General features: G+C 61.8%; 43 protein-coding genes (1 of these 43 running past the window's edge). 16 read left to right on the top strand and 27 right to left on the bottom strand.

Features of this window, described 5'->3' with window-relative positions; genetic code table 11:
- Positions 1-1,614: 1,614 nt before the first annotated feature.
- Positions 1,615-7,701, top strand: a complete 6,087-nt coding sequence (locus I2H38_RS04360; protein WP_196270550.1) for an autotransporter outer membrane beta-barrel domain-containing protein — start codon at positions 1,615-1,617, stop codon at positions 7,699-7,701.
- Positions 7,702-8,823: 1,122 nt separating this feature from the next.
- On the opposite strand, the gene I2H38_RS04355 is transcribed toward I2H38_RS04360, so the two are convergent.
- The 3 genes from I2H38_RS04355 to I2H38_RS04345 all read right to left on the bottom strand — a co-directional run bounded on the left by I2H38_RS04355 (position 8,824) and on the right by I2H38_RS04345 (position 13,739).
- Positions 8,824-11,034 carry a cation:proton antiporter domain-containing protein gene (locus tag I2H38_RS04355; RefSeq protein ID WP_196270614.1) on the bottom strand — a complete coding sequence of 737 codons (2,211 nt, stop codon included), beginning with the start codon at positions 11,032-11,034 and terminating at the stop codon, positions 8,824-8,826.
- Positions 11,035-11,415: 381 nt separating this feature from the next.
- Positions 11,416-12,930: an aldehyde dehydrogenase gene (locus tag I2H38_RS04350; RefSeq protein ID WP_196270549.1), complete on the bottom strand. Its 1,515-nt coding sequence runs from the start codon at positions 12,928-12,930 to the stop codon at positions 11,416-11,418.
- 113 nt (positions 12,931-13,043) lie between these two features.
- A complete protein-coding gene (locus I2H38_RS04345; RefSeq protein ID WP_407664015.1) occupies positions 13,044-13,739 on the bottom strand; it encodes a GntR family transcriptional regulator in 696 nt (231 codons plus the stop codon).
- 262 nt (positions 13,740-14,001) lie between these two features.
- Here I2H38_RS04345 and I2H38_RS04340 point away from each other — a divergent pair, with 262 nt between their 5' ends.
- The 8 genes from I2H38_RS04340 to I2H38_RS04305 all read left to right on the top strand — a co-directional run bounded on the left by I2H38_RS04340 (position 14,002) and on the right by I2H38_RS04305 (position 23,498).
- Complete coding sequence (locus tag I2H38_RS04340; RefSeq protein ID WP_210324657.1) at positions 14,002-15,372, top strand: glutamine synthetase family protein; 1,371 nt, start codon at positions 14,002-14,004, stop codon at positions 15,370-15,372.
- Positions 15,373-15,388: 16 nt separating this feature from the next.
- A complete protein-coding gene (locus I2H38_RS04335) occupies positions 15,389-16,672 on the top strand; it encodes an NAD(P)/FAD-dependent oxidoreductase (RefSeq protein ID WP_324617338.1) in 1,284 nt (427 codons plus the stop codon).
- A 74-nt stretch (positions 16,673-16,746) separates the two neighbouring features.
- The gene (locus I2H38_RS04330; RefSeq protein ID WP_196270546.1) at positions 16,747-17,844 is read left to right on the top strand and encodes a polyamine ABC transporter substrate-binding protein; all 1,098 of its coding nucleotides are present in this window, start codon (positions 16,747-16,749) and stop codon (positions 17,842-17,844) included.
- A gap of 14 nt (positions 17,845-17,858) precedes the next feature.
- A complete protein-coding gene (locus I2H38_RS04325; RefSeq protein ID WP_196270545.1) occupies positions 17,859-18,989 on the top strand; it encodes an ABC transporter ATP-binding protein in 1,131 nt (376 codons plus the stop codon).
- Positions 18,986-19,936, top strand: a complete 951-nt coding sequence (locus I2H38_RS04320) for an ABC transporter permease subunit (protein ID WP_196270544.1) — start codon at positions 18,986-18,988, stop codon at positions 19,934-19,936. The genes I2H38_RS04325 and I2H38_RS04320 overlap by 4 nt, the downstream gene beginning before the upstream one ends.
- Positions 19,937-19,948: 12 nt before the next feature.
- Positions 19,949-20,788 (top strand): ABC transporter permease subunit, encoded by an 840-nt coding sequence (locus I2H38_RS04315; RefSeq protein WP_196270543.1) that lies wholly within the window; start codon positions 19,949-19,951, stop codon positions 20,786-20,788.
- A gap of 39 nt (positions 20,789-20,827) precedes the next feature.
- Positions 20,828-21,553, top strand: a complete 726-nt coding sequence (locus tag I2H38_RS04310) for a glutamine amidotransferase-related protein (RefSeq protein ID WP_196270542.1) — start codon at positions 20,828-20,830, stop codon at positions 21,551-21,553.
- A 67-nt stretch (positions 21,554-21,620) separates the two neighbouring features.
- Entirely contained in the window at positions 21,621-23,498 is a 1,878-nt protein-coding gene (locus tag I2H38_RS04305; RefSeq protein WP_196270541.1) for an NAD(P)-binding protein, read from the top strand.
- 324 nt (positions 23,499-23,822) lie between these two features.
- Here I2H38_RS04305 and I2H38_RS04300 read toward each other — a convergent pair whose 3' ends face one another.
- Positions 23,823-24,383 carry a nucleotidyltransferase family protein gene (locus I2H38_RS04300; protein ID WP_196270540.1) on the bottom strand — a complete coding sequence of 187 codons (561 nt, stop codon included), beginning with the start codon at positions 24,381-24,383 and terminating at the stop codon, positions 23,823-23,825.
- Between the two features lie 261 nt (positions 24,384-24,644).
- Between I2H38_RS04300 and mazG the strand changes: the two genes are divergently transcribed.
- Positions 24,645-25,487 carry a nucleoside triphosphate pyrophosphohydrolase gene (gene mazG / locus I2H38_RS04295; protein WP_196270539.1) on the top strand — a complete coding sequence of 281 codons (843 nt, stop codon included), beginning with the start codon at positions 24,645-24,647 and terminating at the stop codon, positions 25,485-25,487.
- Here the strand turns inward: mazG and hflX are convergent.
- From hflX to dusB, 7 genes are all read right to left on the bottom strand, one after another.
- Positions 25,482-26,879: a GTPase HflX gene (gene hflX / locus I2H38_RS04290; protein ID WP_196270538.1), complete on the bottom strand. Its 1,398-nt coding sequence runs from the start codon at positions 26,877-26,879 to the stop codon at positions 25,482-25,484. The two genes, mazG and hflX, sit on opposite strands and share 6 nt — an antisense overlap.
- 1 nt (position 26,880) lies before the next feature.
- Positions 26,881-27,135 carry an RNA chaperone Hfq gene (gene hfq / locus I2H38_RS04285; protein WP_196270537.1) on the bottom strand — a complete coding sequence of 85 codons (255 nt, stop codon included), beginning with the start codon at positions 27,133-27,135 and terminating at the stop codon, positions 26,881-26,883.
- 177 nt (positions 27,136-27,312) lie between these two features.
- Entirely contained in the window at positions 27,313-28,683 is a 1,371-nt protein-coding gene (gene ntrX, locus I2H38_RS04280) for a nitrogen assimilation response regulator NtrX (RefSeq protein ID WP_196270536.1), read from the bottom strand.
- The gene (locus tag I2H38_RS04275; protein ID WP_196270535.1) at positions 28,680-30,929 is read right to left on the bottom strand and encodes a sensor histidine kinase NtrY-like; all 2,250 of its coding nucleotides are present in this window, start codon (positions 30,927-30,929) and stop codon (positions 28,680-28,682) included. Before I2H38_RS04275 ends, ntrX begins: the two co-directional genes overlap by 4 nt.
- 96 nt (positions 30,930-31,025) lie before the next feature.
- Positions 31,026-32,480: a nitrogen regulation protein NR(I) gene (gene ntrC, locus I2H38_RS04270; protein WP_196270534.1), complete on the bottom strand. Its 1,455-nt coding sequence runs from the start codon at positions 32,478-32,480 to the stop codon at positions 31,026-31,028.
- Positions 32,481-32,492: 12 nt separating this feature from the next.
- Entirely contained in the window at positions 32,493-33,593 is a 1,101-nt protein-coding gene (locus I2H38_RS04265; protein WP_196270533.1) for a two-component system sensor histidine kinase NtrB, read from the bottom strand.
- Positions 33,590-34,609: a tRNA dihydrouridine synthase DusB gene (gene dusB / locus I2H38_RS04260; RefSeq protein WP_196270532.1), complete on the bottom strand. Its 1,020-nt coding sequence runs from the start codon at positions 34,607-34,609 to the stop codon at positions 33,590-33,592. The genes I2H38_RS04265 and dusB overlap by 4 nt, the downstream gene beginning before the upstream one ends.
- Before the next feature lie 170 nt (positions 34,610-34,779).
- Between dusB and I2H38_RS04255 the strand changes: the two genes are divergently transcribed.
- Genes I2H38_RS04255 through I2H38_RS04245 form a run of 3 tightly spaced genes read left to right on the top strand, consistent with a single transcriptional unit; the run spans position 34,780 to position 36,822 of the window.
- A complete protein-coding gene (locus I2H38_RS04255; protein ID WP_196270531.1) occupies positions 34,780-35,976 on the top strand; it encodes a bifunctional 2-C-methyl-D-erythritol 4-phosphate cytidylyltransferase/2-C-methyl-D-erythritol 2,4-cyclodiphosphate synthase in 1,197 nt (398 codons plus the stop codon).
- Positions 35,973-36,467, top strand: a complete 495-nt coding sequence (locus I2H38_RS04250; RefSeq protein WP_196270530.1) for a CinA family protein — start codon at positions 35,973-35,975, stop codon at positions 36,465-36,467. The genes I2H38_RS04255 and I2H38_RS04250 overlap by 4 nt, the downstream gene beginning before the upstream one ends.
- Before the next feature lie 10 nt (positions 36,468-36,477).
- On the top strand, positions 36,478-36,822 hold the full coding sequence (locus tag I2H38_RS04245; RefSeq protein WP_196270529.1) for a hypothetical protein: 345 nt from the start codon (positions 36,478-36,480) through the stop codon (positions 36,820-36,822).
- A gap of 4 nt (positions 36,823-36,826) precedes the next feature.
- On the opposite strand, the gene I2H38_RS04240 is transcribed toward I2H38_RS04245, so the two are convergent.
- The 6 genes from I2H38_RS04240 to I2H38_RS04215 all read right to left on the bottom strand — a co-directional run bounded on the left by I2H38_RS04240 (position 36,827) and on the right by I2H38_RS04215 (position 41,643).
- Positions 36,827-37,297 carry a type II toxin-antitoxin system RatA family toxin gene (locus I2H38_RS04240; RefSeq protein ID WP_196270528.1) on the bottom strand — a complete coding sequence of 157 codons (471 nt, stop codon included), beginning with the start codon at positions 37,295-37,297 and terminating at the stop codon, positions 36,827-36,829.
- A gap of 2 nt (positions 37,298-37,299) precedes the next feature.
- Positions 37,300-37,824 carry a P-loop NTPase family protein gene (locus I2H38_RS04235; protein ID WP_196270527.1) on the bottom strand — a complete coding sequence of 175 codons (525 nt, stop codon included), beginning with the start codon at positions 37,822-37,824 and terminating at the stop codon, positions 37,300-37,302.
- A gap of 17 nt (positions 37,825-37,841) precedes the next feature.
- Entirely contained in the window at positions 37,842-38,801 is a 960-nt protein-coding gene (lipA, locus tag I2H38_RS04230; protein WP_196270526.1) for a lipoyl synthase, read from the bottom strand.
- Between the two features lie 467 nt (positions 38,802-39,268).
- Complete coding sequence (locus tag I2H38_RS04225; protein ID WP_196270525.1) at positions 39,269-39,529, bottom strand: hypothetical protein; 261 nt, start codon at positions 39,527-39,529, stop codon at positions 39,269-39,271.
- Between the two features lie 703 nt (positions 39,530-40,232).
- The gene (locus I2H38_RS04220) at positions 40,233-40,598 is read right to left on the bottom strand and encodes a response regulator (protein ID WP_196270524.1); all 366 of its coding nucleotides are present in this window, start codon (positions 40,596-40,598) and stop codon (positions 40,233-40,235) included.
- Entirely contained in the window at positions 40,591-41,643 is a 1,053-nt protein-coding gene (locus I2H38_RS04215) for an HWE histidine kinase domain-containing protein (RefSeq protein WP_196270523.1), read from the bottom strand. The genes I2H38_RS04220 and I2H38_RS04215 overlap by 8 nt, the downstream gene beginning before the upstream one ends.
- 399 nt (positions 41,644-42,042) lie before the next feature.
- Between I2H38_RS04215 and I2H38_RS04210 the strand changes: the two genes are divergently transcribed.
- The 3 genes from I2H38_RS04210 (at position 42,043) to I2H38_RS04200 (ending at position 44,644) form a co-directional block, all read left to right on the top strand.
- Complete coding sequence (locus I2H38_RS04210) at positions 42,043-42,468, top strand: hypothetical protein (protein WP_196270522.1); 426 nt, start codon at positions 42,043-42,045, stop codon at positions 42,466-42,468.
- Between the two features lie 183 nt (positions 42,469-42,651).
- The gene (locus I2H38_RS04205; RefSeq protein WP_196270521.1) at positions 42,652-43,653 is read left to right on the top strand and encodes a hypothetical protein; all 1,002 of its coding nucleotides are present in this window, start codon (positions 42,652-42,654) and stop codon (positions 43,651-43,653) included.
- 106 nt (positions 43,654-43,759) lie between these two features.
- Positions 43,760-44,644 carry an alpha/beta hydrolase gene (locus I2H38_RS04200; RefSeq protein ID WP_196270520.1) on the top strand — a complete coding sequence of 295 codons (885 nt, stop codon included), beginning with the start codon at positions 43,760-43,762 and terminating at the stop codon, positions 44,642-44,644.
- Between the two features lie 29 nt (positions 44,645-44,673).
- On the opposite strand, the gene I2H38_RS04195 is transcribed toward I2H38_RS04200, so the two are convergent.
- The 10 genes from I2H38_RS04195 to pdhA form a co-directional block, all read right to left on the bottom strand.
- Positions 44,674-46,005 (bottom strand): dicarboxylate/amino acid:cation symporter, encoded by a 1,332-nt coding sequence (locus tag I2H38_RS04195; protein ID WP_196270519.1) that lies wholly within the window; start codon positions 46,003-46,005, stop codon positions 44,674-44,676.
- Positions 46,006-46,254: 249 nt separating this feature from the next.
- Complete coding sequence (locus tag I2H38_RS04190; protein WP_196270518.1) at positions 46,255-46,671, bottom strand: GFA family protein; 417 nt, start codon at positions 46,669-46,671, stop codon at positions 46,255-46,257.
- A gap of 46 nt (positions 46,672-46,717) precedes the next feature.
- Positions 46,718-47,182, bottom strand: a complete 465-nt coding sequence (locus I2H38_RS04185) for an SRPBCC family protein (RefSeq protein WP_196270517.1) — start codon at positions 47,180-47,182, stop codon at positions 46,718-46,720.
- Between the two features lie 2 nt (positions 47,183-47,184).
- Positions 47,185-47,499, bottom strand: coding sequence for an ArsR/SmtB family transcription factor (locus tag I2H38_RS04180; protein ID WP_196270516.1), 315 nt, complete (start codon positions 47,497-47,499; stop codon positions 47,185-47,187).
- Positions 47,500-48,116: 617 nt separating this feature from the next.
- Positions 48,117-49,553, bottom strand: coding sequence for a dihydrolipoyl dehydrogenase (lpdA, locus tag I2H38_RS04175; protein WP_196270515.1), 1,437 nt, complete (start codon positions 49,551-49,553; stop codon positions 48,117-48,119).
- Positions 49,554-49,731: 178 nt separating this feature from the next.
- Positions 49,732-50,112, bottom strand: coding sequence for a tautomerase family protein (locus I2H38_RS04170; RefSeq protein WP_196270514.1), 381 nt, complete (start codon positions 50,110-50,112; stop codon positions 49,732-49,734).
- Between the two features lie 145 nt (positions 50,113-50,257).
- Positions 50,258-51,610 (bottom strand): pyruvate dehydrogenase complex dihydrolipoamide acetyltransferase, encoded by a 1,353-nt coding sequence (locus I2H38_RS04165; protein ID WP_196270513.1) that lies wholly within the window; start codon positions 51,608-51,610, stop codon positions 50,258-50,260.
- Positions 51,611-51,635: 25 nt separating this feature from the next.
- Positions 51,636-51,932 (bottom strand): DUF5076 domain-containing protein, encoded by a 297-nt coding sequence (locus I2H38_RS04160; RefSeq protein ID WP_196270512.1) that lies wholly within the window; start codon positions 51,930-51,932, stop codon positions 51,636-51,638.
- Between the two features lie 3 nt (positions 51,933-51,935).
- Positions 51,936-53,324 (bottom strand): pyruvate dehydrogenase complex E1 component subunit beta, encoded by a 1,389-nt coding sequence (locus I2H38_RS04155; RefSeq protein WP_196270511.1) that lies wholly within the window; start codon positions 53,322-53,324, stop codon positions 51,936-51,938.
- 56 nt (positions 53,325-53,380) lie between these two features.
- Positions 53,381-54,149 carry the 3' portion of a pyruvate dehydrogenase (acetyl-transferring) E1 component subunit alpha gene (gene pdhA, locus I2H38_RS04150; RefSeq protein ID WP_196270510.1) on the bottom strand. The gene runs 293 nt beyond the window's last position, so 769 of the gene's 1,062 nt are visible here — the last part of the coding sequence; the start codon falls outside the window, past its right edge — the gene reads right to left on this strand; the stop codon is at positions 53,381-53,383.

Genomic DNA, 54,149 nt, shown 5'->3' with positions numbered 1-54,149 from the left:
CCCCGGCAGAGGCGCCGTAGCACCCTGTGACATTTCTAAATTGCAAAAACCTGAGACATTTCAAAGTGGTTGCAACATTATATGAAAAGTGATCTCGCCCCGCGCTCGCTGTAGCAAGGAGCGAACGGATGTCGCCTTTCGATCTAACCGTCCGTTGTGCCTTCGGCCCAGGCTGATAGTCGTCGCGTTTCAACTGAGACATCTCCGCGGGAAGCAAGTCCAATGAGTAGCGAAGGGCATATATCGCGCTGTAACTCGCCGAGCGTGGATAGTTCGGCTCCTCCTTCCAGACGATGATGGCCATGGCGTTTGCGGGTGTGAGAATGGGTCGGACGTGTTCAATGGCCCTTCGCATCCTCAGACGGAATAATCCAGGCACGGGCATTATGGGCTGTATTGGCGTTCCGCCCCTGGGTGCGAGGGGCCGAGACGAAGGAGTAACGCCGCTGGACTCACCCCCTGCCCGATTGGCATAAGATTCAAGCTCTTCTTTTCCAGAGGTTTTGCCCATGAAAGATCGATCTTCCGATCCTCATTCCGTGCAATCCAAGCGGACAGTTGACGGAGATATGCCGGGTACCACAGGCGTCGACCAGCCTGCGCGCATCACGTTCTAAAGATTGCTCAAGGAAGGCGCGCCCGGCCGCCTGAACTGAGATCCCGAGTTGGCGCGCAATGGCATAGACACGAGCCCCCCATCGCGCTTCATGCGAAAGGCCACCCCATGCCGGACAGACCGGATGGTCAAGCCCCGCTCAGCACCGATGGCATGGCGGGCCTTTTCGAGTGCCGGCTGAATGAGCCTTGGTTTAACCCGCTCGCCGGGACAAACAAAGGATCTTTCGGGTAGCGGTCTCTCACCTTCAGGCAGGCATCGGAGGCGACCAGGTCGCGTGCGGCGAGGACCGTACGCTGGCCCTTCGCAGGCACTTGGTTGGCCGATCCAGTAGGCCCACGCGTTCGCCTGTTGTGAGGGCGGGCGAAATCCCGGAGTTCGGTCCAGCCCCCTACCCGGCTCGATCAATGACGTTCTGGCTGAAGACCACCGTTTGACCCCTCTGATCGGCACTGGGAAGTGTCGCGCTCAGGATACCCCGGCAATCGGTTACTCGTTGCTGTACGAACCGAGCGAACCTGCGGAAAGCAGCAAGGCGACGGAGGATCGGTGATGTGACGACCTTCTCATTACGCCACTGGCCAACAAGGGAATCCTGGTCAGGCTGGCCGATCTGCGACAGGTCGCTGAAGGTCGATCCGCCGATCTTAACACAAGAAGCCAATCCATTGAGCGCATGCCAGACATTACGCTCTTATGACATTATCGTATTCGGTGCTTTGCCCGCTCCCTTGAGACGAGGATCGGGCCGTTTCGTCGGACGGACAGTTAGAGCTTCGTCCCATGCGGGTGACGATCCCGCGCGCTGCCTTGAGGCTCGCGAGGCGCATGACGTTAGGGAAGTAAACCTGTTATTCTGAGATTACGAATCAGCGCCATGCCGCTGTGAGGAACAACAGGGCCCGGCACGCCACGCTTTCAGACAGCGAAGACTGTCGCGGGACATGCTCGGGCGAAGCAGGGACGTCTCGTGCAAGAGACGCGGTTTGGGGGCAATCGTGAAACGAATTTCGGCATCTCAGGTAGCCGCGCGCGGAATCGCGACCATGTTGCTTGGCGGCACGAGCGTCCTGGCGATGTCTGCGGCGACGATAGACGCATCGGCAGCGGACGGCGCGATCAGCGTCATTAGCCAGGGCGCAAATGGCAAAGACGGCACGTCGCCGCCCTGGTACTGGCCGTGGGCAAGTTGGGATTACCCGACAGCCGGCGCCTCGGGCACCGCGCTTGAATACAGAAACCCCTTTCCACAGGGGCTACGGCTGCGTTCCTCCACCAGCATGATCCTGCTCGGCTCGGTCGGCGGAACCGGAGGCGACGGAAAAAGCGTCGACCAGGAGCGCGGCCCGCCGCTGCGTCAGACCGGAGGCAGTGGCGGCGACGGCGGTACCGTCACCTTCATTCAAGACGGCCTTTACGGGCGCTACGCAACCCAACTGGAAGGCATCGGCTCCTCGTCCTATCCGACCGCCGCGATCCGACTCTATTCGGAAGGCGGAAGCGGTGGCTATGGCATGACCACGACGGGCAGGGGTGGTCAGGGCGGCCGGGTTGACCTTACGCTCGGCGACAAGGGCACGACCAGTTCGACGCCACTCCTGACCATCGGGACGATCGGGGACAATTTTGCTGCCGCCTGGGTTCAATCAAAAGGTGGCAAAGGTGGCGACGGCGGTTCCGCCTCACAGTACAACGGCGGAGGACTGGGCGGCAACGTCACCGCTACGCTGGGAGGTGCGGTCAGCCTGTCGAGCGCCGGGAGGAACGCGCCCGTGCTGGTACTCCAGTCGATCGGCGGCAACGGCGGCTCGCACGACAGCCAAGGACTATTCTATCGACCCTCCATCGGCGGCGATGGTGGAACAGCTACGCTGAACCTCGACGGGGCGCTCCTCACGAGTTCCGGTGCCTCTTCGGCAGGCGCTGTCGTCCAGTCAGTCGGCGGTGCAGGCGGCACGAATTCCGCCATCGTCGGCGGCGCCGGCGGCGCGCGTGGAGGCATCGGCGGAACGGCGCAGGCGACCCTTTCAGGCACGATCAGGACCACCGGCACCGACTCGGCGGGTATCGTCGTTCAATCGGTCGGCGGTATGGGCGGACACGGCGGTGGCGGCATCTTCTCCGGCGGTTCCGGCGGCAACGCGGGTAACGGCGGCACGGCCAAGATCGACGCCGGAGGCAAGATCGAAACGAGCGGAAAGAACTCCCTCGGCCTCGTTGCGCAGAGCGTTGGCGGCGGAAAGTCGGCGAGCGCCTTCCAGGGCGGTCTCGCTACCGCCGCTGGCGGCAGCGGCGGCAGCGGCGGCAGCGCACTTTCGCCATTTTTCAGTTCGGGCGGGACCGGCGGGACCGGCGGAATCGGTGGAACGGTCACCGTCAACAATTGGGGGACGGTCGCAACCTCGGGTGAAGATGCGACGGGCATCCTCGCGCAGAGCATCGGCGGCGGCGGCGGAGCAGGTGGCGACGCTAAAGCCTTTGGCCTTATGGGAGCCGTCGCCCTTGGTGGAGACGGCGGCAGCGGCGCACGAGGCGGTAGCGTCACGGTCACTAACAAGGCGCTGGATGCATCGGCGGCCAAGGGCTGGGTGCAGACATCCGGGGCCTACGCGGCCGGCATCGTGGCGCAATCGGTCGGCGGCGGTGGTGGCAGTGGTGGCGATGCGACCGCCGTCAGTATCGGCGCTCATGTGGCGTATGCGCGGGCCGTGGGCGGAAACGGAGGCGAAGGCGCGACGGGCGGCACTGTGCTGGTCAACAACGCCCTCGATGTCACGACCGGCGGCATGCTCGCCTCCGGGCTCGTGGCGATGAGCATCGGCGGCGGCGGCGGCAACGGCGGCTCGGCCACGGCAAAGGCAACGGCCGTCGCCATTGATCCCCGATTCCCGACCCTGACGGCTACCCACGGCATCGGAGGCCAGGGCGGGAAAGGCAATACCGGTGGCAAAGTCACCGTCGCGAACTCTGCCGCTGTGACGACCTCAGGGCTGGCCTCGGCCGGCATCATGGCGATGAGCGTCGGCGGCGGTGGCGGCAACGGCGGAGCCTCCCTGCCCCTTCCCACGTTCAGCGTGGCTGGCCTCACCTCCTGGCTCGCCGGCATGCGATCGGGCTCGGTGGAGTTCTCGGTCAACTCCTCGGTCGGCGGCAGCGGCGGCAGTGGAGGGATCGGGGGCACGGTCGAGGTCGTCAACAACGGATCGATCGTCACTAACGGCCAAAGCTCGTCCGGCATCGTGGCGATGAGCGTCGGCGGCGGCGGCGGCAACGGCGGCAACGCCACATTGACGGCGGCCAGTAACGTGACCTTCAACGATGCTGTCGGCGGCAAGGGCGGTTCAGGCAATCACGGTGGCCTCGTCACCGTGACGAACCAGGAAGGGGCCTCGATCACCACCGCCGGAGTGGGATCCTACGCGATCCATGCTCTATCGGTCGGCGGCGGTGGCGGTATTGGCGGCGGCGCAACCGCCTCATCGAGCGGCAGCGAGTGGTATTCGACACACGAGGCCTCGCAGACGAAGAGCCAGCTCATCAATGTCGCCAAGATGGCCCTTCCGCAGCTGAAGGATGTCGTGGCGCAGTACAAGGACTCGAACATTGCCGGAAAGACTGGCGATGCGATCGTCAGCTTCCTCGCAAAGCAGTTCGGCACGACTGCCGAGAAAGCGGCGAGCAACAAAGGTATCTTCAGCCGGCTCAAACCGTCCGTCCCGATCTCGCTGGCTTGGAACTCCTCAGTCGGCGGTGCGGGTGGCGCGAGCGGCAACGGCGGCGGTACGGTGGAAGCGCCCGTCAGTGTGAGCTCCGGCGGCACACTCACCACGTTCGGCAACGCCGCTTCCGCTATCGTGGTGCAATCCATCGGCGGCGGCGGCGGCAATGGCGGTTCGGCCGCGGCGGGCTCCGGAAAGTTTTGGAGCGAGAAGACAGCCGTCGGCGGCAGCGGTGGCGGTGGTGGCAACGGCGGTGCGGTCAAGGCGCAGGTCGACCAGACGGGCAAGATCACGACCGCCGGCAACGGTTCATTCGGCGTCCTGGCCCAGTCCATTGGCGGCGGCGGCGGCCTCGCGACGACTGGCAGGGATCTGCAGGCAGGCGAATTCGTGTTGAGCAGCGTCTCCACGATAGGCGGTTCGGACGGGGTCTCCGGGAATGGCAACGCGGTCACCGTCAAACATGCCGGCACGATCGCGACGGTCGGAAATCAGGCCCACGGCATCGTGGCTCAGTCCGTTGGCGGGGGCGGCGGAATCATCACCGATGCGAGCTACGACCTTCTTGGTCTGATCGAGATCAAGAAGGCTCTCGGCGAGGCGGCGACGATCGAGATGTTCGAGGCCATCGGGATCGACATCAAGGACGACCTGAAGCGCGCGACGGCCCTGGCCTCCAAGGGTGGCGCTGCCGGAAGCGATAGCGTTCGCCTCGGTGGCGAGAGATCCAACGGATCGGGCGGCAAGGTCGATCTGTCCATCAGCGGCACCGTGGCGACGAGTGGCGTAAATTCCTTCGGTGTGCTGGCACAATCGATCGGTGGCGGCGGCGGACTGGTCGTAGACGGTGCCAGCGCCTCTCGGGTCAACACCGCTGTTCTCCTCGGCGGCGCGAATGGTAACCGCGGCGACGGCAGCGCGGTCACACTCCAGTTCGAAAAGGGAGCCCGGATTGCGACGACCGGCGACCACGCGTCAGCGGTGCTTGCGCAGTCGATCGGCGGCGGCGGTGGCTACGGTGGCAGCGGCGTTCTGCTGGGCACGGCGCAGGCTCTCGTTACCGGCCGTGGCGCGACGCATGGCGATGGCGGAGCCGTGACGATCAAGACGGCTGGGGCCGGTGTGAAGATCGAGACCAGCGGGAAGGCTGCGCATGGCATCCATGCCCAGTCGCTCGGAGGCGGCGGCGGTTTCGTCGGCACGCTGATGAAGGACGATCCAGCGGCGCGGCGCTTCTTCGACGAGGTAGTTTACACCTCGCGCCCAACGAACTGGGCGGAGACGTACGAGGATCCGCCGGAAGCCCAGCGGATGGCCAGCGCCCTCTATAGTGAGATGACTGCAGCTCTGACCAAGGCCGGTATCTCGAAGACCGAGGACGACCTCATCAGACAGAGCCGGCAGGAATTCAACGCGATGCGCGCGGCCCGCGGGAACTCCACGGGCACTGGCGACCGAATTACGATGAGCCTGCTGGGCGCGGACATCAAGACTTCAGGCACCAACTCGTTCGGCATCTTCGCCCAGAGCGGATTTCAGGACGTCAGCGGCATCCTCGATCCGACCAGGTTGGGCGGAAATATCGCAATCGACTTCAGCGGCACGCTGTCCGGCGGCTCCGGTGACGGCGCGGCAATCGCCGTCGATGGGGGCAAGCTGAACGCGATCACCATCTACTCCGGTTCAACCGTCAGCGCCCTGTCCGGAACAGCAATCCTCACCTCGTTCGGTTCCGACAACGTCATGAACCATGGCACGCTGATCGGCGACGTGAACCTCAGCGTGCGTGGCAGCCGCGCCGACGAGGTCAATACCTTCGATAACCTGCACGGAGGGACTTATCGCAGCGCCGGCACCGGCGTGATCAATCTCTCCGCTCCCGGCGCAACGAAGACGAGTACGTTCACCAACTACGGCACTTTCGACATTGGCGGCGTCGGCACGATCGCGACCGCGTCCGTAACGAACGGAAAGACCAAGCTCGGCGGCACGCTTCTGGTCGATGTCAACGGCGTTGCCGCAGCGGGGACGCAGGCGAATGACGTGCTGAAGGTGTCCGAACTGGTTGTCGAAGGTGTGTCAGTCAGGCCCCATGCCGTAGAGGGGTTGCTGGCATCGAACAGCTTCCGCGTCGTCGATGCCACGTCGACGGTCGTGCTGCGGAACGCAGTGTCCGGAGCCAGCACCGCCAGCCCGATCTCGTGGACGGTTTCGACCGGCCAGAACGCAATCACAATTGCGCCGTCCTCCGCCTCCTTCGTCGCAAAGGCGGTGGGCGATCTGACGAAGACGGAACTGTCCGTCCTGGCCAGCCTGCAGGCGGCCTGGGATGGGGGCAACCGGGGCATGGCCGGAACCTTCGCCGATATGGCCAACATCGCCACTCCGGAAGAATATCGCCGGGCGATCGACAGTATGACGCTGTCGGAGGGGCTCGGGCAGCCGGCGGCAATCCAGACCCTTTCCAACACGAAGGCTCATGGCTATGCGATGAGCTGCCCGGCCTTTGTGGATGGGGGCACCCTGATGCGGGAGGGCCAGTGTGTCTGGGCCAACGTCATCGGCTCGCGCACCTCGCTGTTCGAGAACCGCATCACCGACGGCTTCACGCAAACGGCGATGAGCTACCGCATGGGTGGACAAGGGGAGTTCAGCCCCGGCTGGTTCCTAGGCGCAACAGCCAGCTACAACACGAGCCGGCTCACCACGCGGGATGCGCTCAGCCGGATCGAAGGCGACAGCGGCGACATCGCCGTCGCGCTCAAGCGCCAGATGGGGCCATGGCTGTTCGCCGGCGCGCTCAGCCTCGGTTACGGCAGCTATGATTCCACCAGCACTTTTGATGTCGGCGACACGGAATGGCAGGCACTCAACAAGTCCGACGTCTGGACGGCGGGCATGCGCCTGCGTGGTGCCTACGAGTTCGCATTCCCGAACTGGTATCTGCGGCCCTACGCCGATCTCGACCTCGTGCACACGCACATGCCAGGCTACACATTGTCCGGCGACGGAGCGGTGCTGCGCGCGAGCGACCTGCGGTCGTGGACCTCCGCCTTTAAGCCAGGAGTCGAGATTGGTGCCCGGCTCGATCTCGGCGACGCGAGCTGGCTGCGGCCCTATGCGAGTGTGGGGGTTACCTTCAACCGTGGCAAGGGCTTGCGGCAGAACGTTTCCTTCTCGGAGGGGGGCGGCCCCGGTATCACCTTCACATCCAGTTCGGAACTTCCGGACAGGCTGCTCGACCTCGGTGCGGGTGTGCAGTTTATGGCGAAGGACACGTACGAGCTTCGGGGTGAGTACAAGGCCCAGATCGGCAATGACTTCCTCAGCCAGGAGTTCAGCCTGAGAGCCGCCATGAAGTTCTAGGGGTCTCGCAGGCTTGCCCATGGTGATTGGGCCATGTGACCTAGCCATCGCAGCGACGAACGCCTGCCTTCGGGCAAGCACGTGCTTCCGGTTTTGTGAAGGGTTGCGGATGCCGACCCTGAACCGGCCGTGTTTCCGAAGGAGCGCTCCCATTGCCAGTCGATGATCTGAGCCGATTTCTGGTTCCTTTCGAGCGAACTCGACGTTGTTCGCAGTCGTGGAGATGAGCCTGTGGAGTTGGCTCGTCGCCGGCATCGTACCTAGTGTGAACCGTCAGCCGCTTAAGAAGCTGGCTGTCGATAAGAATGCCTTGCCAGCGTTACTTCGCAGATGGCATCCAGAGGCAGGAATCGTCGGCTGCAAGATCACGCGTGTAGCCGTTGCCGTTGAGGCCGGTCATGACGGGCTTTGGCTCGCCCGGTGGTTAACACACGCCACATCAGGCCTACGTGATCCATCCGTCAAACGTCGCCGTGTCATGCGAGCATCGGCGCGCCAAGATCGACCGGGTCGACACCGAGATGCTCAAACGCACCTTCCTCGGATGGCTGCTTTCGCAGGCTTCATGCCAATGCGTGAGAAAGTTATTTCGTCGCGCGTCTGGAAGGCTCTTGCGGTATCTTCAGTCGCTTCTCTTCATCAGCTCCGTTCTTACTCGTTGAACCTCGGCGGCGCCGACAGCCCCTGACGGATCGACGAAGGTGACCCCCAGTCGTCTGTTGGCCTGACTTGTCGACGTTAATGCGGGTGACCTCGCTATTGTCCAGAGGCACGAAGTTCGATTTGCGCATCAAAACGGACAGGATTGTCGTCTGCGGGCTTGCCTTTGAGTAATTCCCGCAGCCGAACCGTTCGCAAAAACCGCAATAGGTACAGGGCCCAAGACGGACGCCGAGGAGATTCACGTAGGGTTAGGACAGGTTGCCGGACGGTTGCGGAAACGGTTTGTAACCGAGGTCCCGGGCGGCTTTCGAAGTTGAACGAGCCGATCGGCTCTGCTTTCCATGCCGTCGACGCGAAGCGTCCCCATCCCGGCGGACGCGATCTCTTGCCAGCCGGAGGAATGCCGGCGTGTCATCGAGATGTACCGGCGAATGTAGGCATGAGAAATGGATCGCCCCGTCATGTTGCGACGAACATGACGGAGCAATCGGCGGATTCGAGAATGGCACTGGCCACGTTTCCGAACGCCAGCCTTTCGCCCGGACGCTCCGTGACGCCCATGATGATCAAGTTATGTCCCCCTATGCGGGCCTGGCGCAAAATGGCGTCCTCGGGGGCCAGTTTAATCCGGATCGCGGTGTGCACTCCGACACCGTAGCGTTGGCCAAGACGGGTGAGATCTTTCAGAATCGCCTCGTCCTGCTCCCGTGTGTCGCGCGCGCGCCGTCGACGGTCGATGTGGTGGCTTGCATTCGAGACGTAAACGGCAGTCACTGAGGAATTGCTTGCGCACGCGATGGCGAACGCCACCTCTGCTGCCCGACGGGACACTTTTGTCCCGATCACCGGCACAAGAATATTGAGCCTTGCTTCCATCGGCGCAGCTTCGTGCACACCTCGCGCAGCAACAATTGCGCGTGGCCCAACAAAGTGGCTCGCCGCCAGAGTCACATCGCTGTGGAATCCACCTTGTGGATCAACGGTCGACCCGAGGCCGATCACGAGCAGGTCGAAACCCTTCCGCGCTTCGGCGGCGACAGCCTCATCGGCTCGAGTCGAGGAATCGGTCACAGCCACCTCAATGTCGAGCGCCTCCCTGATGGCAGGCTCAGGTTCAACCACCGCTGCGATCTGGGTTGCTGCCGTTGCACCAACTTCGGGAGCCCTCAGAGGCGCCTTTGCTACCAATTCCGGCTGCAGGTTTTCGGCCGTGAGCTGCAGGACGGTCATCGGCATGCCTCTCAGGCCAGCGATCAATCCAGCGAGACGTGAGGCAAGCTTTCCTGTGGCGCTCCCGTCGGCTGCGACGAGAATTCTCTCAAGCTGTGGTACGAAACCTCCTGCTTCGAAGCCTTCCTGTTCGATCCGGGCTCGTTCCTCGTCGGTGAGGGGCAGCCGCTCCAGGGCGACACGAAGCATTGGAGGCATAGCCATGGTCGTTAACACGGCCATGGCGACGACCATCGTAAAGAGGTCCTGACTAAGTGCTCCCATCGAGAGGCCGATTGAGGCGACAATGACCTCCGTCGAACCGCGCGCATTCATCCCGCACGCCAGAGCCAGTGCCTCGGACCTCGTCAAGCCTCCGATGGTACCACCGAGGAATGCGCCACCGAACTTGCCCACGCTTGCAATCAGGACAAGCCCGGCGGTCAGCAGAAGAAGATGCGGGTCCTTAAGGATCGTCAGATCGGCGCCGAGGCCAGCCAATCCGAAGAACACGGGCATGAACAAGGCGACGATCAGCCCACGCAGTTGTTCTTCGATGTGCCCGGTCAGTATCGGGGATTGCCCGACGATAATTCCGGCCACGAACGCGCCGAGAACGGTGTGAACCCCGATGGCATTGGTAATCAGGGCCATGCCCGCCATAATCACCAGGATGGCGGTGATCACCGGGACCTCGCTCACCGAATAATCGTTCACTCGACGTATGATTGTAAGCACAAGCCGTCGCCCGACCGTGAAGCTCAAGGCCAGAAAGAGGATTACGCCAACGATGCTCCTGCCAAGGCTCCAGATATCGAGGGAGCCGTGGAGCGCGATACCGAAAATGATCGCGATAATGACCCATCCGATCGTGTCGTCGATAATGGCAGCGGCAAGGATGACTTGTCCGACCTTGCGACGGAGAAAGCCCATCTCACGCACAACGATGGCCACGATCTTCACCGACGAAATCGAAAGTGCTGTGCCCAGGAAGAGCGAGGTGACGAGCCGGGTCTCAGGCCTGGGCAACATGGAGTCTGGCAGCAACTCGCCCAAAGCGAAGCCGCACAGAAACGGGACGGCGATACCGGTCAGCGACACGCTTAAAGCGGCTCTTCGCACCTTCCCGACCAATTTGAGATCAGTTTCCATCCCGGTGAGGAGCAGAAGCATGAGAATTCCAAGCTGCGAGACCGCATCGATCATCGCCTTTTGGTCTCGGTCCGGTGGAAAGATGAGCGTCTGGGCCTCTGGCCAGAAAGCGCCAAAAACAGATGGACCGAGCAGAACCCCAGCGATCAGTTGGCCCATGACAGCGGGCTGACCAATACGCTGCATGGCTTCACCGAGTAAGCGGCCCACCGTCAGTAGTAAAAGGATCTGCACCAGAAACGTGACTTCTGACGCGCCTGAATGCCCCTCTCCAGCGGCAAGAGAGGGCGTGGCCGGGAGCGAAAGAATGGCGGCCCAACAGAAGCTCCGCCATCGAGAGCAGGACCACCTCGAGATGAGCGCGAGAGATTTGGTATTTTGATCAAGCAGCGGCGTAAGCTCCACAGGCCGTTCGCATGATAACGTACAGGGCGTGCCCTTGATCCTTAGCTAATCTCCGGGAACTCGTCTGATGGGCAAAATGTGTAGGCACCTTGACCCCACAAAGCCCAACACGGCCTCTCGGGCTAATGTTCGTCTCCTCACCGTAGCCCGGGGCCCGGCGCCGTCCGGGAAACGGGGCGAGAGCTTCGGCTCCGCCAACGGTCGGAATGGACGCTCGACTTAGCAAAAAAGACTGAGGAGAGCACAAGTTCACCTAGCCATCATGGCCGCGCGCGTCCGCGGTCCTTAGCCTCTGAGCTGCATCCAGCAGGTCTTCAGTTCCGTGTATTTGTCGAAGGCGTGCAGCGACTTGTCCCTTCCGATGCCGGACTGCTTGTAGCCGCCAAAGGGAACCGTGATGTCGTCTGCGTCATAACAGTTCATGTACACCACGCCCGCTCGGAGCGAACGCGCGACGCGGTGGATTATGTTCACGTTGTCGCTCCACACCGCGGCGGCGAGCCCATAGATGCTGTCATTGGCGACCGCCACCGCTTCCTCGGCACTCTTGACCTTAATGACGCTCAAGACGGGGCCAAATATTTCCTCTCGGGCGATCCGCATGCTGTTGCGGACGTCGTCGAAAACGGTCGGTTCGACGTAACAGCCGCCGCTGTCCTGACGCGCCCGGCCGCCGCCGCGCACGAGCTTCGCGCCCTCGGCCTGACCGATCTTGATGTAGCCGAGCACCTTCTCGGTGTGGGCCTCGTCCACGAGCGCTCCCATCCGGGTGTCGGGATTGAGCGGATCCCCTGGGCGGTAGCCATCCATCTGGCTCACAACCCGATCCAACACCCGGTCTTTCACCGCCTCATGAACGATCAGGCGCGAGCCTGCTGTACACATTTCACCCTGGTTGAAGAAGATCGCCCCGGCGGCGGTATCCGCCGCGACATCGAGGCTGCCGCAGTCATCGAGGATGATGTGGGCGGATTTTCCGCCGCATTCCAAACCAATTTTCTTGAGATTGCTCTGACCGGAATATTGAAGAAAGTATTTGCCGACCTCCGTCGATCCGGTGAAGAAGACGCCGTCGATATCGGGATGTAGCCCGACCGCCCTGCCCGCACTCGCGCCGGCGCCCGGAACCACATTGAAAACGCCATTCGGGAGCCCAGCCTCCTGGGCCAGGGCTGCGAGGCGAAGCGCCGTCAAGCTCGATTGTTCGGCAGGTTTCAGGATCACCGAATTGCCGGTGGCTAGCGCAGGCGCGAGCTTCCACGCCGCCATGATCATCGGAAAGTTCCACGGCACAACAGCCGCCACAACCCCGAGAGGCTCGCGGGTGATGGTCGCGCGCACGTCATCCGCAGTCGGGGCCACTTCGCCGTAGACCTTGTCGATGGCCTCCGCGAACCACTTGAAGCAACGCGCCGTAGCCGAAACGTCGATGGCAAGGCTGTCGGAGATAGGCTTGCCCATGTCGAGGGTCTCGAGCAAAGCGAGTTCGTCGCGGTTGTCGAGGATCAGCTGCGCGAAAGCGAGCAGCGCCTCCTTTCGCCGGGCCGGAGACAGGCGGGACCAGCGACCATCCTCGAAGGCGCGCCGCGCCGCCACAACCGCGAGATCCACATCTGCCGCGTCGCATGCGGCGACCTCCGCGAGTACCCGCCCGTCCACGGGGCTGACGGCGCTGAAGATCTCTCCGCTCACAGCACCGCGATAACGCCCGTCAATGAATGCGCGTCCTTCGATGCTCGCGGAGATGACGCGCTCGGCGCGGGTGCGCCAGTCAATTTTGCTCGGTTGATCGTGGGCCACGCAGACGCCTCCTTCAGGGAGTGCTATTGTAACGGGTATTAAATTTTGATCACATTTTTTGCACTGTCAACTACACACCTCTCAGTATCCGAAGGAAGCGCAGTCCCTTTTACTCACGGGTCGACAGCTGACGCGCGCCGACCGCCTTCCAAATAGGCGTTAAGAAGATCATCCGCGCTCACATGCATGATGCCGTCGCGGATGTCCGCCTCGATCGCAACGCGCAAACCGATGGGATCCTGACGACGCAGCGCCGCCATTGCTTCGGCGTGACGATCGATCCGATAGAAGTCCTCCAGCCGCGAAAGGGCGATGCGTATAAACGGTCCAAGCTGGAGCCATACGCTCTCGATCAGAGGGAGACTCTCCTGATCCGGGTTCGCGGTGTAGATCGTTCGGTGAAAATCCTGGTTCAGCGCAATGGCCTGTTCGAAATCGTCGCGCAGGTTGGCCTCGTCGATACGCCGATCGAGCCCTTCGAGAACAGCAATGCGGTCACCCCTGACATACGGCATCGCCCCAAGCGCCGCATGGGTTTCAAGCACGACGCGCAGTTCGCACAACTCGCGGAAGCGTGATGCCGTCATGTGCGGCACCTGAACGCGACGGTTGTCCCGCACCTCAAGCGCGCGCTCCGCGGAAAGCAGGCGCAAGGCTTCACGTACCGGCATCATGCTCACGTTCAGCGTCTCGGCGATCTCACGTATGGTCAACGCCCGTCCAGGCGGAATGCGCCCGATCATCACAGCATGCCTCAGGCAACGGTAGACGGTTTGACTGGCGGTCTCCTTCTCGGATCTGGGAAGCAATGGCAGGTCGAGGCGCGAAGCAGGCTCTTTCCGAGCGCCCCGCCCTGTCCGATTCGCAGGACTTTTACCGTGTCCTTTTGAACTCATCTTCTCTTGTTCTCCTATGCATTACTTAACGTAAACTTGACGCCCCTTAAGATTTTTGATCACATTATCGGCACACATATGGCATGGCGCTTCAAAAGTTCCAAAGACCACCTGCTCTGGCGGTCTAAGCCCGGCCTTCATGCCTTCAGATCGGGCGGCAACAAAGGGGTATAGCGTGTCGTTAGACCGTGATAGCGCGCGCGAGTTCTTGCGCCGAAATGACAAGATCGAGGAGATCGACCTTCTGGTCTCCGATTTGAACGGGATCCTGCGCGGCAAGCGTGTTCCTGTTTCCAGCCTGGATCGCCTGTATGAAATCGGAATGAAGCTGCCGCTTTCGGCGCTCGCCCTCGATATCTGGGGCGAGGACGTGAACGATAGCGGTCTCATTTGGGAAACGGGCGACAGCGACGGCTCATGCATGCCCTGCGGCGCAGGGATCGTTTCGGTGCCGTGGGCATCCCGTCCGCGGGCCCAGATGCTCCTGTCCATGAACAATCCTGACGGCACACCCTTCATGGTCGATCCGCGCCAGGTTCTCACGCGTCAGGTCGAGCGCGCCAAGGCGATGGGAGTGACGCTGGTGGTGGCTACCGAGCTCGAATTCTATCTGATGGACGGAGATGTGCTGAAGACCGGCCGCCCCCGCCCTCCCGCAGCGCCGGAATCGGGCTATCCGATCGAGGTATCACAGCTTTACTCCATGGACGAGCTGGAAGAGTTCTCCGGCGTCTTCACCGATATCCGCGATGCCTGCGTAGCCCAAGGCATCCCAGGCGACACCTGCATCGTGGAGAACGGTCCCGGCCAGTTCGAGATCAATCTCGAGCACATTGATGATCCGGTCCTCGCCGCAGACCAGGCGGTGCTTTTCAAACGCATCGTGCGCAGCATCGCCCGCCGCCACGAATTGCATGCGACGTTCATGCCGAAGCCTTACGGCAACCAGTCGGGCTCAGGCTTCCACATTCATTGCAGTGCGCTGGATAGGGACGGACGCAATATCTTCGACGACGGCACGGAAGCAGGCTCCGACGCGCTGCGCCACGCGGTCGGCGGCGTCCTGGAGATGATGCCGACCTCGATGCTGATCTTCGCGCCCAACCTCAACGGCTACCGTCGCTTCCAGGCGGGCACCCACGCGCCGACCTACGCGACATGGGGCTATGAGAACCGCAGCACGTCGATACGCATCCCCAACAGCAGCAACAAGGCTCGGCGCTTCGAGCACCGTGTCGCGGGAGCGGACAGCAACCCCTATCTGGTGCTGGCCGCCATCATCGCCGGAGTACTGCATGGCCTGGAGAACAAGTGCGACCCGGGAGCGCCTGTGCGAGGGAGTGCCTATGAACAGTCCTCTTCCGAAAAGTCGCTGCCGAGCGACTGGGACTGGGCCATCGATCTGTTCCGTGACAGCAAGGTGCTTCGCGACAGCCTAGGCACCGATTTTCACAAGGTGTTCCTGGCCGTGAAATGGCAAGAGCGCAACAAGATGGCGCGCCGCGTCACGGATGCGGAATACGCCTCCTATCTGGGCGTGCTCTGAGAAAGAAAAAAGAAAGATGATGATCAATCACGCTGCCTCTTACTATGCCGCTACGGCCAACTCATCGGTGCCTCGCGCCTCTCTCACTGGGAGCGTCGAGGCCGACGTGTGCGTGATCGGCGCTGGTTATACGGGCCTGTCCACCGCGCTTCATCTCGCCGAGTGCGGCTACAAAGTGGTGGTGCTTGAGGCCGCGAAGATCGGCTGGGGTGCCTCAGGCCGAAACGGCGGACAGATCGTCAACGGCTACAGCCGCGACCTCAAGAACATCGAATGGCGATACGGCAAGGCGTCGGCGCAAGCCCTCGGTGCGATGTCGCTGGAAGGCGCGGAGATCATCCGCGGGCGCATCAAGACCTATAACATCGCGTGCGACTACCGCCCGACCAATGTCATCGCGGCCTTCACCGGCAAGCAGTTGCGTGAATTGGAGCATATGAGCGCCCACTGGGCGAGCCGCGGCCACGACGGCCTCGAAATGCTCGACAAGGAGGGCCTGCGCAAGCATGTGAAGGCCGATTGCTACGCAGGCGGCCTGATCGACCATCACGGGGGCCACATCCATCCCCTCAACCTGGCGCTCGGCGAGGCCGATGCCATTCAATCGCTGGGCGGCCAGATTTTTGAACAATCCACCGTGACGGGCGTGAAGACTGAGGGCGGCAAGGCTGTCGTCACGACGGCTCACGGCGAGGTGCGGGCGCCTGTCGCGGTGGCCTGCGGAAACGCCTATCTCAACGGCGTCATCCCCTTCTTGACGGACAAGGTCATGCCCGTCTCCACGCAGATCGTGGCGACGGAAGTGCTCGGGGAATCCACCATCCGCGAGCTGTTCCCGACCCTCACGGCCGTCGAGGATGCCAACTACGTCCTCGACTACTATCGCCCGACCGCCGATCACCGCCTGCTCTTCGGCGGCGGCATCGTCTACGGCGGGGCCGAACCGGCGGATATCGAGGCGAGACTGCGCCCCAATCTGGCGAAGGTCTTTCCATCTCTCGGCAATGTACGCTTCGACTACCTGTGGAGCGGAAACTTCGCGCTCACACTCACGCGCATTCCGCATTTCGGGCGGATCGGGTCGAACATCTATTTTGCCCACGGCTGCAGCGGCCACGGCGTGACGAGCACTCACCTCGCCGGACGCCTGATCGCAGAAGCAATCCACGGCGACGCGACGCGCTTCGATGCCTTCGCGACCCTCCCCTATTACCCCTTCCCCGGCGGGCGGGCCCTACGGGTGCCGCTCACCGTGGCCGGCGCCTGGTGGTACGGCCTGCGCGATCGGCTCGGCGTCTGACGTCGCAAGCGGCTTCCCCGCAAGGAAGCCGCCTGCCCAATCTGACAAACAACAACCTCCAAGGGACAAAAAACATGCAAAACCTGAAACGAGGGGCCTTCGCGGCACTCATCGGCCTTGCGGTGGCGACGCCTCTCAATGCCGCCGACAACAAGGTTCTCAACATCTTCAACTGGTCGGATTACGTGGCTCCGAACACCATCGCCGATTTCGAAAAGGCGACCGGGATCAAGGTGAATTACGACGTCTTCGACTCCAACGAGATTCTGGAGGCCAAGCTCCTCGCCGGACGCTCCAACTACGATATCGTGGTCCCAACGGCTTCGTTCCTGGAGCGGCAGGCAAAGGCCGGTATCTTCCGTCCGCTCGATAAGTCCAAGCTCGAGAACTACAAGAACCTCGATGCCGAACTTCTGGCGCGAATTGCGCAGAACGATCCGAAGAATACCTTCGCCATTCCCTATATGTGGGGCACCATCGGCATCGGCTACAACAAGGACAAGATCAAAGAGCGCCTTGGCGTCGACACGATCACGTCGTGGGACGTTCTGTTCAAGCCGGAGATGTCGGCGAAACTCAAGGATTGCGGCATCGCCGTGCTGGATTCGCCCTCTGAGGCGATCGGCACCGCCCTGGGATATCTCGGCATCGATCCCAACAGCGAGAAGCCCGAGGATCTCGCCAAAGGCACGGATCTGATGAAGCAGCTCCGTCCCAACGTGAAGTACTTCCACTCCTCGCAATACATCAACGATCTGGCGACCGGCGCCATCTGTGCCGTGGTGGGCTACAACGGTGACATCCTGCAGGCGCGTACCCGCGCGGAGGAGGCCAAAAACGGGGTGTCCATCGGCTTCAGCGTGCCGCAGGAAGGCGGCCTTATGTGGTTCGACGTGATGGCCATTCCGAAGGATGCGCCGCATGCGGAGAATGCTCACATCTTCCTGAACTACATCCTCAAGCCGGAGGTCACCGCCGCGATCTCCGACAAGGTGCACTACGCCAATGCCAGTACGGCGGCGACGCCTCTCGTGTCGCCGGAAGTCCGCAACGATCCGGGCACCTATCCGTCGGCCGCTGTGCGTAGCAAGCTGTTCACCATGAAGGCCCATTCGGCGAAGTTCGACCGTCTCCTGACCCGGGCTTGGACCGAGATGAAGACCGGCAAGTGAGCCAGGGGACCGTCATGACCAGTCTCGCCAGCAATCGATCCGCAGCCGGTCCTGCGGACGCTCCCTTCGTCAGGATAGAGGGCGTCACCAAGCGGTTCGGAGACTTCGTCGCCGTCAACAACATCAGCCTCGACATCCATCGCTCCGAGCTGTTCTGCCTGCTCGGCGGCTCCGGATCGGGCAAGAGCACTCTGTTGCGCATGTTGGCGGGCTTCGAGCATCCGACGGAAGGACGGATCCTCATCGACGGACAGGACATGACGGGCGTGCCGCCTTATGAGCGGCCTGTGAACATGATGTTCCAGTCCTACGCGCTCTTCCCCCACATGACCGTGGCCGACAATGTCGGCTACGGTCTGCGTCGGGCGGGGGTTGCGCGCAGGGAAGTCAAGCGGCGGGTCGCGGAGATGCTCAATCTCGTGAAGATGGGCGACTTCGCGCACCGCAAACCCGATCAGCTCTCGGGTGGCCAGCGGCAGCGCGTGGCGCTGGCGCGTTCGCTGGTGAGGCAGCCCAAACTGCTCTTGCTCGATGAGCCCCTCGGCGCACTCGACAAGAAGCTGCGGGAAGAGACCCAGTTCGAGCTGATGAAGATCCAGACCCAACTCGGCACGACCTTCATCGTCGTCACCCATGATCAGGACGAGGCCATGACGCTTGCGTCGCGAATGGGGGTGATGAACGAGGGGCAGCTCGTTCAGGTGGGCGAACCCCGCAACCTCTATGAGTTCCCCAGCAGTCGCTTCGTTGCCCAGTTCATCGGCGCGGTGAACATGTTCGAAGGCGTCCTGGTGGATGACGAGCCCGACCATGTGCGCATCCGTTCCGAAGAGGCCGGCTGCACATTCTTCGTCAATCACGGCATCAGCAGCGCGCCTGGACAGACGGTGCATGTGGCGGTCCGTCCCGAAAAGATCCGCCTCAGCCGTGAGATCCCGCCGGGTGCGGACAATGTGGTCAAGGGCGTGGTCGATGAGATCGCCTATCTCGGCAATTTGAGCGTGTTCCAGGTGCGTCTCGGCACCGGCAAGCTGATCCGCGTCACGTTGCCGAATCTCGACAGGCATGAGGGCACAACGTTCGAACCGTCGGACACGGTCCACTGCTCCTGGGGCCCATCGAGCGGAGTGGTGCTGGCATCATGACCGCGAACGCTCATCTCGAACAGCCTGCGCGCGCGGCTCCCGGCACTCCCCGCAACGGTTCGCCCCAACAGTTCGGTCGCCAGGCCGTGACCGCTGTGCCGATGCTCTGGCTGCTCGTCTTTTTCGCGCTTCCCTTCGTCTTCGTCATGAAGATCTCGCTCGCGGAAGCGGACATCGCGGTTCCGCCTTATACCGCGCTCTTGACCTGGGTCGACAACAAGATCCTGTCGATCCACATCGACTTGAGCAAATATCTTTTCCTGTTCGAGGATAGCCTCTATCTCGCCGCCTATCTCGGATCGCTGAAGATCGCAGCGGTATCGACGATCTTCTGTCTTTTTATCGCCTTTCCCATCGCCCTGTTCATCGCCCGCCAGAAACCAGAGACCCGCATCTTCTGGCTGGCGTTGGTGATGCTGCCGTTCTGGACGTCGATGCTGCTCCGCGTCTATGCCTGGATCGGCATTCTCCAGAGCAACGGCATCATCAACAGCGTCTTGCTCGAACTCGGCCTGATCCATGAGCCGCTCGCGCTTCTGCAGACGGATTTCGCGGTTTATCTCGGCATCATCTATTCGTACCTGCCCTTCATGGTGTTGCCGCTCTACGCCACCCTGGAAAAACTGGATGAAACCCTCATCGAGGCCTCTGCGGACCTTGGCGCGCGACCGACAACGAGTTTTCTGACCGTCACCCTGCCGCTAGCGCTGCCCGGCGTGGTGGCCGGTTGCGTGATGGTGTTCGTGCCGGCCGTGGGCGAGTTCGTGATTCCGGCCCTGATGGGCGGACCCGACACGCTAATGATCGGTCGCGTGCTGTGGGATGAATTCTTCAGCAATCGCGACTGGCCCATGGCCTCGGCGGTGGCAATCGTCATGCTGATCGTGCTGGTGGTGCCGGTCATGCTGCTGCGCAGCCGCGGGCGGCATTCTCTCGGGCACGGTTGAAGGAGTGGACAGATGCGTCGACAGGGTCTTTTCGTCATCCTCATGACCTTCGCGGGTCTCGTGTTCCTCTACGCGCCCATCGTCACCATGATGGTCTTAAGCTTCAACAGCTCACGCCTTGTCACGGTGTGGGGTGGCTTCTCCCTGCATTGGTATCGTGAGCTTTTGAACAACGAGGCCCTCCTCGACGGTGCGTGGCTCAGCATCGAAATTGCGGCCCTGAGCGCCACGGCGGCAGTCGTGCTGGGCACGCTCGCCGGCTTCGTGCTGTCCCGCTTCGGCGCGTTCCGGGGCAAAGTAGCGATGGCGGGCATGGTCTCGGCGCCACTGGTTATGCCGGAGGTGATCACCGGCCTCTCCCTGCTGCTGCTGTTCGTCGCGATGGAGGAACTCATTGGCTGGCCTGCCGGGCGCGGCATCACCACGCTCGTGCTCTCCCATGCCACTTTCTGCATGGCGTATGTGGCCATCGTCGTGCAATCCCGCCTCGCGCAGATGGACGGGGTGCTGGAGGAGGCCGCGCTCGATCTGGGCGCACGGCCCTGGCGCGCATTTCTCGACGTGACGCTGCCGATGCTCGCGCCGGCGCTCATCTCAGGCTGGCTGCTAGCTTTCACCCTCTCCTTCGACGATCTCGTGATCTCGAGCTTCGTTTCGGGGCCGGGCAGCAGCACGCTGCCGATGCTGATCTTCTCCAAGGTCCGCCTCGGCGTCAGCCCCGACGTCAACGCTCTTGCGACCATCATGATTACAATCGTGGCGGCCTGCGTCTTTCTTTACGCCTGGCGGGCCAGTACGCGCCTCGGGCGGCGCAAGAGTGGCGCCGCCGGGACCCAGCCATCAGGCGCCTGAGCTCCACAGGCCTCGTCAGCGCTAGGAAGGATGAACGACATGCGGATCGGAATTCTGGAAACCGGGCGAAACCGCGAGCATCTGACAAAGCGTCACGGCACCTATATCGACATGTTCAGCGCGCTGCTCTCCGCTGTCGATCCGTCGCTGGAATTCACGTCCTATGGCGTCCTGGAGGACGAGTGGCCCGCCTCGATCCATGAATGCGACGCCTGGCTGCTGACAGGGTCCCGGCACACGGCCTTCGACCGTCTGCCCTGGATGGTGCGCCTCGAGGAGTTGCTGCGCGAGATGATGGCGGCGGGAAAGCCGATCATCGGCATCTGCTTCGGCCACCAGATCCTGGCGCAGGCTCTTGGCGGAAAGGTGGAGCGCGCTAAAGTCGGCTGGGGTCTTGGTCCACATAGCTATTCGGTCGATGAGATCCCGGAATGGATGGAGGGCGCGCCTGAGACCATCTGCCTGAACGCGGTGCATCAGGACCAGGTGACGGAGCTGCCGGAAGGCGCGACCGTGATCGCCTCCTCCCCCTTCTGCCAGAACGCCATTCTCGCCTATGGCGACCGCGCCCTCACCTTCCAGGCGCATCCCGAATTCGCCCCCGAATTCCTGGCCGAACTTTTGGATGCGCTGGAGAGCAACGGCCTTCCCAAAGAGGTCATCGCCGACGCCCGCACCGGGTTGGGAAATGCCGAACGTAAAACCGAATCCACCCTGGCCGCACAATGGGTCTTGAACTTCCTAGCGGGAAGAATCCGGGCCTGACGTTTATCGAGGCCTTAGCCCGGATCAGTCTTTCAAAACACAAACGGAATACCTCTGGGAGTGAAGAATGATTACGCGACGGGATTTTCTGAATGGCGTTTCTCTGACCATCGCCGCAGGTTTGGCGCCGATTGATCTGGTCAGAGCGGAGCAATTGGTGCCGGGTGCGCTCGCGGCTGACTACTACCCACCCGCACTCACCGGCCTTCGTGGTAGCCATCCGGGCTCGTTCGAGCCTGCACATGGGCTGGCCCGCGAAGGAAGCAAGTTCGCATTCGATGCAGTTCCGGTCGAAGAAGACTATGACCTGGCGATCGTCGGCGGCGGCATCAGCGGATTGTCCGCCGCGTGGTTCTATCGAGAGAAGCACGGCGCCGACAAAAAGATTCTCATTCTCGACAACCATGATGATTTCGGCGGCCACGCCAAGCGTAACGAGTTCCGCGCCGGCGACCGCCTGATCCTCGGCTACGGCGGCACTGAGAGCATGGAGTCGCCGCGCACGGGCTATAGCAAGGTTGCCTCTAGCCTGTTGAAGTCACTCGCCATCGACATCGACCGCTTCACGACGGCTTTCGACCGCACGTTTTATCACTCGCACAAACTCAGCCGCGGTGTGTTCTTCGACAAGGACAACTGGGGTCGGGACAAGCTCGTGACCGGCGACCCGTCCTGGCTGATGGACGACGACCAACTGCCCGATAAGCTGAATGCTCGTCCGATCAAGCAATTCGTCAACGATTTTCCGCTGTCGGCCAAAGACAAGGCGGCGCTCATCGCGTTCTACGCGAAGCCGAAGGACTACTTGAAGGGCAAGAGCAAGGACGAGAAGAAAGAGTACCTTGCGAAGACCAGCTATCGCGACTTCTTGCTCAAGAACGTCAAACTGAGCGAGAAGGCGGCCATGTACTTCCAGGGCCGCTTCAACGATCTCTACGCGTCGTGCTCCGACACGGTGTCGGCGCTGACCGCCATGGAAACCGGCTTTCCCGGCTTCGCCGGTCTCAAGATCGCGGAAGAGGACGGCGCGTCCAAGGACAGCGAAGATCCATATATCTGCCATTTCCCAGACGGGAACGCGTCGATTGCGCGTTTGCTGGTCCGCAGCCTCATCCCGGCGGTCGCTGTCGGCAACACGATGGACGATGTCGTCCTGGCGAAGTTCGATTATTCGAAACTCGACACGAGCGCGTCGCCCGTGCGCATCCGCCTGAACAGCATCGGCTTGAACGTCGCGAACGTGAAAGATGGCGTTGACGTCACCTATATCAACGCCGGCAAGCTGCACAAAGTGCGGGCCAAGAAGACCATTCTGGCCGGCTGGAATATGCTCATTCCCTTCATCGCGCCGGAGATTCCGGAGGAGCAGAAGCTCGCGCTCCGGCAGAATGTGAAGCTGCCTTTGATCTATACGAATGTCATCATTCGCAACTGGCATCCATTCGTGAAACTCGGTGTTCACGACATCTATTCGCCGACGATGCCATATGCTCGGATCAAGATGGATTACCCCGTCAGCCTCGGCGACTACAGGTTTCCCAAAACGCCGGACGAGCCAATGTGCGTGCACATGTACTGCGCTTTGACCTCTCCCAACCAGGGCATGGATACCAGAACACAGGCGCAGATCGGTCGGCAGTTCCTGCTGGAGACGCCTTACGAGAAGTTGGAACACACCGTGCGCGACCAACTCAGCCGTATGCTCGCGGGCAGCGGCTTCGATGAAGGCCGGGATATCCAGGGTATCACCGTCAATCGCTGGCCGCACGGCTATTCATACAGCAAGAACGAGTTGTTCGAAGAAAGCGATGCGATGGAAACCACGATTGCCCTCGCCCGGAAGCCATTCGGCAACGTGGCCATCGCGAACGCCGATGCCGGGTGGGAGCCGTTGACACAATCGGCAATCGATCAGGCTTGGCGAGCAGTAAACGAACTTGCCTGAAAAAAGAACGCCAATGAAATGAAGGGCTGCCAATCAAAGGGCGCCTTTCTTGCAGCACACGGACGTCCTGCGCCCAGGCAGGCTGGGACCTCGGCCCCCCATCGCCGTTCGCCGCAGGAAAATCGACGAGACGCTCTTGTCTGTCTGCATCGCGCCATCCTGCTGGGGTGCATCAACGCACTCGGCGCCTACCATATACTTGGCGAACCAGGGCCTTGCGGATCGCCGTTGGAGGCAAGACGCCATAGCAGTTGCGAACGGCCAGGCCGTGTCACCGCATAAAGCACTACAGCATCGCGGCGAGGCAGGCTCACCTGGGGAGCCCTAATCGGCGATCGTCAGCCAGGGCCAGCGCGCTTGATAATCTTCGGCCTTCCGCTGGAATAGATCTGGTCGCGGGTTCATCGGATTCATTTTCAGGACGCCGTCCCACAAGTCCTGCAATCCGTTCGGCGCATAAAGGTCACCGGTGTGAATGTCGATTCCGACACAAGTGCAGGAGATGAGATAGTGATCGATGCCATCCTTCGCGGATTGCAAGCGCGGGTAGCTATGGCCGAAGCGCTGTTCATACCAGAGATGAACTCTGGCTTGGTTCTTGACCTCGACTGCGACACCGAGATCGCTGAACAAAGCCTTTGTTTGTTGAACGACCGCGTCCTCAGCATCCCACGACAAGTCGGTGTCATCGAAATAGAAGACGTCGTAATCCTTGATCGCTGATTGCAAGGGACATCCGGAACGCTGATTCCAGATCGTTTGGAACAGGCAGCCCGCAGTCAAAAAACACTGGCGCAGCCCAAGCTTTGGCAATCTCTCGACGATAGCGGCGTTTACTGGGTTTTCCATTGCCCGTTCAATGAACGTTTCCGCAGAAACCAGCATCGCCCCGACCTATTCCATGAAAACCTTACTGGTAAGCCTTAACTTAGCGTTGGCGGGGCTCTCGCGTCCATTCGGACCCTTGAGCCCCTGTGCCGTCCTCCACAAAAACCAAGAGACAAGCAGAGCCTCCAACGATTGCTCGACAGCCCCTGCCCGCTTTTCCGCAACCCGTCGAGCTTCGATCTCGCCTTAAGGCACAAACGCTGGCCCCCGGCTTCGTCCTCGGGTTATGAAGCGGGAACGCGATCCGGGGATCCTCTGATGATACCTTCTTCCGACATTCAACGTCTTCTGGAGATCATGGCTGCCCTGCGTACGCCCGGTACAGGCTGCCCGTGGGACCTGGAGCAGACATTTGCCTCGATCGCACCCTATACGCTGGAGGAGGCCTATGAGGTCGTGGACGCCATTGAGCGCGGCGACCTGGCGGACCTGCGGGATGAGCTGGGCGATCTCCTCCTTCAGGTGGTCTTCCACGCCCGGATGGCGGAAGAGCAAGGCGCGTTCGCCTTCCCGGACGTGGTCGAGGCCATCAACCGCAAACTCGTTCGTCGCCACCCGCACGTGTTTGGCAGCGCCAAAAATCTGTCCCCGGAAGAGGTCAAAGGCCTCTGGGACGAAATCAAACAGCAGGAAAAGGCCGAGCGTCGCGCTTTGCGGGAAAAATTGGGAGCGCCGATAGAGCCTCACGATTCAGGTTTTCTGGGAGGCATTCCCCCCGTTCTGCCGGCCCTGACGCGGGCGCAGAAACTCACGGCGAAGGCTGCAAAGGTCGGGTTCGACTGGCCTGAAGCTGCGCAGGTGATCGACAAAATTCACGAGGAGTTGGAGGAGGTTAAAGAAGCCACTTCATCTCACAGTCGAGATAAGATCGAAGATGAGATCGGCGATCTTATCTTTGCTGTCACGAACCTGGCGCGCCATTTCGACATCGATCCCGAGACAGCCTTGCGGCGGACGAACGCGAAATTCGAGCGGCGCTTCCGCGCGATCGAGAGCGCGCTCGAGAAACAAAGCAAAACCCTGGACGACGCCTCGCTTGAAGAAATGGAACAGCTCTGGGTCGAAGCTAAACGCGCGGAGCGCGAGCCTCCCGCTTCATAGGACACGGGCCTGAGGGAACCGGTTCAGGAAGCGAGGCTCCTTTCCGGATACCAAGCGCACACGCAAAACGGAATGTCCGCTCTCTAGCGTCTGGCGGTCGAGAATTTCTGTATTCTCATGCAGCCAGGCGAGCCCCTGCCCGTTCTCCGGCGCGACATCGACCTCATAGGTCAAACGCCCCGTCGAAAGATGCTGCTCGATGGTGGAGAGAAGCTCCGGCAGCCCCTCCCCGGTTAGCGCTGAAATGAGGATGGGCCGCCTCTCGCTCTCAGTGCGGCTTGAGGTCCCCGCGAGCCTCTCGCGATCCTCCGGCGTCAGGAGGTCGGCCTTGTTCCAGACTTCGATGATACGCCGGGTGTCGTCGGGGTCGATGCCGAGCTCGCGCAAGACGATGGCCACGTCGCCAGCCTGCGCTTCCGTTTCGCCGTGCGACACGTCGCGGACGTGAAGAAGTACATCGGCCTCGACGACGTCTTCCAAAGTCGCGCGGAAAGCCGCGACAAGCATCGTCGGCAGGTCCGAGATGAAGCCCACGGTATCTGACAGAATGGCCTTCTCGCCGTGGGGCAAATCGATGGCGCGCGAGGTCGGATCCAGGGTCGCGAACAGCATGTTTTCCGCCAGCACCTCTGCCGCGGTCATCCGGTTGAACAGTGTCGACTTACCGGCATTCGTATATCCAACAAGAGCGACAATCGGATACGGCACGCGGCGGCGGCTCGCCCGGTGCAAAGAGCGCGTCTTGACCACGGTTTCGAGCTCCCGCTCGATCCGCGTCATCCGCTCTTGAATCATGCGCCGGTCGGCCTCGATTTGCGTCTCGCCAGGCCCACCGAGGAAGCCGAAACCACCGCGTTGGCGCTCGAGATGCGTCCACGAGCGGACAAGGCGGCCCTTTTGATAGGACAAATGTGCCAGTTCGACCTGAAGCGTCCCTTCCTTGGTCCGGGCGCGGCGTCCGAAAATTTCGAGAATCAGGCCGGTCCTGTCGATGACCTTCGCGCCCCAGGCTTTCTCCAGATTGCGTTGCTGAACGGGGCTGAGCGCGCAATCCATGACCACGAGACCGATTTCCTCGGCTCGGATCAAAGCCGCCAGCTCGTCCACCTTTCCGCTACCGATATAGGTCGCGGGGCGCGGCGAGGCCAAAGGCGCGAGAAGCGATCGGACAATCGAGAGGTCGATGGCGCCGGCGAGCCCGGTCGCCTCATCGAGGCGAGCGTCTGGAGGGCGGGGATTGGTGGCCTGGCCGTCCGCATCGGCGCCAGGAGAGCGGCGCCTGCGGGTCAAATATGGCCCGACAACAATCGTTCGGGTTCCCGCCGCGACTTCCTTTTCAGGCTCGGCGAGTTGTCCAAGACGATGTTCCCCCGGGGTGCGCGGTTCCGTCACCTCAGGCCTTTTCTGTGGCCTCGTCGATCTGGTCGAACAATTGAACGGGCTGCCCGGGCATGATCGTAGAAATTGCATGCTTATAGACGAGCTGGGAATGGCCGTCCCTGCGCAGGAGCACGCAGAAATTGTCGAACCAGGTGACGACGCCCTGAAGCTTCACGCCGTTCACGAGGAAGATCGTCAAGGGAATCTTGTTCTTCCGGACGTAGTTGAGAAAAGTGTCCTGAAGATTTTGCGCGCGATCGCCCGCCATGGAAGTTGCCTCGTCAGCCCCTCGCCGCCGGTCTTGGCTTAGGGGCCGCCTCTATATGGTTGTCCGCATTCGTGCGGTCGGTGACCGGCACCCTTATTACAGGGCGAAGAGTACCGTTACGCAAGGGGGAACATAGTAGTTATGTCGCCCCTGGCTTATTTTCTCGTGGACCGTGTCTTAGCTGCCAATACCCAAGGACTTCAACTTTCGATGGAGTGCCGACCGTTCCATGCCGATGAATTCCGCCGTACGGGAAATATTGCCGCTGAAACGGGCAATTTGAGCCAGGAGGTATTCCCGTTCGAAGATTTCCCGCGCCTCGCGCAAGGGCATGCTCATGAGCTTCTCACCACCGGAGCCGGCTGGAGTCGTCGGAACGAGCGCCCCGATCTCCGAGGGCAACATTTCAGCGGTCACAGCGGCATCCGGCTCACCCGAGGTGAGAATCATCAGCCTTTCGACGTTGTTGCGCAGCTGACGCACATTGCCTGGCCAATCATGCGACTGCAGCACCGCCATGGCGTCCTCGGCAATCTGACGCTTGGGCAGACCGGTGGATGACGAAATCTGGTCCATGAAAAAGTCGATGAGTTCCGGCACGTCCTCGCGCCGTTCGGCCAAGGATGGCACCCGAATCGGCACGACGCCGAGACGATGGAACAGATCCTCGCGGAATCGCCCGGCGGCGATTTCGGCAGGCAGGTCGCGGCTCGACGATGAGATGATCCGAACATCAACATGAACGCGGGTGGTGCCGCCGACCCGCTGGAAGTTCTGATCCACTAGAACGCGCAGGATGCGGTTCTGCGTCTCCCGGGGCATATCGGCGATTTCGTCGATGTAGAGTGTGCCGCCGTGGGCTTCCTCGAGGGCCCCGACTCGACGCCCTTTGGCCTCGTCCCCCTCCATGCCGAACAGCTCGGCCTCCATGTTGTCGGGCGTGATGGTCGCAGCCGAAAGCACGACGAAGGGCCCATTGGTCCGCGTCGAGAGGCCGTGAATGGTGCGAGCTGTCAGTTCCTTGCCTGATCCCGGCGCGCCGGTGATCATGATGCGGGCATTGGTCGGAGCGGCCCGTTCGACCGCTTGCCGGAGGTGATTGATCGCAATGGATTTGCCGGCAATGCGGCTCGCCTGCACCGAATGGGCGCGAAGGTCGCGCACCTCGCGCTTCAGACGCGACGCTTCGAGAGCGCGCTCGGCGACGAGGACGAGACGGTCCGCCTTGAATGGCTTTTCGATGAAATCGTACGCGCCGGCCTTGATCGCCGAGACCGCCGTCTCGACATTGCCGTGGCCCGAGATCATGACGACCGGAAGATCCGGATGCTGCGCCTTGATGATGTCCAGCACCTGAAGGCCATCGAGCCTGCTGCCCTGAAGCCAGATGTCGAGGAAAACCAGATGGGGCCGTCGCCCCTCGATGGATGCGAGGGCATCATCTGACGTGCCCGCCGTGCGCGTGCGGTGCCCTTCATCCTCCAGGATGCCGGCGACCAGCTCACGAATATCGACTTCGTCATCGACGACAAGAATATCAGCGCTCATAGGCTCGTCCTGCGAGAATCGGTTCGGCTGCCAGCGGCCAATGTCTCGCCCGCCTCCACCTGCTTGGTCTTGGGAATCCACATGCGGACCTGCCCTCCGCGGCCTGCCGGATTGTCGACAAGCTCCATGCCGCCACCATGCTCTTCCAAAATTTTGCTCACGATCGGCAGCCCCAATCCGGTGCCGCCCTCACGGGTTGTCATGTAAGGCTCCAAAAGCCGTTGCCGGCCTTCGACCGGGAATCCCTTGCCGTTGTCGGTCACGGCCAAAATCAGATAATCGGGATGCGTGTCATCCAGCAGAACCGAGATCCGGCCCTGGCCGCGCTCGTCGTCCGGCACGGCGGCGACGGCCTCGGTCGCGTTCTTCACGATGTTCGTGATCGCCTGTGACAGCAGTCGCCGATCGAACGGCGCCACGATGGGGCCGCCCGGCAATTGGTCCGAAAACTGGATCTCGGTATGTGCAATCCGCATCATGAAGATGACCTGACGGATCGTCTCGACGAGATCCTCGTCGCCGATGGCCGGTTTCGGCATGCGGGCGAAGGATGAGAACTCGTCCACCATGCGTTTGATGTCATCCACCTGGCGCACGATCGTATCCGTACACTGGTCGAAGACGTCGCGATCGGTGGTGATGACCTTACCGTATTTACGGCGGATGCGCTCGGCCGAGAGCTGGATCGGTGTCAGCGGATTCTTGATTTCATGTGCGATACGGCGCGCCACGTCAGCCCAGGCGGAGGTGCGCTGCGCGGCGACGAGATCGGTGATGTCGTCGAGGGTGATGACAAGGTCCCTCTCCTCGCTGCGGGCATGCTCGCTGGTGACGCGGACATTGATGGTCCGCTCTTTCCCCTTCCGCGTGATCTGAATCTGCTGCTGCATCAGACGCTGGCGGCCATTGCTCATCTCCGCAACGAGTGCGGTCACTTCGGGCAGAACGGTCGTGATCGAGTGGCCGAGAAGATGGTCAAGCGACGTCGCGAGAAGCGCTTCCGTCGAGGGGTTGGCGATCGTAATCAGGCCCCGCGCATCGATGCCGATGACGCCAGCCGAAACACCGGCGAGTACCACCTCCGTAAACCGACGGCGGCGATCGATGAGATCACTCGCGGCAGTCAGCCCGTCATGTTGATGGCGCAGCTCCGACGTCATCTTGTTGAAGGTCTCGCCCAGGTGCGCCAGGTCCCCCTCGCCCCGGCGGACGGGCACCTGCACATAAAAATTACCCGTCGCCACCTGGTCGGTCGCGTGGATCAGACGTCGAATCGGAGCGACCAGACGGTTCGCGAAATTTAGTCCGAACCAAATGGCCGACAGCAGGACGATCAGCGCGATCAGGGTGAACATGGACGCGAAGGCGACCTGAATGCCTGCCTTTTTCTGCTCTAGTGCTTCGTAAAAGGCGACGCCTGCCTCAGCGACCGGAGGGAATTCGACCGCGCGAGGGTCGACCTCGCGGGCAACATAAAGCACGCGCCCACCATGGGCCTCGAGCTTCAAGACAGACCGGAAGATGTTGCCGCTTCTCGGAAACAGACAGAGCGCTTCCTTGTCGCTTGCCTCGTCCAGATCCGCCGCCGTCGGTTGCTGAACGCCTTCGAGCGGCTTGGCCTCAAGCTTTTCGACGACCGTCCCGTCGGGCTCCAGAATCATCGCGAGCGGAAAGCCCAGGAAGATCGCGCGTGAATTCATGAAATCGTGAAAAACCTTGCGATCCGCGTCGTAGAGAACCTTGGCGCGATTGAGGTCGGCCGCCATGAGCTGCGTTTCACGGGCCAGCGTCCGGCACTGCAATTCCCGATAGGAACGGGCTATATCGACCGTGTTGGACATCAACTCCTTGATCGAGCCCGTGAACCAGGGGTCGAGGCCGCGCTCCAGCGTCACCGTTGCGACAACCGCCACCAAGGTGGCCGGCAGCACCGCGACAAGACTGAAGAGGCCGACGATCCGCACGTGAAGACCGGCTGCCGCCGCACCCGCGCGTCGCTCGCGCATCAGCCTTCTGGTCTGCCAGGCGACGATGCCAAGGAGCAGGACGATCAGAGTGCCATTGAAGAGGAAAACCCACAAAACGACGCTGTGAGTCGGCAGAATCGGCGTCGCCCCTGCAAGGACAAGAAATGTCGCCAGGGCCGAAGCGAGCGCGGTCAGGACGGCCAGGGGCCCGAGCCAGCCGAAGCTGCGCTGTGCCGTGTCGCCCTGATGACGCTGCGTTTGAATGTCTTGATTGAGCAAGACGGGGCCCCGCGAAAGTGGGCGCGTTGACTCAGCGCCCTGTTGGGTGATGCACCAACACAACACTGTGGTCAAATTATTACAGACGCGCTGCGATCAGCGGCTTGTCCGCACGACCATAAGCTCCAGATCGCGAACCTTCTTCCGAAGGGTGTTTCGGTTCACACCGAGAAGCTCGGCGGCCCGGATCTGATTACCGCGCGTCGCGGCCAACGCGGCGCCGATCAAGGGCCCCTCAATTTCCCGCAAGATCCGGTGATAGAGGCCGGGTGGCGGAAGAGTATCCCTGTAGCCGGAAAAGTACTCCGCGAGATGCCGTTCGACCGCATCGGACAGCCCTTCCGAGGGCGAGGCGTGGGCTGTTTTACCCGCCGGCTGGGGTAGCGCCATCGGCTGCGCATCGAGTTCCGCGTCGACGATCGCGCCCGTGATCGTATCCTGTGGATAGAGGGCCGCGAGACGGCGGATGAGATTTTCGAGTTCGCGGACGTTTCCGGGCCAGCGATAGCGCTTCAGCCGATCCATGGCCTCCACATCAAGCTGCTTTCGCGACAGGCCTTCCTTTTCGACGAGCACGAAGAAATGGCGCGCGAGATCTGGAATATCCTCGACTCTCTCGCGCAACGGCGGGAGGCGCAGCGGTACCACGTTAAGCCGGAAGAACAGATCCTCACGGAACAGACCCTGTTGGATCAAAACCCGCAGATCCTTGTTCGTCGCGGCGATGATGCGGACATTGGTCTTGATCGGCACGCGCCCGCCTACCGTCGTATATTCCCCTTGCTGGAGGACACGGAGAAGACGGGTTTGCGCTTCCATCGGCATGTCGCCGATTTCGTCGAGAAAGAGCGTCCCACCCTCCGCCTGCTCGAAGCGACCGGTGTTGCGTGCCGTCGCGCCGGTGAACGCACCCTTTTCGTGCCCGAACAGCTCGGACTCGATCAGCTCACGCGGGATCGCCGCCATGTTCACCGCGACGAACGGACCCTGCCGCCGTTTGCCGTAATCGTGCAGAGCCCGGGCGACCAGTTCCTTACCCGTGCCTGACTCGCCTGTGATCATCACCGTCAGATCGGTCGGCATCAATCGGGCGAGCGCCCGATAGATCTCCTGCATGGCGGCCGAGCGGCCAATCAGCGGAATATCCTCGTTGTCGCTGGACGGTGTCGGATTGGACGGGGAGCGCGGGCGCGAGAGAGCCCGCCCCACGACCGCCACGAGCTCCTTCAGGTCGAAAGGCTTCGGCAGATATTCGTATGCGCCGCGTTCGGACGCCTTGATCGCGGTCATGAACGTGTTCTGCGCACTCATGACGATGATGGGGAGATCCGGACGCAATTTCTTGATCCGTGGAAGCAGGTCGAAGGCGTTCTCATCGGGCATCATCACGTCGGTGATGACAAGATCACCCTCTCCTTGAGCAATCCAACGCCAAAGTGTTGCCGCGTTGCTGGTCGAGCGAACCTCGTAGCCAGCCCGCGACAGGGCCTGATTCAGGACTGTCCGGATGGCGGCGTCATCGTCGGCGAGAAGGATCTGTCCGCTCGGCATGGGATTTCAGCCTCACATGTCAGCCTCGCGGCCATCATTGGCGCGATGCATCGGCAAGAGAATTCGGAAGGTCGTGCGTCTGGGAACCGGCTCGCATTCAACGATGCCGCCGTGGTCGCCCACGATTTTTGCCACCAGAGCGAGGCCCAGACCGCTGCCCTGAACTTTCGTCGTCACGAACGGGTCGAAAAGATCGCTAAGCAACTCCGGCGGAATGCCCGGCCCGTTGTCACTGACGCTCAGCTCGATGGGGAGGCTCACCCGCTCCCGAGCGCCGGGAACTTGAAGGCGAATGCCGGTGCGAAATGCGGTGGACAAAACGATCTCGCCGTCCGGTGCGTCTATGCCGATGGCCTCCGCCGCGTTCTTCACCAGATTCAGAACGACCTGGATGAGCTGGTCCCTATTGCCGAGAACAGGCGGCAGCGACGGATCGTAGTTTTCGTCGAACCGGATATGCCGTGCGAAGCCCGACTGAGCCAGACGTTTCACGTGATCAAGCACGCCGTGGACGTTGATCGGTCCCCTCTCGACCGGCCTCTCCTCACCAAACAGCTCCATCCGCTCGACGAGCTTCACGATACGGTCGGTCTCGTCGCAGATCAGGCGAGTCAGCAGACGGTCATCCTCGTCCGCCGATTGTTCCAGAAGTTGCGCCGCGCCGCGAATGCCGGAGAGCGGGTTCTTGATTTCATGCGCCAGCATCGCACCGAGCGCCGTGATGGAACGTGCCGCTCCGCGATGGGTCAGTTGCCGGTCCATCTTATCGGCAATGGTGCGCTCCTGAAGCATGACGACGACACCATCGCTGTCGTCTCCGAGTGGGGTCGCGAACACATCCACGATGCGCTCTGAGCCGATGCGGGGGCTGCCGATGTCCACGCGGTGCTCGCTGACGCTGGAGCCGCGCTGACGCACATCCTCAACTAACGCGACAACAGGAGAGCCGAAAGGAATGAAATCGCTCAATTTTTGCCGCTGCATCACGCGCAGGCTCATATCGAAAAAGGCTTCCGCTGCCGCATTTGCGTGCATCACTCGCTGCTCCGCGCCGACTGTCAAAACCGGCAGCGGAAGGGCGTTCATGATAAGGTCGTTGATGCCGAGCGTCATGCCGCCTCCCTGCTCAGCTCCGCGTAGACAGCGCGCAACAGGGCGATGACGGTCGCAGGCACCTCCGATGTCACAAGGGCAGAACGAACGTTCGGTGAGACCTGAAAACCGGAAGCGATGGCGGCATCCGCATAGGCCGCGAGATGCTTGCGCGCGTGCCGTATGCCAACCTTCTCACCATAGAGGGACAGGAGCCCATCGTAGTGCTCGATGGCAATTGCCGCCATTTCTGCGGGCGCGGGATCGGGAATGAAGCGCCCCTGCAGAGCCGCTCCGATCTGACCGACGAGCCACGGCCTGCCAACGGCAGAGCGCCCGACCATGACGGCGGCCGCACCGGATGCGGCCAGGCAATTCTGCGCGTCTTCGAGGGTGCCGATATCGCCATTCGCGATGACTGGAATATCGACGGCCTCGACGACGGGCGCGATAGCGCGCCAATTGGCTTCGCCCTTGTAGAATTGCTGCCGCGTCCGGCCATGGACCGTCACGGCCTTGACCCCGAGACCCTCGGCCCGACGAGCGAGTTCGGGCGCATTGATCGTCGCTTGATCCCAACCGAGCCGCATCTTGACGGTCACGGGAACGCTCGCGGCATCAATCGTGGCTTCGATAAGCAGGCAGGCGTGGTCGAGATCACGCATCAGCGCGGAGCCGGCATAGCCTCCGATAACCCGCTTCGCCGGGCAGCCCATATTGATATCGATGATCCGTGCCCCGGCTTCCTCGGCCACATGAACGGCTCGAGCCATCCATTGCGGGTCGCAACCGGCGAGTTGCACCACGTGGGGCTCTATTCCCGTCCCCTCGACCCGCAGTTGCGCCTCGTCGGAGCCCTGGACCAGCTCGTCGGAGGCAACCATTTCCGAAACGACAAGACCGGCGCCTAACCGCTTGGCGATGCGCCGAAAAACGACATCCGTCACACCGGATAAAGGCGCAAGAACTGTACCGGTCCCGATTGGGATCGAGCCGATCGCAAACCCCTCAACGCCTATTTTCTGATCACTTCCCATTCTGCCCAACAAATAGCCAATTTGAGCCTGGGCGCAAGTCCCCGTCGGTACTCTTCCGCAATGCCTCAGTTATGCATCAATCGGTGGGAGCATCTTTCAGGCGACGCGCGATTTGCCTTCGCCGGCTGCGATGCTTAGGACAGCGTTACGCCAAAGAGAGCTTTTTCTTCATGTCAGTAGCCGCCCTCATCGTCGCCGCCGGACGCGGATCCAGAGTGGGAGAAGGTGTTCCTAAACAATATCGGCTCCTTGATGGACAAAGCGTCCTGACACGAACCCTCCGCGTCTTTCTTGCGCATCCCCACGTCGACCGCACAATCGTCGTGATCCATCCCGATGACTTACATCTCTACCGAGCCAGCATTGATGGCCTGTCGCCGGATCTGCTGCGAGCACTTTTGCCACACGCCCTGGGGGGCGAGATGCGGCAAGATTCTGTTCGCGAGGGCGTGGAGGCGCTAACCGATGCGACACCGGAGATCGTGCTCGTGCATGATGCCGCGAGGCCCTTCGTCGTTGCGTCGCTCATCGATCGAGCGATCACGGCCGGGCGCCGTTGGGGGGCGGCTGTTCCGGGCATTGTCGTCACGGATACGATCAAAGTCGTCGGCAAGCATGGCGACGTCGTGTCTACGCCAGAACGCGCGAATCTCCGGGCCATTCAGACGCCGCAGGCATTCCGATTCGGCGATCTGCTCGACGCGCATCGGAAAGCTGCCGCATCAGGTCTCCATTCCTTCACCGACGATGGGGCACTCGCGGAATGGGCGGAGCTACCGGTCCACGTGTTCGAAGGCCAACCCGACAACGTCAAGTTGACCGACCCAACCGATTTCAACGAGGCTGAGCGGCGTTTGAAAGGCCATCCCATGACCTATGTGACCCGTCTCGGCACCGGCTTCGATGTGCACGCATTTACCGAGGGCGACCATATCTGGCTCGGCGGAATCAAGGTTCCTCATGACCAGGGCGTCCTCGCCCATTCTGATGGCGATGTGATCCTGCATGCCATGACGGACGCCATTCTAGGTGCCTTGGCCGATGGAGATATCGGCACCCATTTCCCGCCGAGCGACCCGCAATGGCGGGGCGCTTCCTCGGATCGTTTCCTCGCCCATGCCGTTTACCTTGTGCGGAAGCGCGGTGGAGTGCTCGACCATCTCGACGCGACACTGCTTTGCGAGAAACCCCGCCTCGGTCCCCATCGCGAAGCCATGCGCGAGCGGATCGCTGAAATCACGGGTCTTCGCCTCGATCAAGTTTCGCTCAAGGCGACAACAACGGAGAAACTCGGATTCACCGGGCGAAGCGAAGGGATCGCGGCGCAGGCTGCCGCAACCATCCGCCTGCCGGAGATGAAAGTATGACGCCGATTTTAAGGGAACGCGCCGCAGCTCTCCTGAAGACCTACGAAAAACATGGCTTGAAGATCGCGACCGCGGAATCCTGCACCGGGGGGTTGGTGGCGGCGCTGCTCACGGAAATCGCCGGGTCATCCAAGGTCGTTGAGCGTGGCTTCGTGACCTATTCCAATGAGGCGAAGACGGAACTGGTCGGCGTTCCGTCAGCTCTCATTGCAACCCATGGAGCGGTGAGCGAGCCGGTCGCCCGCGCCATGGCGGAGGGCGCATTGGCGCATTCACGGGCCGATGTGGCGGTTGCCATTACCGGAATCGCCGGCCCGAGCGGTGGAACTGCAACAAAACCGGTCGGACTCGTGCATTTCGGGCTGGCCAGGAAGGGACATGAGACACAAGTCTTAGTGAGACGTTACGGCGATCTTGGGCGGGAACACGTCCGCCAAAGCGCGGTAGCGGATGCCTTGATTCTTCTTGAGGGGGCGTGCACTCACGATTGAGCGTATCGCTATGATGAGGCTTAGATTTCCGTCCTATGCCGAACTGGCGTTCCAGGCTCTGGCGCTGGCTGTCTTCATTGTTGTGTTGGACGACCTTCTCGTCGCCGTCGAAGCGACAACGTGCGGCGAGGCCGGTGCCGAGCATGGCTGCTATCCGTGGGGATCGGAAAGCGAGAGCTGGTTCTATCGATCAAAGGAACTCTACGTTCTGGCGTCCATCTTGCAGATGGGCTTCCTCACGGGGTCGATCATCGCCCCGTGTATCGCCTCGACCCCTTGGCGCGGACTGGCGGCATTTTTCGGAATTTCAGGGGGCGGGACGCTCGCCCTCTACGCGGTCGACATTTTTCTATGAAGGCTCAGCCGATCGGCTCCGATGATTGGCGCGAATAGACGATGTCCGCCCGGGTCTCAAACGCTTCCGCGAACTTGTGGAAGGCCTTGTCGAACACGGTGCCCATGAGCAGCCCGAGTGCAAAGCTCTTGAACTCATAGTTGATGTAGAAATCCACGTCCGAGCCCGTCGGTGTCTCGCGAAAAGTCCAGCGATTTTCGAGATACTTGAACGGCCCGTCCACGTACTCGACCTGAATCCGCAAGCGCGGATTATCGAGCGTCACCCGGGTCGTGAAGCTTTCGCTGATCGCCTTGTAGCCGACCGTCATCGCCGCGACGATGGTCTCGATCCCCTCCCCGCTTTGCGACCGGCGCACCACGCGCAAGGCCTCGCACAGCGGCAGAAATTCGGGATAGCGCTCCACATCCGCCACAAGCGCGAACATTTGGGCTGGCGTGTGCTTCACCGGGCGCGTGGAGCGGAATGACGGCATGATCAGGCGGCCCTGACGTGAGAGGACAATTCGGCTTCGAAGGCCGGGATGAGCGCGCGTGAACGCAACACATGGAGGCGCTGGTCAGGTCGCAGATTCTGAAGCATGCGGGCCGTCTTCGGGCGCATCCGGTTCGGATACGCCCAAATCCAGCGCATGAACGACCAGTCGAAGCGCTCCGTGCAGTCAGGGCCGAGATCGGCCCGGACGCGGCCGTAGTTTCGGGTCACCCGCCACGTCACGCTCGCCAGGCACCGCCAGCGCGGAAGATCGAGCCAGACGATCTCGGTTGCCCGGGGCACGCGCAGATCGAAGGTGCTGGCGTAGTTGCCGTCCATGACCCATTCCGGCCGCGCGACGAGCGCCTCGACCCGCTCCCGCCATTCCGGGCGTGGCGGCATCGTCCAGCCGGGCCCGAAATATTCCCGGTCGAGATGGATCAGAGGCAGGTCAAGCCGCTCGGCGAGGCGGCGCGCCAAGGTGCTCTTGCCCGCTCCCGGGCTGCCGATGACCAGAATGCGCCGCATGGCCCATCCACTCAGGCTTAGCCGACCTTCGCGAGACGGGCGGCCTTCAACTTGGCGAAGTCGTCACCCGCATGGTGCGAGGATCGGGTCAGCGGTGTCGAGGAGACCAAAAGGAAGCCCTTGGCATAGGCCGTCGTCTCAAACGCCTTGAACTCGTCCGGCGTCACGAAGCGGATCACCGGGTGATGCTTCTTGGTCGGCTGGAGGTACTGGCCGATGGTCATGAAATCCACATCCGCCGAGCGCAGATCGTCCATGAGCTGGAGCACCTCGTTCCGCTCCTCGCCGAGGCCGACCATGATGCCGGACTTGGTGAAGATGGTCGGGTCGAGCTCCTTCACCTGCTGCAGCAGGCGGATGGAGTGGAAATAGCGCGCGCCGGGGCGGACCTTGAGGTACTTCGAGGGCACGGTTTCGAGGTTGTGATTGAACACGTCGGGCTTCGCCGCGACGACGATTTCGAGCGCGCCAGGCTTGCGCAGGAAGTCGGGGGTCAGGATCTCGATGGTGGTCTTAGGGCTCCGGGCGCGGATAGCGTGGATCACGTCCGCGAAATGCTGCGCGCCGCCGTCGGCCAGATCGTCGCGGTCGACCGAGGTGATGACCACATGCTCCAGGCCGAGCTTCTCGACCGCCTTCGCCACGCTCTCGGGCTCATGCGGGTCGAGCGCCTGCGGCAGGCCGGTCTTCACGTTGCAGAAGGCACAGGCGCGGGTGCAGGTGTCACCCATGATCATGAACGTGGCGTGCTTCTTTTCCCAGCACTCGCCGATATTCGGGCAGCCGGCCTCTTCGCAGACCGTCACAAGCTTGTTCTCGCGCACGATCCGGTTCGTTTCGGCCCATTTGGGCGAACCGGGCGCTTTCACGCGAATCCAATCGGGCTTGCGCTGCTGCACAGGCTGATCGGGGCGGTGCGCCTTTTCCGGGTGGCGAGGACGGTTGTCCTTGTTCAGAAGGTCGAGAACGACGGCCATGAAGCTTAACCTTTGGGGCGAAGGGAGCCGCCCCGTCATATCGGGAGTGATTTAAGACTTTCAGTGTGTCTGCGCAAATGCTCAGATGCATGGCTCATGTGTCATGTGCAGCCCTGCCATTCCGCCCCCGTGGCTCGCGGATCAGCAGCAAGAGCGCCCCTTCCTCGACCGAAGCTCCCTATACTTCCCGAGAGCCGCTTAATCCTGCGCAAGTCGGGAACACCCGACTTGCTTGATCCTGCGCAAGTCGGGAACACCCGACTTGCTTGATCCTGCGCAAGTCGGGAACACCCGACTTGCGGTGCAGACGAGGTGGAGGTGAGTGAACGCTCTGTTCCGATAAGATGACGCTGTCCACCCTGCCCCTCCCGAGGGAAACGCGCGCGCTGGCTTGTGAGTGCATGCGTGTTGGAGGCGCGGCTCCCTTACCGCCTCCTCTCTTGGCCGGAAATGACAAAGCGCCGCCCTCATCGGCGAAGGATCGCCCGCAGGCCCTCGCGTTGTTCGGTCCAGTAATCCCGGTATTCCTGCATCCGCTCCCGCAGCGCATCGGCGAAGAACTGCCGGTGCTCGAAATAGCAGGGCGGCCCGAATCCGCCCTGGCAGCTTCCGTCCCGACGGCAGGCCCGTTTCCGACATGTGGCCGGAGCCTTCAGGACATCCGCGAGACGCCTCAAGGCATCGTCGCAATCGGGAAACTTGGAAAGTATGTGTTGGCTTCGGTTCATGAGCGACCTCACGGCAATGAATTTTTTTGGGGGAATGAGTTTCGAGAATGGACGGATTTTGAAAAGGCAAGCGCCCGCGGGCTCGGGGCGGAAAAAGCCCCAAGCCTGAGAAGCGATCGAGGGTGGCGCGACGTGCGGTCCGGCTCGATGATGGCAATGATGTGTGAGAGCCGGCTGGCACCTCGCGCACGGCTCTTTTAGGCGGACAGGCGGCGTTGGCTCCAACAGCTGCCCGTGGCGGACACCGTCTGCGAGAGACGGGCGGCCCCGGACCAACCTGAGCCCTCGGCACAGCCTGGGCCTCCCGCCGAATGGGGTTGCGTCACCCCATCCGCGAGACCGTGCCCGACCCCACAATCACGACGCCTCGCGAGCGCGCCCCTCGGTGGGCCGGGACAGGGAGGAAGATGGCTGATATTGGGAATAATGTCAAGAACAAAATAGGAACATTTCGCCGTCATTCCAGGACTACCCGCAGGGCTGCGCGGAACCTGGAGCCGCTGAACTCCAAGAAAGAGGCGTAGCGGCAGCCGTCGCTTCTCATCCGGATGTGTCGGCGTTTATGGGTTTAGGCTTCCGTTACGCGGCCACGGAATGATGGACGAAGGTTGCGATTGGCGGACCTAAGAGGATTGGCTCTACTCCGCTCGTGCCCCCAAAACTGTCCTTGATGGGAAGACGTCATTGCCCCGATACACGGCCATCAACTATGTAGAAGGCTTGTCAGTATATCGGCCAGTTCTTCATACTTGAACGGTTTTCGAAGGACGGCGCGGTCGCGGAATTCGTCCCTCACGTCGTGACCATTATTGCCGGTGGAGAAGACGAATGGCACACCGCGGGCGGCGAGCGCATCGGCCACGCTATCGCTGTTCACGCCGCTCAGGTTCATATCCAGCATGGCAGCGTCGAACGCTTGCTCCTCAATCAGGGTGAGGGCCTTGTCGACTGTGGCGGCAACAGTCACGGACTCGCATCCGAGGTCGGCCAGCATATCTTCAATCATCATCAGGATGAGCATTTCGTCCTCGACAACGAGGACGCGACAACCAGAAAGCAGTTCATCCATCGGGATTTTCTGGTGCGGGAATGTTCATCGTGCAGACCACGCCCTCCGGTGGGTAGTCGAGACGCACCGTACCTTGCAGTTCGTGGGCCAGGCCGTTCTCGATCACCCGCGAGCCGAAGCCTTTGCGGACCGGCGGCGTGACAGGCGGACCGCCCCTCTCTCGCCAGTACAGGATCAACCGACGACCCTCCGGGGTCGGCTCGATCGTCCACTCGATCAGGATTGATCCCGTCCGATCGGCGAAAGCACCGTATTTCACGGCATTGGTCGCAAGTTCGTTGAACGCAATGCCAAGGGCCAAGGCCGCGTTTGGCGGGAAGCGGATGTTCTCGCCCGTGATCACGATGCGCTCCGCCCGGCCGTCCGCAACCACGAACGGCTCCAAGGCGTCGTTGATCAAATCACGTAGATCTGCACTGCGCCAACTTTCACGGGTCAACAGGTCGTGCGACCGGGAGAGCGCCAACAGCCGGGACTCGATGATTGGCCCAATGACCTTAGGATCGGAACCCGCTCGCAAAGCCTGCCAGACAATCGATTGCACCGTCGCAAGGGTGTTCTTCACGCGATGGTTCAACTCGTCGATGAGCATCCTGGATTGAGATTGCTCCTCTTTAAGCGCGGTGAGATCGATGAAAGAGGCAAAATACTGAACAATGTCGCCGCGCTCATCCCGAACCGGGCTGATGAAGAGGGCGGCCCAAAACTCACTGCCATCCTTGCGGCGATAATGAATTTCCGCACCAGCCTTTGAATTGCCTCTAAACTCGGTTTCAATTTTCGCCAGCGCCTCCGCATCCGCGCCATGCGCCATCAGGAAATTGAAGTTTTGGCCCAGCACCTCTTCCTTGGCGTACCCCGTGAGCGAGAGAAAGGCGTCATTGGCAAAAATGATCGGATTGTCAGGAGCTCTTGCATCGGTAAACACCATGGCCATGCGTGTTGTGCTAGCGGTAACGACGAACGGGCCAAGCTCGCCTCGAAAGCGCTCGACTTCGGCTTCCGCGCCTTTCTGCTCTTCGGACTTGTTTCTCATGTCTGGCATACGAGAACTCGATCCAATGTTTGGGGCGGCCCATGCCGCGCGATGACATTGCGGCCCACACCTCTCACGCAGCGGAAGTCAAACCTTCGCATGAGTGCGACTTTGAAACAAATCACTTCGCCGAAGGAGAGAAAGGTCCTGGCGTTGTCCTCCCGTGACCTGCCACATCTCGATGCTGGCCAATCGCCGTCACGGTCGTCGCGAGGCCACGATAGCCGCCTTTGAAGACCACACATTCCGTTACTGAGAGTGGCATTTGAAACTGTGAAACAAAGCATTCGCGCCGAATCAGACGCGCGAAGAGCGCAATGGCGGTTGCACACAAGTAAACCTCATGAGCATTGAAAATAATTCTTTCGCGAAAGTTTATTTTGCTATTGTCCTGCAAACGACTCCTTTATGGAATCACTGCGGACTCAAGACGTCGAGGGAAGCCAATTGTCCGAAGAGGAAGTCGAAGTCGTAGCAGAGTTGCTCGCCAGAATCGGCGGCAACTGGTATCCGGAACGGACGCGACCGGCATTGAGAGCGGTCGGCGACCGCCACCGTGAAGTGGCCCGGCTCATCATCAGCACCGTCAAGCGCTCCAAAGCAGCAAGCCAAAGCGACCCGGGGGTCGGTGTTTCGCCTGAAGGCAAAGCGTTCAATTTTGCCGGCGGCGATCAACTCCACGTCGGAGCGACCGTGATCTATCGCCCTCCCGGTGAAAAGAGAGCGCTCACCTGCCGCATCGAGCGAATGGAACGCGGACGCGCCTATCTCGTCCCGGCCCATCGCGAGATCGGTTGGGTGTCTCCCGAAACACTCCTGCTATCGAAGCAGTGAAATCCCTTTCGAGCAGCGCTGCACCGACTGGGCTTCTCCTCGAAAGGAACGAATTCTTTCTCTTCCTCAACGTCAACAAGCGCACAATGTTTTGCTAAACGATGGGGCAAGCGACTCTCTAAAGAAGTCGTAAAAACACGGTCTAGTGAGGAAACCAAATTGTCCGATGTAGAAGTCGAGCTTGTGGCAGAGCTGCTCGCCAAAATCGGCGGCACCTGGCATCCGGAACGGACGCGACCAACGCAGGGAAGCGTCGGCAATCGCCATCGCGAAGTCGCTCGGCTCATCCTTGCCTCCGTCGAGCGCTCTCAAGCGGCTAGCGAGATGAGTGCGGGCGCCGGCTCGGCAACGAACGGCCCCGTTGACGGCCAAGCACTCAAGGATGCCGAGGGGAACCAGCTCCACGTCGGAGCGACTGTTACGTACCGCCCTCCTGGCGACAAGAGAACACTCACCTGCCGCGTCGAGCGGATGGAACAAGGTCGCGCCTACATCGTGCCGGACGATCGGGAGATCGGTTGGGTGTCCACGCATACGCTCGTGCCCCTGAAAAAGCCTCGGGACAAAGCAACACAGCCGCGCCCGGTTCCTTCCGGCCTGCCGAATGAGAGCTTGGATGCGCCGCCGTCCGCTCCTGCCGATGCAACCGCGCTGCCCGCTCCCGATCCGCAATTGCCCATTCCGCAATTAAAAGTCGGAGACGCACCCGCAAGAGTGGTGCATTATTTCAATTCGGTCGGCGACTGGATCGCCTACAGTCGTTATCAAGGCGATCGTTACCTGTTCGATAAAAGAGGCAACTGGATCGGCTCGTTCCCGTGGGACGACACGGAGATCGTTGATCCCAGCGGTCAGTATCTCGGCGTCGTGATGGACGGAAACCGCATTTACGAAAAGATCAAACGTGATCCGAAAAAAAAGCGTGAAGCGGGGTTCGTGGTGCATCCCGGCAGCGGCGGATATGCGGGTTATCCAGGATTTGCGGCGCACACCCTGCCGCCATTCGGATTCAGGGATATTGACCTGACGAAAATCTCCACGGTCAAGCGCTTCTGGCTGAAAAGCGATGGCGGCGCCGACACGCCCAACAAACCGAGCATCTTCACCGTTTGGATGTCAAAGATAGGGCTTGGCGGTGTGGCAGGCCGGATCGAGGGCATGATCGGGCTCAACAAAAGGCCATAGAACGCGACTGGCGACCCATGATGGCTCCCACAGCGAGACACCTTTTTGCCCCTCTCGCGCGTTGTCCCGACACTGCTTTCGGTGCTTCCATGGTGAGGGCGAGACGGTGGGCCAAAGCGAGATCGATGCCGTTCGCGCGTTGCTGGGGTCCAAGCCTCGGCCCGTCGGTTGGGTTGAGCGGAGGCGGCGCATCGATGAAGTGGGCTCGCTCTGGCCTGTCGCCAATGACATCAAGCTTGAGCAGGTAGAGCGGGGCGGCGTATCCGCGGAATGGTCGATCGCACCGGGCAGCGATGCGTCGCGCGTGCTGTTGTTCTTTCACGGCGGCGGTTATTGCTCGGGCTCCATCCTCAGCCACCGCCGCCTGGTGACCGAGGCCGGCCGGGCGGCGGGCGTGCGAACCCTGGCCGTCGCCTATCGGCTCGCGCCGGAGAACCCCTTCCCTGCCGCCCTTGAGGATGCCATGCTCGCGTGGCGCTTTCTGCTCGAACAAGGCCTTGCGGCCAAGAACATCGCGGTCGGCGGGGACAGCGCGGGCGGTGGGCTCACGGTGGCGCTCATCAATGCTTTGCGCGATGCACAGGCGACTTTGCCGGCCTGCGGCTGGCTGGTGTCTCCCTGGACGGATCTGACCTTGTCAGGCACGACACTTGCCACCAAGGACACGATCGATCCGCTCATTCACAAAGACTATCTTCGCGAGCTTGCCAATGCCTATCTCTCGTCGGGGATCAACCGTGCGGATCCGCGCGTGTCGCCTCTCTATGCCGATCTGAGGGGCCTGCCGCCGCTCCTGATCCAAGTAGGCTCGGATGAGGCGCTGCTTGCGGATGCGACGCGTTTCGCGGCTGCGGCGGGCGAGGCGGATGTGGCGGTTACGCTCGAGATCTGGCCCCATATGATCCACGCTTGGCCCATGTGGAACGCACATTTGGAGCCCGGACGTCAGGCGCTGGCTGGCGCCGGAGCGTTCATGCGCCGGCATCTTTGATCTTGCGAAACAGGCGTCAGGGAAAAGCTCTAATCCGTCGTGACCGCCGTTTCGATGTCGGACGTGTCGATCCGCCGGTTGAGGCCGGCTGTGAGCTTGTCCCGATCAAGCTCGCCTTCCCACGCCGACACGACGATGGTCGCGACCCCGTTGCCGATGATGTTCGTCAGCGCGCGGACCTCGCTCATGAACTTGTCAATACCCAGAACGATGGCCATGCCGGGCACAAGCGCAGGATTGACCACCGCGAGCGTCGCCGCGAGCGTGATGAAACCCGCGCCTGTCACGCCGCTGGCCCCTTTCGAGGTCAGCAGCGCCACCACCAAGATCGTCGTCTGCTGGCCGAAGGTCAGATCGAAGCCCAGCGCCTGCGCGATGAACAGGGTGGCGAGCGTCATATAGATGTTCGTCCCGTCGAGATTGAAGGAATAGCCTGTCGGCACGACCAGGCCCACCACCGACTTCGAGCAACCGAGCCGCTCCAGTTTTTCCATCAACTGGGGCAGCGCGCTCTCGGACGAACTCGTTCCGAGAACGATCAGGAGTTCGTCTTTGATGTAGGCCAGGAACTTGAAGATGCTGAAGCCCGCGATGCGAGCGATGGTCCCGAGGACGACGACGACGAACAGGGCCGCCGTCGCGTAGAAGGTCGCGATCAGCCCCACGAGATTGCCGAGCGCCTGGGGTCCGAACCGGCCGATGGTGTAGGCCATCGCACCGAAAGCGCCGACCGGGGCGGCTTTCATCACGATGGCGATGACGCCGAACATCCCATGGGCGACCTCGTCGATGACCTTGCGGACAAAGGCTGCGCGCTCGCCGAGAGCGAGAAGCGCGAACCCGAAGAGGATGGCGAACAGGAGGACCTGAAGGATGTCGCCCTGCGCGAACGCGCCGACGACGCTGTCCGGGATGATGTGCAGGAGAAAGTCGACCGGTTTCTGCTCGCTCGCCTGTTTCGCGTAAGTCGCGACGGCGGTGGCGTCGGGCGTCCCGGTGAAACCTGCGCCCGGCTTCACGATGTTGCCGACGAGAAGGCCGATGATGAGCGCAAAGGTCGAGACGACTTCGAAATAAACCAGCGCCTTGACGCCAACGCGTCCCACCTTCTTGGCATCCTGAATGTGCGCGATGCCGGACACCACGGTGCAGAAGATGATCGGCGCAATGACCATCTTGATCAGCTTGATGAAGCCCTCTCCGAGCGCCCTGATCCAGTCGTTCTTGGCGAAAGTCGGAAACAGCCAGCCGATGGCAGCGCCGAGAACGATGGCGATCAGGACCTGGACATAGAGCACCTTGTACCAGGGCTTTTTGGGTCTCGAGGCCCCGACATCGCCGCCAATGGTGACGCTTGTCATCGCACTCTCCTCGTGAAGCGGTCATGGCTCACGATCAAGTCTCGCCCTCGGGCCTGTCATGTTTGAGGCACGGAAGCGCTATGAGACAACAATATAGCACCGTTTGGGTGGATTTTCTCGAAATTGCCACCCAAATCAGGTCATCCAGACAATCTCATTTCCAAGACCCAGGCTCAGGACCTATTGATCCTGCAGCACGTCGCCCCCCCACGAACATTGTCGGCGGTTTCGTATTGCTCCCAGCCGAACTTATCCGGGCGGCATTCGATCGAATTTCTGCAATGAGGAATCGATCGTATCCCACGCATTGCCGCGGATGCTGTATGTGACCATCTGCGGATTGAATTGGCTTGGGTCGTCAAGGCTGGTCGCGTGGACCGCTATCAGTTCCGGCGTTGCGGCGAATGTCAGGTAGACCGGCGTTCCACAGGTCGGGCAGAAGGCGTGGACCTTTTCGTTCCCGCTGTCGCCCGCGACCCGCCAGTTTTTCGCGTCCCCCGTAATGGTCACATCGGCTCGCTGGGGGAAGGTCAGATAGGACCCATGCCCCGTGCCACTTCGTTTCTGGCAATCGCGGCATTGGCAGTGGATCTCGACGATGGGTTCGCTGCTCGTTTCATAACGGATCGCGCCGCACGCACATCCGCCGGTATAGGGCTTGGTCATTGTCTTTCCTCCCGCTGACAGACCTCTTAATTGGCACCGCTAGGGCTCAGGCCGATTTCGGCTTGGCGAAAAGGTCAATGCCGCGGCCGGTTTCCAAGAAAGATTTCAGGCTGGAGAGCACGGCCGGCCAACCTTTTTTGATGCCGTTCGCCATCCCGCTGCCGGCTTCGAGCTCGTCATGGGTGACGGTCAGCCGGACCATGTTCTCGTATTCCTCGATCTCGAACGTCACCCGGCTGTAGGCTGCCGGATCGGAGGCTTGCGAGGCGTTCGCCCAGGTGATGACGAGACGGGTCGGCGGCGAGACCTCAATGACCCTGCCGACGAGTTCGACAGTCCGCTCATCATTGGCTCGGATATGTTCCCATTTCGATCCGGGATTCCAGTCGGAGACGTTCTCGTGGCCCCAGTAGCGCCTTGCGACGTCCGGTCTCGTGATGGCCTCGAACACCTTTTCCGGCGTCGAGAGAACATAGGTCACGTAAACAAAACTGGTCGTCTCTTTGGTCATCGTTACCCTCCTTCGAGTTCTTTCTTCAGATCGTGCAGCAGGCTGAGCCGCTGACGTTCGAATTTCCGCACCCACCGTTCGTAGACCTCGTGGAGCGGCACGGGATTGATGAAATGGAGCTTTTCCCGGCCACGCCTCACCGTGCTCACCAGATTGGCCTCCTCCAATATCCCGAGGTGCTGCGTGGCGGATTGCCGGGCCATGTCCAGGTTTTCGCAAAGCTCGCCGAGCGTCTGCCCGTTCTTTTCACAAAGAAGGTCAAGCAGTTTTCTGCGTGTCGGGTCGCCCAGCGCTTTGAAAACCTTGTCGGCGTGCATCGGTCCCTCTCGTATGTGAGAACATAATATGCAGGCGAATACCTGCATGTCAAATGACAGCTAAGCCCCCACCTTGAGGGTTCCGTTTTCGCGCAAGCCGTGATTCAGGGTAGGAAGACCTGTCCCAAGTCAGATCATGACCGGACCAACGAAGCCCAAGTCGAACGTATCAAGCGTAGTTTCCGCGACACATGGCCGGCCGCGTGTCGAGGACCGGCGCGCCATCAGCGGGTAACCCATGTCACCCGGAATAGCCTGAGATGGCGGGATGCTCAGGCCGCTACGGCCCCGTCGAAGACGCTCGACAACCGCTTCATCCGCCGGAGCAAGGCGGGCGTCTTCAATCGAACTTTCGCCACGCTCGCCGCCGCACAGCAGGCAGCTTGATTAGATCGTGTCGGCCGGACAAAAGGCGGCCCGAACTCCGAGCTGCATGCGGTTTGCGACGCCGAGGGCAAGCCTTTGATCTTGTTGCTCACCAAAGGCCAGCCCCGACCATGTTACCGTCCCTGCAGGACGCCGACGGATCGCGACCGGACAGGACCGTTGGCGCTCACGCCTTCATGAGCGCCATCGCAATCGCAGCAGCCATCATCTTCTGGCTATGAGTCCTGAGCCTAGATGTGGATCGCCCGTCCATAGGCATCCATGACGCTCTCATGCATCATCTCGGACAGCGTCGGATGCGGGAAGACGGCGTGGATCAGTTCTTCCTCGGTGGTCTCCAGGTTCATGGCGATCACGAAACCCTGGATCAGCTCGGTCACTTCCGCGCCGATCATGTGCGCGCCGAGCAATTGGCCGGTCTTCTTGTCGAAGATGGTCTTCACGAGGCCGTCCGGCTCGCCGAGAGCGATGGCCTTGCCATTGCCGAGGAAGGGGAAGCGGCCGACGCGGATGTCGTAGCCCGCTTCCTTCGCCTTGGCCTCGGTGAGCCCAACGGAAGCGATCTGCGGGTTGCAATAGGTGCAGCCGGGGATCTTGAGCTTGTCCATGGCGTGGGTGTGGAGACCCTTGATGGTCTCGACGCAGATCACGCCCTCATGCTCGGCCTTGTGCGCCAGCATGGGCGGGCCCGCCACGTCGCCAATGGCATAGAGGCCGGGCACGTTGGTGCGTCCGAGCCCATCCGTGACGATGGTGCCGCGATCCATCTTCACCCCGAGCTTTTCGAGGCCGAGATTTTCCACGTTGCCGACGACGCCGACCGCCGAAATCATCCGCTCGGCGGTGATGTCCTGCGTGCCCTTGCCGTCGTCGATGGTGGCGGTGACGGAGTTCGCGCCCTTCGCGACCTTGGTCACCTTCGCACCGGTGATAATCTTGATGCCCTGCTTTTCGAAGCGCTTGCGGGCAAGGCCTGCAATCTCCGCATCTTCCACGGGCAGGATCTGCGGCAGCACTTCGACCACCGTCACCTCCGCACCCATGGTGCGGTAGAACGAGGCGAACTCGATGCCGATGGCACCGGAGCCCATGACCAGGACCGACTTCGGCATGGTGGGCGGCACCATCGCTTCGAAGTAGGTCCAGATCAGCTTGCCGTCCGGCTCGATGCCCGGCAGCACGCGCGGACGCGCGCCGGTCGCGACGATGATGTGCTTGGCGGCATAAGTGCCGGCCGGAAGCGTGCCGCGCGGGGCCGGGTTCTGCGGCTGCATCGCGGCCTTCTTCGGCGCGGCGACGACGACCTCGCCGGGCTTCGTCAGCGTCGCCTCGCCCCAGATCACGTCGACCTTGTTCTTCTTGAGAAGACCGCCAACGCCCATGTTGAGACGGCCCGAGACGCCGCGCGAGCGCTGCACGATGGCCGCCGCATCGAAGCCGATCTTTTCGGCCGAGAGCCCGTAATCCTTGGCGTGCTCCATGTAATGGTAGATTTCCGCCGAGCGCAGCAGCGCCTTCGTGGGAATGCAGCCCCAGTTCAGACAGATGCCACCCAGGTGCTCGCGCTCCACGACAGCGGTCTTGAACCCAAGCTGCGCGGCGCGGATCGCCGCCACATACCCGCCCGGCCCGCCGCCGATGACGATGATGTCGTATTGGTCTGCCATGGTGGTTTCCCCACTCGTCATCCCGGTCGAGCACAGCGAGTACCGGGATCGCTATCAGAAAATGGAGCTTGTCTCGTCAAGCGATCCCGGCTCTGCGCTGGCGCTTCGGCCGGGATGACGCCCTCTCAAACAAGCATTCTACGGCTCTCGACCGCAGCTTGATCAGCAACGCATTATTTCAGGCGTACTGCGCAAGGCCGTGACCGAAGGACCAGTTTTCCTTCTCGACTTCGAGAAGGTTGATGAAGACATCTTCAGGCCGCAAGCCGGGGCGCTCGGTCAGCACCTCGGCGATGCGCTTGAAGAGCGCTTTTTTCTGTTCGACGCTGCGCGTGTTGCTCACCGTGACCTGAATGATCACGAGATCGTCGCTGCGCGCGATGTCGAGATAGGTCGCGCCATAGAAGAAGCCGTCCGCATCGTGCTCGCTAACGACCATAAAAAGATCGTCCTCGGGCACGTTGAACGTCTCGCGCAGGGCGAGATAGATGCCATCGACAATCGCCTTGCGGTACTCCGGCGACTTGCCTTTTCTCAGCGAGATCCGGGTCAATGGCATCAGCTTCTTCCCCCGACATTCCCAGTAAGGAGGCTCGAAGGGTCTTACAGCCCCGAACTTCCTCACTCTCCCAATCTTTCACCCCGTCGAACCACCCCCACCCTAGCCCTCCCCGCAAGGGGGAGGGAAAAGGTGCAGTGATTCCTTAAACCAGCATCCCCATCGGGTTCTCGATCAGCCCCTTGAACGCCGCCAAGAGTTCCGCGCCGAGCGCCCCGTCCACCACGCGGTGGTCGCAGGAGAGCGTGACGGTCATGGCTTGCACGATGGCGGGGGCGTTGTTCTTCACCACGACGCGCTGCTCGCCCGCGCCGACGGCGAGGATCGTGCCGTGCGGCGGGTTGATGACGGCCTGGAAGTCCTTGATGCCGAACATGCCGAGGTTGGAAACCGCCGTCGTGCCGCCGGTGTATTCTTCCGGCTTCAGGCGACGGTTGCGGGCGCGGGCCGCGAGGTCCTTCATCTCGGCGGAGATGGCAGTAAGGGTCTTGGTATCCGCTTTGCGGATCAACGGCGTGAACAGGCCGCCTTCGACGGCAACCGCCACACCCACATCCGAATGCTTGAAGCGAAGAATCCGGTCATCCGCCCACACGGCGTTGGCGTTCGGCACGCGCTGGAGCGCGACGGCCAGAGCCTTGATGACAAAATCGTTCACCGAGAGCTTGTAGGCGGGCTTGCCGTCCTTGTCCTTCGGTGCAGCCGAATTGATCTGCTCGCGAATGGCCATGAGCGCGTCGAGTTCGCAGTCGAGCGCCAGATAGAAATGCGGCACCGTTTGCTTCGACTCGACAAGGCGCTTGGCGATGGTCTTGCGCATGCCGTCGAGGGGGATTTCCTCGTATGATCCCGGCTCGAACATGGCCTTGACCTGATCGGCGGAAGCGCTTGCCGCCAGCGGCGCGGCGGCGGTCGGAGCGGCTGCGGGCGCAGCAGCGGGAGCGCGCTTCGCACCACCACCGGCAGCAGCGGCACGCACGTCCTTCTCGACGACGCGGCCATGGGGGCCGGAGCCCTGAATGGCGGAAAGATCGATGCCCGCGTCCTTCGCGATGCGCTTGGCGAGCGGCGAGGCGAACACGCGAGCGCCCTGCCCGGCAGCCGCGCCGTTCGGCTTCGCGGCAGGAGCCGGAGCACTCGGGGCAGCTTGAGGCGCGGGAGCAGCGGGAGCTTCAGCCTTCGGCGCGGGCGCAGCGGCGGGAGCCGGCGCGGGAGCGGCAGTGCCGCCCGAGGCCGCGACCGATTTCGGATCCTCGCCCTCGCCTGCGATCAGCGCGATGAGCTGGTTCACGGGCACGTCGGCGGAGCCTTCCGGCACCACGATCTTGGCGAGGACGCCCTCGTCCACAGCCTCGACTTCCATGGTGGCCTTGTCGGTTTCGATCTCGGCGATGACGTCGCCGGACTTGATCGTGTCGCCTTCCTTCTTCAACCACTTGGCAAGGTTGCCCTTTTCCATGGTCGGCGAGAGGGCGGGCATCAGGACATTGATGGGCATGGCGTTTTGATCCTGAGCGAGTGTTTTAGTTGAGCGATTGGGACGTGCTGGGATCGGAGGGATCTTCCAGCTCGGTCTGGATGCCTGCGATGATCTCGGCCAGGGCCTCTTCCTCGGAGAGGTCGGTTTCCATGGCATAGACGCGCGCGGCGTGATGGGCGAGGTCCACGAGGAGCACGCCCCAGGTGAACGGATCGTCGAAGGCGCGGCGCAGCGCGATGCTCACCGCCCCCTCGACCACCGAAGCCCGAAGGATCTCGACGCCGCCCTTTTCGAGGGCGTCAGGTGGTACGTTCAGCGCTTCGAATTTCCGTTCAGCCATGGATCACCGATAGGTCACGGCCTTCACGGCCTGCACGACTTCGCCGACATTCGGCAAAGCGAGCTTTTCGAGGTTCGCGGCGTAGGGCATCGGAACGTCCTTGCCCGTGACGCGGAGAACCGGCGCATCGAGATAGTCGAAGGCCTTCTCCATGATCCGCGCGACGATTTCAGCGCCAACACCGGATTGCGGATAGCCCTCTTCCACCGTGATGCAGCGGCCCGTCTTCATGACCGAGGCGACGATGGTGTCCGTATCCATCGGGCGGATGGTGCGAAGATCGACGATCTCAACGTCGATGCCTTCCTTCTCCAGCTCCTGCGCGGCCTTGATAGCGTAGGTCATACCCATGCCGAAGGAGACGATGGTGACGTCCTTGCCCTGGCGATGGATGCGCGCCTTGCCGATCGGAAGCGTGAAGTCATCCAGCACCGGCACCGGGAACGACTGACCGTAGAGGATCTCGTTCTCGAGGAAGATGATCGGGTTCGGATCGCGGATCGCGCTCTTGAGCAGACCCTTCGCGTCGGCGGCGGAGTAAGGCGCCACGACCTTGAGGCCGGGAATGGCGGAATACCACGCCGCGAAATCCTGGCTGTGCTGCGCGGCCACGCGAGCCGCAGCGCCGTTCGGGCCACGGAACACGATTGGCGCGCCGAGCTGGCCGCCGGACATGTAGAGGGTCTTGGCCGCCGAGTTGATGATCTGGTCAATCGCCTGCATGGCGAAGTTGAAGGTCATGAACTCGACGATGGGGCGCAGGCCGGTGAACGCCGCGCCGACGCCGATGCCGGCGAAGCCGTGCTCGGTGATCGGCGTATCGACGACGCGCTTCGCGCCGAACTCCTGCAGGAGCCCCTGCGTGACCTTGTAGGCGCCCTGGTACTCGGCAACCTCTTCGCCCATGACGAAGACATTCCCGTCGCGGCGCATCTCTTCCGCCATCGCGTCGCGAAGCGCTTCGCGCACGGTCATGTTGACCATTTCGGTGCCGGCCGGGACTTCCGTGCCCGCGTCATAGGCCACCTGTGGTGCTGCGGGAGCGGCAGGGACGGTCGCCGGAGCAGCTTCGCTCGCGACTGGCGCGGCTGCGGGCAGAGCGACAAGGTCCGGCATCTTCGCGCTCGCGACGGCGGAGGCGAGATCCTCGCCCACGTCGGCCAGAACCGCGATGGGGGTGTTGACGGCCACATTGTCGGTGCCGTCGCCGACCAGGATCTTGGCGAGAACGCCTTCATCCACGGCTTCGACTTCCATCGTCGCCTTGTCGGTTTCGATTTCGGCCAGCACGTCACCGGGCTTGACCTTATCGCCTTCTTTTTTCAGCCACTTGGCCAATTTGCCCTGCTCCATCGTCGGGGAGAGAGCGGGCATGAGAATATCGATCGCCATGGAAGACTCGTTTATCCAGTTATGCTTTCAGCGAATTCTTCAGAGCGCGAACGCGCTTAGAGCAGAATGTCGGTGTAAAGCTCTGACGGATCGGGCTCCGGATCGTGCGTGGCGAACTCGGCCGCCTCGTTGACGATCTCGCGCACCTTGCCGTCGATCACCTTCAGCTCGTCTTCCGACAGCTTCCAGCTTTCCAGGAGACGGCGGCGCACCTGCTCGATGGGATCGTGCTCCTCGCGCATGCGGGTCACTTCGTCCTTCGTGCGATATTTCGCCGGATCGGACATGGAGTGGCCGCGATAGCGATAGGTCTGCATCTCGAGGATGTACGGGCCCTTGCCGGAGCGCGCGTGTTCGACAGCGCGCTGGCCAGCCGCGTAAACCGCGCGCACGTCCATGCCGTCGACCTGCTCGCCGGGGATGTTGAAGGACACGCCGCGCTTCGAGAAATCGGTCTGCGCCGAGGCGCGGCTCACCGCCGTACCCATGGCGTAACGGTTGTTCTCGATCACGTACACGACCGGCAGCTTCCACAGCTCCGCCATGTTGAAGCTCTCGTAGACCTGGCCCTGGTTGGCCGCGCCGTCGCCGAAATAGGTCAGGCAGACATTGCCGTTGTCGCGATAGCGGTTCGCGAAGGCGATGCCGGTGCCGAGCGACACCTGCGCGCCGACGATGCCGTGGCCGCCGTAGAAATGCTTCTCCTTCGAGAACATGTGCATCGAGCCGCCCTTGCCTTTCGACAAGCCGCCGCGACGCCCGGTGAGTTCGGCCATGACGCCCTTCGCGTCCATGCCGCAGGCCAGCATGTGGCCGTGGTCACGA

The organism is Microvirga alba, assembly GCF_015694465.1.
Taxonomy (GTDB): domain Bacteria; phylum Pseudomonadota; class Alphaproteobacteria; order Rhizobiales; family Beijerinckiaceae; genus Microvirga; species Microvirga alba.
The sequence above is the reverse complement of the archived record's forward strand: the minus strand, read 5'-3'. Positions and strand labels throughout refer to the sequence as shown.

Bases quoted from the DNA above. Each gene is read 5' to 3' on its own strand.
- I2H38_RS04335 (WP_324617338.1), top strand. From the start codon at position 15,389: ATGATGATCAATCACGCTGCCTCTTACTATGCCGCTACGGCCAACTCA.
- I2H38_RS04330 (WP_196270546.1), top strand. From the start codon at position 16,747: ATGCAAAACCTGAAACGAGGGGCCTTCGCGGCACTCATCGGCCTTGCG.
- I2H38_RS04325 (WP_196270545.1), top strand. From the start codon at position 17,859: ATGACCAGTCTCGCCAGCAATCGATCCGCAGCCGGTCCTGCGGACGCT.
- I2H38_RS04320 (WP_196270544.1), top strand. From the start codon at position 18,986: ATGACCGCGAACGCTCATCTCGAACAGCCTGCGCGCGCGGCTCCCGGC.
- I2H38_RS04315 (WP_196270543.1), top strand. From the start codon at position 19,949: ATGCGTCGACAGGGTCTTTTCGTCATCCTCATGACCTTCGCGGGTCTC.
- I2H38_RS04310 (WP_196270542.1), top strand. From the start codon at position 20,828: ATGCGGATCGGAATTCTGGAAACCGGGCGAAACCGCGAGCATCTGACA.
- I2H38_RS04305 (WP_196270541.1), top strand. From the start codon at position 21,621: ATGATTACGCGACGGGATTTTCTGAATGGCGTTTCTCTGACCATCGCC.
- I2H38_RS04300 (WP_196270540.1), bottom strand. From the start codon at position 24,383: ATGCTGGTTTCTGCGGAAACGTTCATTGAACGGGCAATGGAAAACCCA.
- mazG (WP_196270539.1), top strand. From the start codon at position 24,645: ATGATACCTTCTTCCGACATTCAACGTCTTCTGGAGATCATGGCTGCC.
- hfq (WP_196270537.1), bottom strand. From the start codon at position 27,135: ATGGCGGGCGATCGCGCGCAAAATCTTCAGGACACTTTTCTCAACTAC.
- ntrX (WP_196270536.1), bottom strand. From the start codon at position 28,683: ATGAGCGCTGATATTCTTGTCGTCGATGACGAAGTCGATATTCGTGAG.
- ntrC (WP_196270534.1), bottom strand. From the start codon at position 32,480: ATGCCGAGCGGACAGATCCTTCTCGCCGACGATGACGCCGCCATCCGG.
- I2H38_RS04265 (WP_196270533.1), bottom strand. From the start codon at position 33,593: ATGACGCTCGGCATCAACGACCTTATCATGAACGCCCTTCCGCTGCCG.
- dusB (WP_196270532.1), bottom strand. From the start codon at position 34,609: ATGGGAAGTGATCAGAAAATAGGCGTTGAGGGGTTTGCGATCGGCTCG.
- I2H38_RS04255 (WP_196270531.1), top strand. From the start codon at position 34,780: ATGTCAGTAGCCGCCCTCATCGTCGCCGCCGGACGCGGATCCAGAGTG.
- I2H38_RS04250 (WP_196270530.1), top strand. From the start codon at position 35,973: ATGACGCCGATTTTAAGGGAACGCGCCGCAGCTCTCCTGAAGACCTAC.
- I2H38_RS04245 (WP_196270529.1), top strand. From the start codon at position 36,478: ATGATGAGGCTTAGATTTCCGTCCTATGCCGAACTGGCGTTCCAGGCT.
- I2H38_RS04240 (WP_196270528.1), bottom strand. From the start codon at position 37,297: ATGCCGTCATTCCGCTCCACGCGCCCGGTGAAGCACACGCCAGCCCAA.
- I2H38_RS04235 (WP_196270527.1), bottom strand. From the start codon at position 37,824: ATGCGGCGCATTCTGGTCATCGGCAGCCCGGGAGCGGGCAAGAGCACC.
- lipA (WP_196270526.1), bottom strand. From the start codon at position 38,801: ATGGCCGTCGTTCTCGACCTTCTGAACAAGGACAACCGTCCTCGCCAC.
- I2H38_RS04225 (WP_196270525.1), bottom strand. From the start codon at position 39,529: ATGAACCGAAGCCAACACATACTTTCCAAGTTTCCCGATTGCGACGAT.
- I2H38_RS04220 (WP_196270524.1), bottom strand. From the start codon at position 40,598: ATGGATGAACTGCTTTCTGGTTGTCGCGTCCTCGTTGTCGAGGACGAA.
- I2H38_RS04215 (WP_196270523.1), bottom strand. From the start codon at position 41,643: ATGCCAGACATGAGAAACAAGTCCGAAGAGCAGAAAGGCGCGGAAGCC.
- I2H38_RS04210 (WP_196270522.1), top strand. From the start codon at position 42,043: ATGGAATCACTGCGGACTCAAGACGTCGAGGGAAGCCAATTGTCCGAA.
- I2H38_RS04195 (WP_196270519.1), bottom strand. From the start codon at position 46,005: ATGACAAGCGTCACCATTGGCGGCGATGTCGGGGCCTCGAGACCCAAA.
- I2H38_RS04190 (WP_196270518.1), bottom strand. From the start codon at position 46,671: ATGACCAAGCCCTATACCGGCGGATGTGCGTGCGGCGCGATCCGTTAT.
- I2H38_RS04185 (WP_196270517.1), bottom strand. From the start codon at position 47,182: ATGACCAAAGAGACGACCAGTTTTGTTTACGTGACCTATGTTCTCTCG.
- I2H38_RS04180 (WP_196270516.1), bottom strand. From the start codon at position 47,499: ATGCACGCCGACAAGGTTTTCAAAGCGCTGGGCGACCCGACACGCAGA.
- lpdA (WP_196270515.1), bottom strand. From the start codon at position 49,553: ATGGCAGACCAATACGACATCATCGTCATCGGCGGCGGGCCGGGCGGG.
- I2H38_RS04170 (WP_196270514.1), bottom strand. From the start codon at position 50,112: ATGCCATTGACCCGGATCTCGCTGAGAAAAGGCAAGTCGCCGGAGTAC.
- I2H38_RS04165 (WP_196270513.1), bottom strand. From the start codon at position 51,610: ATGCCCATCAATGTCCTGATGCCCGCCCTCTCGCCGACCATGGAAAAG.
- I2H38_RS04160 (WP_196270512.1), bottom strand. From the start codon at position 51,932: ATGGCTGAACGGAAATTCGAAGCGCTGAACGTACCACCTGACGCCCTC.
- I2H38_RS04155 (WP_196270511.1), bottom strand. From the start codon at position 53,324: ATGGCGATCGATATTCTCATGCCCGCTCTCTCCCCGACGATGGAGCAG.